The organism is Pseudomonas sp. PSB11, from assembly GCF_014596605.1.
Classification (GTDB): domain Bacteria; phylum Pseudomonadota; class Gammaproteobacteria; order Pseudomonadales; family Pseudomonadaceae; genus Aquipseudomonas; species Aquipseudomonas umsongensis.
Map to the genome: position 1 here is coordinate 170868 of NZ_NOIO01000009.1, position 43633 is coordinate 214500.

Genomic DNA, 43633 nt, shown 5'->3' on the forward strand with positions numbered 1-43633 from the left:
TCGAGCGGTGGGTAAGCCAACTCCAGCAGCCACGTCCGTTGCGCAGTCGGGTTTGAAGGGCGGTAATGCAGGTCGATTTTCAGCCAGAACACCGAGCGCGAATAGCCGGCATTAAGGGTGGTCTTGTCATGCGCCTTGAAGTTGCCAGCTGCCGCCTGCGCACGAACATCCGCGACAGTCGCCTGACCACCCGCGTCTTCAAACACTTGCAGGGTTCGCCCGAGGGGAAGGCTTCGGGTGAGTTCATTGAACTCAACGGCGTTCGCCAAGAGGGGCAAACACAACACAAACATCAGCAAATAGCGCATTTATGCCCCAGCATGGCCTGTCCGGTCCTGTCAGGAAGCCCCCCATTCCTTTTGAGCAGACGTAAAACCGGTGATACCTGTTATTGGTTTGGATCCACTCTAGCATAGCCGTTGATGGCTAATGAGCACTACCGAAATTTTTCACACAAAGGCTCTAGAACGGTAGTTCCAGCGAAGATTATTGAGATAGAGCTGTTGGTTTGGTCACAAAAATCAAAAGATCGCAGCCTTCGGCAGCTCCTACGGTTTTCGCGTCGATCTGAAGACCCTGTAGGAGCTGCCGAAGGCTGCGATCTTTTGACTGTCGCGCAGCGGGCTTCGAAAAAAGATGTTTGGTGGTAAGCTCGCGCACCATGAATATCTACAGCTCTCGCCCCGTTGTCCTCTGTCTCTCCGGCCACGACCCAAGTGGTGGCGCCGGCTTGCAGGCAGATATCGAAGCCTTGCTCGCTCAGGGTTGCCATGCGGCTCCGGCCGTCACCGCCCTGACCGTGCAAGACACTGTCAATGTCACTGACTTTCGCGTGCTCGACCGTGAGTGGGTGTTGGCCCAGGCCAATGCCGTGCTCAACGATTCCGAAGTCGCGGCGGTCAAGCTCGGCATGCTCGGCTCCCTGGAAATGGTCGACACCGTGGTCGAACTGCTTTCGGCGCACCCGCACTTGCCGGTGGTCTGTGACCCGGTACTGCGCGCCGGTGGCGGAGGTCGACTGGGCAAGGACGAAGTCGGCTACGCCATGCGCGAACGCCTGCTGCCGCTCTCGATCATCGCCACCCCCAACCTTCCCGAAGCCCGTATCCTCGCCGAACTGCCTGAAGGCACCGCGGACGAGTGCGCTGAAAAACTCCTGCCGTTCGTCAAACACCTGCTGATCACCGGCGGCCACGGCGACGAAACCGAAATCCACAACCGCCTGTACAGCCGCGACGGCTTGCGCGAAACCTACACCTGTCAACGTTTGCCGGGCAGCTATCACGGCTCGGGTTGCACCCTGGCCAGTGCGCTTGCCGGCCGTCTGGCCCAAGGTGAAAACCTCGCCAGCGCCGTACAGACTGCACTTAACTACACGTGGCGCACCCTGCGCGATGCGGAGCAGTTGGGCAAAGGCCAATTCGTGCCACGCCGCCTGCCACTGGACTTCTGTTCGTAACTCTCTATTAGCTGCGGTGAGGCTTGCTTGATGAAACTACGTGGCCTGTACGCCATTACCGACAGCCAGTTGCTGGCCGGTAAATTTCTTTCGTACGTGGAGGCGGCGCTGGAAGGTGGCGTCACCCTGCTGCAATACCGCGACAAGAGCAGCGATGAGGCCCGTCGTTTGCGTGAAGCCGAAGCCCTGCGCGATCTGTGCGATCGCTACAAGACCCGATTGATCATCAATGACGACGCCGAACTGGCCGCGCGCCTGAACGTCGGCGTGCACCTGGGGCAGACTGACGGGCCGCTCACCCCGGCCCGCGCGTTGCTCGGCTCCAAGGCGATTATCGGTTCAACCTGTCATGCACAACTCGAACTCGCCGAGCAGGCCGCCAAAGAAGGCGCCAGCTATGTCGCGTTTGGCCGTTTTTTCAATTCCAACACCAAGCCCGGCGCACCGACTTGCAGTCTCGACCTGCTCGACCAGGCCCGCAGCAAGCTGCATCTGCCGATTTGCGCGATCGGCGGCATCACCCTCGACAACGCCGCCCCGCTAGTGGCCCACGGGGTCGATCTGCTCGCCGTGGTGCATGGCCTGTTTGGCGCCGAGAGCACGGCTGAAGTGACCCGCCGCGCCCGCGCCTTTAACGAATTACTGAAAATCTGATTTGAGAGCCCGATCATGTCTCGTTCCGAAACCCTGTTTGCCAATGCCCAGAAACACATTCCCGGTGGCGTGAACTCGCCGGTCCGTGCATTCAAAAGCGTTGGCGGCACACCGTTGTTCTTCAAGCATGCCGAAGGCGCCTACGTCACCGACGAAGACGACAAGCGCTATGTGGACTACGTCGGTTCCTGGGGCCCGATGATCCTCGGCCACAGTCACCCGCAAGTCCTGGATGCCGTGCGCAAGCAGCTTGAACACGGTTTGTCCTACGGCGCGCCGACCGAGATGGAAACCCAGATGGCGGATCTCGTCTGCTCGCTGGTGCCGTCGATGGAAATGGTGCGCATGGTCAGCTCCGGCACCGAAGCGACCATGAGCGCAATCCGTCTGGCCCGTGGCTTTACCGGTCGCGACAGCATCATCAAGTTCGAAGGCTGCTACCACGGTCACTCCGACAGCCTGCTGGTCAAGGCCGGCTCCGGCGCCTTGACCCAGGGCGTGCCGAGCTCGGCGGGCGTACCCGCGGCGTTCGCAAAACACACCCTGACCCTGCCATTCAACGACATTGATGCCGTCGAGGCCATGCTCGCCGAAGTCGGCCAGGACGTGGCGTGCATCATCGTCGAACCGGTCGCTGGCAACATGAATTGCGTGCCGCCGGCCCCAGGGTTCCTCGAAGGCCTGCGGACCCTGTGCGACAAGCACGGCGTGGTGTTGATTTTCGACGAGGTGATGACCGGTTTCCGTGTTGCCCTTGGCGGCGCCCAGGCTCACTACGGCGTGACACCGGACCTGACCACCTTCGGCAAAATCATTGGTGGCGGCATGCCGGTCGGTTGCTTCGGCGGCAAGCGTGAAATCATGTCGCGCATTGCCCCGCTGGGTCCGGTATACCAGGCCGGTACATTGTCGGGTAACCCGCTGGCGATGGCGGCGGGCCTGACCACCTTGCGCCTGATCAGCCGCCCGGGCTTCCACGACGAACTGACCGACTACACCACTCGCCTGCTCGACGGGTTGCAAGTGCGCGCCGATGCGGCTGGTATTCCCTTCGTGACCACCCAGGCCGGTGGCATGTTCGGCCTGTACTTCAGCGGTGCCGACGACATTGTGACCTTCGATGACGTGATGGCCAGCGATGCCGCCTTGTTCGGCCGCTTCTTCCACTTGATGCTCGAAGGTGGCGTATACCTGGCGCCAAGCGCTTTCGAAGCCGGCTTCACCTCGATCGCCCACGGCGAAGCCGAGCTGAAACTGACCCTGGATGCCGCCGAGCGCGCCTTTGCTGCACTGAAGTAACGCCGTAGCGCTGACGCTGGCTCTTGCCGGCGTCAGCCTTCACTCCTGCCCTTTTTCCTGCTCATCTGCTAATAATCCCTGTTAAGTGGGCGATATATTTCCCGCGCAGCAGAAAAACGAGTAAAGACTTTGTAAGGTTGGCCCTGCTTATTTCATAATGCGCGCTTATTGGATCCCCTCGATGGGTCCGCGCGCCCCTCAGAGGTAAGTCGATTCCCATGAACCGCACCGGCCGCGCCCTTTCACTGGGCTGCCTGTTGCTCCTTCAGCCCCTGCTCGCGCTCGCACAAGCAGGCGGTAACTCGTTGTTAATCCCAGCGATGGGTCGCTGCACCCTCAATACCCAGCCGCAAGACCTGGAACAGGCACTGGCTGCCTGCCAGAAAGCGTCGGATGAAGGGGATGCCCAAGCGCAATACGAGTTGGGTGAGTTCTACTACGATGGGAATAACGCGCCACGCGATCTCAATAAAGCCCTGAATTACTTCGAAAAAGCCTCGCTGCAAGGCCATGCCCAGGCCCAATTCAAACTCGGCACCATGTTCTTTCACGGCGAGGGCGTACCGGCCAATAATATTCAGGCGTACATCGTTCTGAAGATGGCGGCGGTCAACGGTGCGGAAGAAGCCTTGGATACCGCCGACGAAGTCGCCGAGAAGATGCCGCGCCAGGAACTGGAAGTCGCCACTCAGGTGCTGGGGCAAATCTTCCGTAAATACCTGATGGAATTGCAGAGTGCCGATGGGCGGACGCCGTTCGCGCCGCTTCCCTGACTTCAGTATTGATCTGACGGCCCCTTCGCGAGCAGGCTCGCTCCCACAGTTGATCTATTGTGGGAGCGAGCCTGCTCGCGAAGGGGCGACTCGGTCTTGAAGCCTACTTCTCAGGCATTGGCACCGGAAACGGCATCACATTGCCGACCGTGCCGCGGGCTTCGCTGATTTTCGGTGTACCCAGGCGCTCGACCTCGTCGATGCGCACGATCGAATGCATGGGCACGAAACTGCGCACGACCCCTTCGAACTGGGCCTTGAGCTTCTCCTCGCTCGGGTCTACGACTACCTGTGTGCGCTCGCCAAAGACGAACTCTTCCACTTCCAGGAAGCCCCACAGATCGCTTTGATAGATCTGCTTGGCGTACATTTCGAACACCTGGCCCTGATTGAGGAAAATCACCTTGTAGATTGGAGCTTCACGTTTGGTCATGGCAGGCGAAACACATCGGGGAATAAAAATGAGGGCGCGAACTATAGCATAGCCGCCGGACGCGCAGCGGTAGGAACCTGAGGACATGTTCCCTATAATGCGCGGTTCTTTGAATCACGTGATGACTCTATCCATGGCCAAGAAGCTTTACATCGAAACCCACGGTTGCCAGATGAACGAGTACGACAGCTCGCGCATGGTCGATCTGTTGGGCGAACACCAGGCCCTGGAAGTCACGGCGCGCGCTGAAGACGCCGACGTGATCCTGCTCAACACCTGCTCGATCCGCGAGCGCGCCCAGGACCGCGTCTATTCCCAGCTGGGTCGCTGGCGCGAGCTGAAGCTGGCCAACCCGGACATGGTGATCGCCGTCGGCGGTTGCGTGGCCAGCCAGGAAGGCGCCGCCATTCGCGACCGCGCGCCCTATGTCGACGTGGTATTCGGGCCGCAGACCTTGCACCGCCTGCCGGAAATGATCGACGCCGCGCGCATCACCAAGCTGCCGCAAGTCGACGTCTCGTTCCCCGAAATCGAAAAGTTCGACCACTTGCCCGAGCCACGCATCGACGGCCCGAGCGCCTACGTGTCGGTGATGGAGGGTTGCAGCAAATACTGCACGTTCTGCGTGGTGCCCTACACCCGCGGTGAGGAAGTGAGCCGCCCGTTCGACGACGTGATTGCCGAAATCATTCACCTGGCCGAACACGGCGTGCGTGAAGTGACGCTGCTGGGGCAGAACGTCAACGGCTATCGCGGCAAGACCCACGACGGTCGCCTGGCGGATCTGGCCGAACTGATCCGCGTGGTCGCCGCCGTCGATGGCATCGACCGCATCCGCTACACCACCTCGCACCCGCTGGAATTCTCCGACAGCCTGATCCAGGCCCACGCCGAAGTGCCGGAGCTGGTGAAACACCTGCACCTGCCGGTGCAATCGGGTTCGGACCGCATCCTCGCGGCGATGAAACGCAACCACACGGCGCTGGAATACAAATCCAAACTGCGCAAGTTGCGCGCTGCCGTGCCGGGTATCTGCATCAGTTCGGACTTCATCGTTGGCTTCCCCGGCGAAACCGAGAAAGACTTCGAACAAACCATGAAACTGATTCAGGACGTCGGTTTCGACTTCTCCTATTCGTTCGTCTACAGCCAGCGCCCGGGCACTCCGGCCGCCGACCTGGTCGATGAAACCCCGGAAGAGCTGAAAAAAGAGCGCCTGAACGCCCTGCAACATCGCCTCAACCAGCAGGGCTTTGAAATCAGCCGACAAATGGTCGGTACGACTCAGCGGATTCTTGTAACCGATTATTCCAAGAAAGACCCTGGCGAGCTGCAAGGGCGAACCGAGAATAACCGCATCGTCAACTTCCGCTGTGACAATCCGACCCTGATCGGCCAGTTCGCGGATGTGCACATCGACGCCGCGCAGCCGCACTCGCTGCGGGGCTCGTTGATCCAATAACCCCCGCGCCCTCTATGGGAGCGGGCTTCTGTGGTGAGGGGATTTTGTGGCGAGGGGATTTAGCGAAACGTCGCACCGCCCCGTTGGGTTGCGCAGCGGCCCCAAAAAGATGGGACTGCTACGCAGTCCAGCGGGGATAAATCCCCTCGCCACAAAAGCAAAATTTCTGCACCCGATTTAAGAGCTTTCGCACCCGCGCCACTGGCGCTATCCTTGAATCATCCCAATTGCCCCAGGGCGGCTAAATACGACCTTGAACGCACCCATCGAACCACATCGTTTCATCCTCGAGCCTTTCGAGGCTCGCCGCTTCGCCAATCTGTGCGGGCAGTTCGACGAGCACCTGCGCTTGATCGAGCAGCGCCTGACTATCGAGATCCGCAACCGCGGAAACCAGTTCGAACTGATCGGCGAGCGTAAGCACACCACCTCCGCGGAAAACCTGCTGCGCCGCCTGTACCGGGAAACCAAGGGTACTGAGCTGTCGCCGGACATGGTTCACCTGTTCCTGCAGGAATCGGCCGTCGAAGAGCTGGACAACCATTCGCCCGCCGATGCCTCCGTCGCCCTGCGCACCAAGAAAGGCATGATTCGCCCTCGCGGCTTGAATCAAGTGCGCTACGTGAAGGAAATCCTTGGCAACGACATCAACTTCGGCATCGGTCCGGCCGGTACCGGCAAGACCTACCTGGCCGTCGCCTGCGCAGTGGATGCCCTGGAGCGTGAACAGATCCGGCGTATCCTGCTGGTGCGTCCGGCGGTCGAAGCCGGTGAAAAGCTCGGCTTCCTGCCCGGTGACCTGTCGCAGAAAATCGACCCGTACTTGCGCCCGCTTTATGACGCGCTCTACGAAATGCTCGGTTTCGAACACGTCGCCAAGCTGATCGAGCGCCAGGTGATCGAAGTGGCCCCACTGGCCTACATGCGCGGCCGTACGCTGAACAACAGCTTCATCATCCTCGACGAAAGCCAGAACACCACGGTCGAACAGATGAAAATGTTCCTGACCCGGATCGGTTTCGGCTCCACCGCCGTCATCACCGGTGACATCACCCAGGTCGACTTGCCTAAAGGCACCAAGTCCGGGCTGCACCACGTGATCGAAGTGCTTAAGGATGTTCCGGGTATCAGCTTTACCCATTTCATGCCCAAGGACGTCGTGCGTCATCCGCTGGTGCAGCGCATTGTCGAGGCCTACGAGCGTTTCGAAAATCGTGCCATCGATGAAACGCCAAAGGACAGCCGACGCGATGCTTGAGCTTGATCTGCAAATCGCGACCCAAGCGCCCGCCCCCAGCGAAGCCGAGTTCCGCCAATGGTGCGAACTGGCCTTGCGCCAGCGCAGCGCCGACTCCGAGATGACCATTCGCCTGGTCGACGAAGTCGAAGGCCGCGAACTGAATAACACCTGGCGGCAAAAGGATTACGCCACCAACGTCCTGTCGTTTCCTGCCGATGTGCCGGACGAGTTCCTCGACATCCCGCTGCTGGGCGATCTGGTGATCTGCGTGGCCGTGGTCGAGCGAGAAGCCGCCGAGCAGGGCAAGGAACTCAAGGCCCATTGGGCGCACCTGGTGATTCACGGCTGCTTGCATCTGCTGGGTTACGACCATATAGATGACGACGAAGCCGAAGAGATGGAAGCACTGGAACGAACGTTGCTTGCAGAACTGGGCTATCGCGATCCGTACGCGGACGACGAAACCGATTTATCCCCTACCGAAACAACAAAGGATTCAGAGTAATCGCTATGAGCGAAGATCGATCGAGCAACGGGCAGAAGTCTTGGCTGGGTAAGCTCACCCAGGCTTTTGCCCACGAGCCGAAGAACCGCCAGGAGCTGCTGGAGCTGCTGCGCGATGCACATCAGAACAAACTGCTGGACAGCGAAGCGCTGGCCATCGTCGAAGGCGCTATCCAGGTTGCCGACCTGCAAGTACGGGACATCATGGTCCCGCGCTCACAGATGATCAGCATCAAGGCGACCCAGACACCTCGCGAGTTCCTGCCTGCCGTGGTCGATTCGGCCCACTCCCGCTACCCGGTGATCGGCGAAAGCCACGATGACGTGATGGGCGTGCTGCTGGCCAAGGACTTGTTGCCGTTGATCCTCAGGGAGAACGGCGACAGCTTCAACATCAAGGACCTGCTGCGCCCGGCTACCTTCGTGCCGGAATCCAAACGCCTGAACGTGTTGTTGCGTGAGTTCCGCGCCAACCACAACCACATGGCCATCGTCATTGACGAATACGGCGGCGTGGCAGGCCTGGTGACCATCGAAGACGTGCTGGAACAGATCGTCGGCGACATCGAAGACGAACACGACGTCGAAGAAGACAGCTACATCAAGCCACTGCCCAGCGGCGACTTCCTGATCAAGGCCCTGACGCCGATCGAGAACTTCAATGAGTTCTTCGACAGCGAATTCTCCGACGATGAGTTCGACACCGTGGGTGGCCTGGTGATGAGCGCGTTCGGGCACCTGCCAAAACGCAACGAAATCACCGAAATCGGCGCCTATCGCTTTCGCATCCTGAACGCCGACAGTCGGCGGATTCATTTGCTGCGACTGTCACCTATCGCCCGGTAAAAACCTAAGGATTGAAATGCGCTGGACAACCCGCCCCGGCTGGCCCGGTAACCTGCTGGCCGTGGCGGCCGGTGCAATCACCACCCTGGCCCTGGCGCCATTCGATATCTGGCCACTGGCACTGTTGGCGGTCGGGCTTTTCTATGCCGGCTTGCGTGAACTGAACCCCCGCCAAGCCTTGGGCCGTGGATGGTGTTTCGGCTTCGGCCTGTTTGGCGCCGGCACCAGCTGGATCTATTACAGCATTCATCACTTCGGTGGAGCATCGGTGCTGCTGGCCGGCTTCCTGATGCTGATCTTCACCACGGCAATTGCCTGGTTCTTCGCCCTGCCTGCCTGGATTTGGGCGCGCTGGCTGCGACGCAACGAAGCACCGCTGGCGGACAGCTTGGCATTTGCGGCGCTGTGGGTCGGCCAGGAAGCATTTCGCGGCTGGTTCCTGACCGGATTCCCATGGCTCTACTCCGGCTACAGCCAGCTTGACGGCCCGCTGTCCGGTCTCGCGCCTGTCGGCGGGATGTGGCTGATATCCTTTACCTTGGCCCTGACCGCCGCCTTGATCTACAACGCCATGCGCCTGGTGCGCACCGGACGCAAGGGCTTCATCGCCGCGGGCATTGTGCTGCTCGCTGGCCCGTGGGTTGCCGGCATGGCGCTCAAGCAACACGCCTGGACCAGCCCGTCAGGCGCGCCACTGAGTGTGGCGGCGCTCCAAGGTAATATCGAACAGAGCATGAAGTGGGACCCGGCGCAGCTCAACGCGCAATTGGAGTTGTACCGCGACATGAGCTTCAGTTCGAAACGGGTCGACTTGCTGATCTGGCCGGAAACCGCGGTCCCGGTGCTCAAGGAGTCTGCCCAGGGCTACCTGGACATGATGGGCAAATTTGCCGCCGAACGGGATTCGGCCATGATCACTGGCGTACCGATCCGCGAAATGGTCCATCACGAAAAGCGCTTTTACAACGGCATTACCGTGGTCGGCGAAGGCGATGGCACCTACCTCAAGCAGAAGCTGGTGCCGTTTGGCGAGTACGTGCCTTTGCAGGATGTGCTGCGTGGCCTGATCGCGTTCTTCGACCTGCCCATGTCGGACTTTGCCCGCGGCCCTTCCGACCAGGCCATGCTGCAAGCCAAGGGGTACCAGATTGCGCCCTTCATCTGCTACGAGGTGGTGTATCCAGAGTTCGCCGCCGGCCTTGCCGCGCGAAGCGACCTGCTGCTGACTATCAGTAACGACACCTGGTTCGGCACGTCCATCGGCCCGCTGCAGCATTTGCAGATGGCGCAAATGCGCGCGCTCGAGGCCGGCCGCTGGATGATCCGCGCCACTAACAATGGCGTGACCGGCCTGATCAACCCGTTCGGCCAGATCACCACGCAGATCCCGCAATTCGAACGCGGCATCCTGTACGGTGAAGTGGTGCCCATGCACGACCTCACACCGTACCTGCAATGGCGGTCATGGCCGCTGATCATTGTGTGTGTGCTGTTGTTTGGCTGGGCGTTGATTGCCAGCCGGATGGCCAAGACCGTCTGAATATTTGTGGTGCCTGCAAAAGATCGCAGCCTGCGGCAGCTCCTACAGGGGATTGCATTCCAAATGTTGGAGCTGCCGAAGGCTGCGATCTTTTGATCTTCAGCGGTAGAACATCCAATACCCGATCTGCCCCGCGGCCTCATTCAACAGCTGCCCGCTGCGCCAGATCGCCTTGAACTCGGGCATCCAGCCGCCCAGTGGCTCAGCGTTGTCCACGCTCAAGAATCCCACTGGCGCCGGCACTACTTCAAACCCGGCCTTCTGAAAACTCCAGACCGCTCGCGGCATATGCCAGGCCTGTGTCACCACCGCCACGCGCTTGATGCCTTCAGGCAACAACACCTCGGCGCTGAACGTAGCATTCTCCCAGGTGGTGCGACTGCGCCCTTCCTGCCAACGCACCGCCACGCCAAAATCATCGTGCAATGAGTCCGCCATCAGCTTGGCCTCGGTGGGCGGCGTGCCATAGTGCAAGCCGCCACTGGTCAGGATCGGCAAGCCCGAAGCCTTTGCCAGGCGAGCGGCATAGCGTTCTCGCTCCAGTGCCACCCCGGTGGGTTGATCGCTGCCCCAGGCCAGGTCGCCCCGCTCACGACCGGCTCCCAGCACTACGATCACATCGGCGCGCTGGGCCAGCGTTGCCCATTCGTCGCGTGCCAAGGGTGCCTCACGCTCAAGAAGCCCGGCGCCCCACTGCACCATGACTGGCAGGCTCATCAACCAGAACCCTCCGACGCCCAGGGCGAAGCACCCAGCGGCAAGCCGCGGTCTTGAGCGGCGCCAGCACCAGGCGAGCACCAGCAACAGGATAAGAACGCCGGGCGGCATCAGAAGGTGTTTGACGAAATAGCGAAAAGGCATCAGGCATCTCCTTAAAGATGCCCGAAGCCTAAGTGGGTTGACGCAATGCGACAATAAATACGCAAGGACTATGCTTCAAAATACCGTGGAGCATGGCTCTATACCTTATTTGCACTGCAGGGACCGGACCTTTACCGCGTCTCTGCCAGCTACTTTGTCCTTGAGCCAGATAATTTTGGCTGTGCGTGGTGCGTCGAGTTGCTTCACTGCCTCTGACAAGCATCCGTGTGTCTCACGCTCACTGCGATCGAGGTACGCCTTGACCAATGCAAACTCTGCGGGGCTCAGGCCACGCAACTCCAGCTCCAGTGGACGTTCATCACGCAACCGGCCCGCGGTTTTCGCCGCATCCAGGGCCATTCCAAGACGGTCTATCAGTCTTTCGTACAGCTCCGGTTTTGTAACTTTTTGCCGTGACTCAACCATCCCTCACCTCATTGGAAGATAAGAACTACTCCCCAGTTAGAGCTTAGCTTCCATCGACAAACCGGCTGGACGCCGCGACCAACGGCCCTCGCAGCGGTTTTCACGAGACGCGCGGCAGTAATCAGGGTTTCCCTCGATAGAGTGCGGTCATGTATGCTACGGCGCTTCCTGTAACTCCACTTCCAGCTCCTCTGGGCACCGAAAAACGCCAAATTGGCGTGTTCACCGTCCAGCGTCGCATTGAAGAGGATTAGGCCACCCCTATTCAGTTCAAAAGTAGCCATGCACGAACAATATCAGCCCCGTGAAATCGAAGCCGCCGCCCAGTCATTCTGGGATGAGCAAAAGTCCTTTGAAGTCAGTGAACAGCCAGGCAAGGAGACTTACTACTGCCTGTCGATGTTCCCTTACCCCAGCGGCAAGCTACACATGGGGCACGTGCGCAACTACACCATCGGCGACGTGATTTCCCGCTACCAGCGCATGCAAGGCAAGAACGTCCTGCAACCCATGGGTTGGGACGCCTTTGGCATGCCGGCGGAAAACGCCGCGATGAAGAACAACGTAGCGCCCGCCAAGTGGACCTACGAAAACATCGCCTACATGAAAAGCCAGTTGCGCAGCCTGGGCCTGGCGGTGGACTGGTCGCGCGAAGTGACCACCTGCAAGCCCGATTACTACCGCTGGGAGCAATGGCTGTTCACCCGCCTGTTCGAAAAAGGCGTGATCTACAAAAAGAGCGGCACCGTTAACTGGGACCCGGTCGACCAGACCGTCCTGGCCAACGAGCAAGTGATCGACGGCCGCGGCTGGCGTTCCGGCGCGCTGATCGAAAAGCGCGAAATCCCGATGTACTACTTCAAGATCACCGCCTACGCGGATGAACTGCTGGAGAGCCTCGACGAACTGACTGGCTGGCCTGAGCAGGTCAAGACCATGCAGCGCAACTGGATCGGCAAGTCCCGCGGGATGGAAGTGCAGTTCCCGTACAACGTCGACTCCATCGGCGAAGCCGGCACCCTGAAAGTCTTCACTACGCGTCCGGACACCCTCATGGGTGCGACCTACGTTGCCGTGGCCGCCGAGCACCACCTGGCCACCCTGGCCGCGCAAAACAACCCCGAGCTGCAAGCGTTCATTGCTGAATGCAAGGGCGGCAGCGTTGCTGAAGCCGACGTTGCGACCCAAGAGAAAAAAGGCCTGCCAACCGGCCTGTTCGTCGAGCACCCGTTGACCGGCGAAAAACTGCCAGTATGGGTCGCCAACTATGTGCTGATGCATTACGGCGACGGCGCCGTCATGGCGGTTCCGGCGCACGACGAACGCGATTTCGAGTTCGCCCACAAGTACAACCTGCCGGTTAAGTCCGTGGTTCGCACAAGTGCAGGCGACACCAACCCTGCCCCGTGGCAAGACGCCTACGGCGAGCACGGCACGCTGATCAACTCCGGCGAGTTTGACGGCCTCGACTTCGTCGGCGCCTTCGACGCCATCGAAGTCGCGCTGATCAAGAAAGAACTCGGCGCCTCGCGCACCCAGTTCCGCCTGCGCGACTGGGGCATCAGCCGTCAACGCTACTGGGGCTGCCCGATCCCGATCATCCACTGCACTACCTGCGGTGACGTGCCGGTGCCGGAAGATCAATTGCCCGTCGTACTGCCGGAAGACGTCGTTCCCGATGGCGCCGGTTCGCCACTGGCGCGCATGCCCGAGTTCTACGAGTGCAGCTGCCCGAAATGCGGCCAGCCTGCCAAGCGTGAAACCGACACCATGGACACCTTCGTCGAGTCCTCGTGGTACTACGCCCGCTACGCCTCGCCGCATTTCGAGGGTGGCCTGGTGGAAAAATCCGCAGCCGACCACTGGTTGCCGGTGGATCAGTACATCGGCGGCATCGAACACGCGATCCTGCACCTGCTTTACGCGCGCTTCTTCCACAAACTGATGCGCGACGAAGGCCTGGTCAGCTCCAACGAGCCGTTCAAGAACCTGCTGACCCAGGGCATGGTGATCGCCGAGACCTACTACCGTCGCGAAGCCAACGGCGCCTACACCTGGTTCAACCCGGCGGACGTCGAACTCGAGCGCGACAGCAAGGCCAAAGTCATCAGCGCCAAGCTGATCGCCGACGGCCTGCCGGTGGAAATCGGTGGCACCGAGAAGATGGCCAAGTCGAAGAACAACGGCGTTGACCCACAGTCGATGATCGACCAGTTCGGTGCCGACACCTGCCGCCTGTTCATGATGTTCGCCTCGCCGCCTGACATGAGCGCGGAATGGTCCGATTCCGGGGTAGAAGGTTCGCACCGCTTCCTCAAGCGCGTCTGGCGCCTGGCCCAAGCGCACGTCACCCAGGGCCTGCCGGGCCAACTGGACGTCGCCGGCCTCAACGACGAGCAAAAAGCCATTCGCCGTTCGATCCACCAGGCGATCAAGCAGGCCAGCCACGACGTCGGCCAGAACCACAAGTTCAACACCGCCATCGCCCAGGTGATGACACTGATGAACGTGCTGGAGAAAGCCGCGCAAGGCACCGAGCAGGATCGCGCGCTGGTTCAGGAAGGCCTGGAAACCGTGACACTGCTGCTGGCGCCGATCACCCCGCACATCTGCCACGAGCTGTGGCATCGACTGGGTCACGCCGACCCGGTGATCGATGCCGGCTGGCCTGTGCTGGACGAGAGCGCGCTGGTGCAAGACAGCCTGACGCTGGTTATCCAGGTGAACGGCAAGCTGCGCGGCCAGATCGAAATGCCGGCCAGCGCCACTCGCGAAGAAGTCGAAGCCGCCGCACGGGCCAACGAAAACGTGCTGCGCTTCGTCGATGGTCTGACCATTCGCAAAGTGATCGTGGTGCCCGGAAAACTGGTCAACATCGTCGCCAGCTAATTGGATCAGGCGCCCGGCCGTGCCGGGCGCCGAACAAAACCTTACGGGCCGCTCGATTGGCCCACACGGTTTCAAGGGGAGCAACACAATGATCAAACGCAACTTGCTGGTGATAGGGCTCGCGGTCCTGTTGAGCGCCTGCGGCTTCCAGCTGCGCGGCACCGGCACCACCGACCTGGCGCTCAAGGAACTTGACCTGAGCGCCCGCGACGCCTACGGCGATACCGTGACGCAACTGCGCCAGATGCTGGTGAGCAGCGGCGTCAAGGTCTACAACGGTGCACCGTACAAACTCATCCTGACCGACCAGCAGGAATCCCAGCGCATCCTGAGCTACGCAGGTGCCGGCCGCACTGGCGAATACCAACTGAGCACAGTGCTCAACTATGACATTCGCGGCCAGGGAAACCTGCCCCTGCTCAGCGATAAACTCGAAGTGCAGAAGGTGTTCATCCACGATGGCAACAACCTGGTAGGGTCCGACCAGGAAGCCAGCGATGCCCGCAAGGAAATGCGTCGCGAGCTGGTTCAACGCATGATGTTGCGCCTGCAGCAATTCACCCCGGCCCAACTGGACCAGTTGCAGCAGACTGCCGAAGCCAAGGCCAAGGCGGAAGCCGCGGCACTGGAAGCGGCCCAGAAGGCTGAGGCGAACACGCCACGCCAGTCGCCAATCGATCTGCCTCGGCAGTAAGACTTACGGGGCGCTCTGGCGCCCCGTTTGCCCTCTCTTATGAAGCTCGCTCCCGCCCAACTCGCCAAACACCTGCAAGGCGCCCTTGCGCCGGTCTATGTCATCAGTGGCGATGACCCCTTGCTGTGCCAGGAAGCCGCTGACGCCATCCGCGCGGCCGCCCGCCAACAAGGCTTCGATGAACGCCAGGTGTTCGCCGCCGACGCCAGTTTCGACTGGGGTACCTTGCTGCAAGCCGGTGCCAGCATGTCGCTGTTCGCCGAAAAACGCTTGCTGGAATTGCGCCTGCCTTCCGGAAAACCCGGCGATAAAGGTGCCGCTGCACTCATTGAATACTGCTCGCGCCCGGCCGAAGACACGGTGCTGTTGATCAGCCTGCCGAAGCTCGATGGCAGCGCGCAGAAAACCAAATGGGGCAAGGCGCTGGTCGAAGGCCAGCAGACCCAGTTCGTCCAGATCTGGCCGGTGGATGCCAACCAGTTACCCAGCTGGATCCGTCAACGTTTGTCCCAGGCCGGGCTATCCGCCAGCCAGGACGCCGTCGAGCTGATCGCCGCACGGGTGGAGGGCAACTTGCTGGCCGCCGCCCAGGAAATCGAAAAACTCAAGCTGATGGCCGAAGGCGGCCAGATCAACATCGAAACCGTACAGGCCGCGGTGGCCGACAGTGCGCGCTTCGATGTTTTCGGCTTGACCGACGCCATTCTCAATGGCGAAGCCGCCCATGCGCTGCGTATGCTTGAAGGGCTTCGCGGTGAAGGTGTCGAGCCCCCGGTGATTCTCTGGGCCCTGGCCCGGGAACTGCGCCTGCTGGCTAACATTTCATTGCAATACAGCCAGGGTACGCCACTGGACAAGGCCTTCAGCCAGGCCAAGCCGCCGGTTTGGGACAAACGCAAACCGCTGATGAGCAAAGCCCTGCAGCGTTATTCGGCGCAACGCTGGGCGCAATTGTTGCTCGAAGCCCAGCGCATCGACGCACAGATCAAGGGCCAGGCGGCGGGCTCCCCGTGGATGAGCTTGAGTCGCCTGACGCTGTTGATGGCTGGGCAGAGATTGTCGTTGCCTGCAGAGTAAGGCTTGGCCCCTTCGCTCCTACAGGGAAGGCGTCCGAAAGGTCCTACAGAGTGTAGGGACTAGACAGAACCCCAAATTCGGCCGATGATTTGCCCCGCAAAAACCACTCCACTTGCGAGAACCCATCATGAGCAAAAAGCCATCTAAACATGGCCCCAACAAGGCCAAATCCATCATCGCCCAGCCCTTGTTCCGCAGCCGCCAGGAACGCGCCGGCAAAGGCAAAGGCAGCTACCGCCGCGAAGCCTTCCAGTCTGACAACTGGGAGGCTTCTTACTTTCTGGCGGCCTGAAAGGCAAGCATTCGCTCAACATGTTAAGGTCTGTACCTGATTCGTTTGCCCTGGACCCGTGCATGCCCCTTTGTCTTTCCCGTCGTTGGCAGTTTCGCCAATTGATTGCTGCCTCCAGCCTCATTTTGCTAGTCGCCTGCGCGGAAAAACCCACCGCCGCTGACGCCCAGCCAATTCAGACCCTCCCTGTCGCCACCGCCCCGGCGGTCATCGCGCCCGTGGTTCCGAGCGGCGAAAACCTCGACATCCAGCCAACCCAGACCTTCGCCGAATGGCAGGCAGGTTTTCGCAAGGACGCCCTGGCCGCCGGTATCAGTGCCGAGCTGTTCGACCGCGCCTTCGCCAATGTCAGCTTCGACCCGGCCGTGATCCGTGCCGACCGCAGCCAACCGGAATTCGCAAAACCGGTGTGGGAATACCTCGATGGCGCCCTGTCGCCGCTGCGCGTTCGCAAAGGCCAGGCATTGGTCGACCAGTACGCAGGCATCCTGCAAAGCATCGAACAACGCTACGGCGTCGACCGCCAGGCGCTGGTCGCGGTGTGGGGCATGGAAAGCAACTTCGGCCAGTTCCAGGGCAGCAAGTCGGTGATCAACTCCCTGGCAACCCTGGCCTACGAAGGCCGCCGCCCAGGCTTCGCTCATGCACAATTGATCGCCGCCCTGCAGATCCTCCAGCAAGGCGATATCGAACCCGACAAAATGCTGGGTTCCTGGGCGGGCGCCATGGGCCAGACCCAGTTCATCCCGACCACCTACAACACCCACGCCGTGGACTTTGATGGCGACGGTCGCCGCGATATCTGGGGCAGCGCCACCGACGCCCTGGCGTCGACCGCCCACTACCTGCAAAGCTCCGGCTGGCAAAAAGGCCAGCCGTGGGGCTTCGAAGTGCAATTGCCGGGCAGCTTCAACTACGTTCTCGCCGATGGCTCGATTCGCAAGAGCGTTGCCGAATGGCGGCAAATGGGCGTAGTGCTGCCAAACGGCGGCCAGTTCCCGGCAGGCTCCGAGCAATTGTCCGCGGCGCTGTTGCTGCCAGCAGGCTACCGCGGCCCGGCCTTTCTGGTGCTCGACAACTTCCGCGCGATTCTCAAGTACAACAACTCGTCGTCCTACGCCCTCGCGGTGAGCCTGCTGTCCGAGCGTTTCAATGGCGCAGGGCTGATCAGCGGCACGTGGCCCAAGGATGATCTACCCCTGAGCCGCACCGAACGGATCGAACTGCAAAACCTGCTGAGTGCGCAGAACTACGATGCGGGCACTGCCGACGGGATCATTGGTGCCAATACCCGCAAGGCTATCCGCAGCGCCCAGCAGTCATTTGGCTGGCCGGCGGATGGTTATCCGACGCACAAGTTGCTGGAAGGATTGCGCAACCGCTAAACCCTTCCCTTGCGTAGGAGCGAGCATGCTCGCGATGAACCCGAGAACACCGCGGGGTGTCAGATTTCCCGCATTATCGTTCACGACCATCGCGAGCATGCTCGCTCCTACAAGTACAAGGGCGAAGGGTTTTAGCGCCTGACGACATTCTGTTCCAGAAACAGTTGCTGGTTCCCCGCATCCAGCTTCACCAACGCGCCCATTGGCAGCGTCAGGTTGGGGTTGCAATGTCCGCTGCGCCACCCGGCCAGTACCGGTATGCACAAGGGTTCCAGGGTCTGCCTGAGCAATCGGTCCAGGGCCTGGGCCTCTACCCCCGCTATATCACCCACCAAAACCCCACGCAGCTTGTGCAGCACGCCCGCGAGGCGTAGATGAGTCAGCAGCCGGTCGATGCGGTACAGCGGCTCGTTGATATCTTCGATAAACAGGATGACACCGGCTGCATCGATCTCGTAAGGCGTGCCCATGGTTGCAGCAATCATCGACAGGTTGCCGCCCAGAAGGCGTCCATGGGCGACACCCGGCACGATCGTCGTCAAGGGCCGGCCAACCGGATGGGCAAGCACCATGCCGGCCCTGTACTGGCCCCTGAGCATGTTGAAGAATGAGGACTCGGTCGGCGGTAGCCGCTCACCCAGCAGATCGGCATTGAGCAGCGGGCCATGGAAGGTTACGAAACCCGCATAACGGCTGATCGCCAGGTGTAGCGCGGTAATATCGCTGTAACCGATGAATGGCTTGGCGTTTTGGCGCAGCAGCGGGAAATCGATGCGATCAAGCAACCGCGGCGTACCGTAGCCACCGCGCAGGCAAATGATGGCGTCGACCTCAGGGTCAGTGAACGCGGCGTGCAGGTCATTGAGTCGCACTTCGTCGCTGCCGGCAAGATAGCCTTCCTTTTCGAACACTCCGGGAAATATCCGCAACGAATATCCACGAGCACGCATCCAGGCGATGGCTTTTTTAGTGTCCAGTGCGGCCGGACCTGCAGGCGCGATAACCGCGATCAGGCCTTGCATCGGCAAGGCCGGCACAGGCGTGTGAGGAAGCAGCGTCGGGTCAGGTCTTGCGTTCATCCATGGATCTCCCTGCGTGAAAACATCAAACACACATTAGTCAGGAACGTAGACAAACAGAAGCGGATCACACATCGCGCAGTCGCAGGAAAAGACTGATGTCGCTGTGGGACTGGAAAAAAAAGCCCGCAAGGCCGATTGAACGTTGCGGGCTGTTTTTCATGACCGAATCAGGACGACATCAACTCGGCCTTGACCAGCTTGGCCTGCTCGTCGGCGTGGTAGGAAGAGCGTACCAGCGGGCCGGAAGCAACGTTCTTGAAGCCCATCTTGTAACCTTCTTCGGCGAACCAGGCAAAGGTGTCCGGGTGCACGAAACGTTGCACCGGCAAATGGCTGCGCGACGGTTGCAGGTATTGGCCCAGGGTCAGCATGTCGATGTCGTGCTCGCGCATGCGCTTCATGACTTCGATGACTTCTTCGTCCGTTTCACCCAGACCCAGCATCAAACCGGATTTGGTTGGGATGTGCGGCATCATCTGCTTGAAGCGCTGCAGCAGGGTCAGCGACCACTGGTAGTCCGAACCCGGGCGCGCGGCCTTGTACAGGCGCGGCACGGTCTCCAGGTTGTGGTTGAACACATCCGGTGGCTCGGCGGCGGTGATTTCCAGGGCGATGTCCATGCGGCCACGGTAGTCCGGGACCAGGGTTTCGAGCTGCACGTTCGGCGACAGCTTGCGGATCTCGCGGATGCAATCGGCGAAGTGCTGGGCACCGCCGTCACGCAGGTCGTCGCGGTCTACCGAGGTGATTACCACATATTTCAGTTTCAGGTCGGCAATGGCGATGGCCAGGCTTTCCGGCTCGTTGACGTCCAGCGGCTTTGGACGGCCGTGGCCAACGTCACAGAACGGGCAACGACGGGTGCAGATGTCACCCATGATCATGAAGGTCGCGGTGCCGCCGGAGAAGCACTCGCCCAGGTTCGGGCAGGAGGCTTCTTCGCACACGCTGTGCAACTTGTGTTTGCGCAGCAACGCCTTGATACGGTCGACTTCCGGCGAGACCGGAATACGCACACGAATCCAGTCAGGCTTTTTCGGCAGTTCGGTGGTCGGAATGATCTTTACCGGGATGCGTGCAACCTTCTCGGCGCCGCGCAGCTTGACGCCGGCTTCAACCTTGGGACGCGGGGCCGGGCGCTCGGAGACATCGAGCGTCGGGATCATGGTTTGCACTGCATCAGTAGTCATATCAGTCGATTCCGCCCGTGAGGGTCGTCTGCTCAGCATAGTCGAGGTGTTTGACGAGCTGCGCGCGCAGCCGGGCACTTACCTCGGCAAATTCAATCGATCCTGCGTGATCGCTCAGCTGGGTCATCGCCAGCCCGGCGTAGCCGCAGGGATTAATCCGTCGAAACGGTTCCAGGTCCATGTCCACGTTCAGGGCCAGCCCATGAAAGGAACAACCGTGCCGGATCCGCAGACCCAGGGAGGCGATTTTCGCGCCATTGACGTACACGCCCGGTGCATCGGGCTTGGCCGCCGCCGTGACACCATAGCTGGCGAGCAGCTCAATGAGGCACGACTCCATGCGAGTCACCAGGTCACGCACGCCGAACCCCAGCTTGCGCACATCCAGCAACAGGTAGGCCACCAACTGCCCGGGGCCGTGATACGTCACCTGGCCACCGCGATCGACCTGCACCACCGGGATATCTCCCGGCACCAGCAAGTGCTCGGCCTTGCCGGCCTGGCCCTGGGTGAAGACTGGCGGATGTTCGACCAGCCAGATCTCGTCGGCGGCATCGCTGCCACGTTCGTTGGTAAAGCGTTGCATGGCATGCCAGACCGGCTCGTAAGCCATCTGGCCAAGTTCGCGAAAGCCCAGCGTGCCGGACATCACAGCACCATGTGCACGAAACCGGTGGCCCGCAGTTCGCTGTTGATGTTGTACAGCTGGTCCTGGTCGGTCGCAACGATGTGCAACTGGATCGTGGTGTATTTGCCGTTGGTGCTCTGGCGTTCATCCACACGGTCATGGTTGATCGTCGCATGCTTCTTGACGATCGCAATGATCATGTCTTTGTTGCCCACACCGGTATCGCTGATCACCTTAACCGGGTAATCAACGTTGGGGAATTCGATCTTAGGCGCCTTTACTTCGGTATCGGTCATGGCGTAACGGCCTCGTAAGCGTAAGCCGTGGCGACGACAAGGCCCCGCGCCGGATCAGCACGAGACCTTGCAGGAGCACACTATCAGTTGAACAAGCCGTAGAAGAATAGACGGATGCTATCCCACATGCGACGGAAGATACCACCCTCTTCGACGCCATCCAGAGCGATCAGGTCGGCGCTGTGTACCACCTTGTCTTCCAGTTTGACTTCGACTTTACCGATCACGTCGCCCTTGGCGATTGGCGCAACCAGTTGCGGGTTCATGGTCATGCTGGCGGCGAGCTTTTTCAGCTGGCCTTTCGGCAGGGTCATGGTCAGGTCTTCAGCCAGGCCGGCCTTGACTTGATTGGTGGAACCCTTCCAGACAGGCGCCTGGGCCAGCTCGGCACCTTTCTGATAGAAGGTCTGGGTTTCGAAGAAACGGAAACCGTAGGTCAGCAGTTTCTGGGTCTCGGCGGCGCGAGCCACTTCGCTGTTGGTGCCGAACACCACGGCGATCAGGCGCATGCCGTCACGTACGGCCGAAGACACCATGCAGTAGCCGGCTTCGTCGGTGTGGCCGGTTTTCAGGCCGTCGACAGTCTTGTCGCGCCACAGCAACAGGTTGCGGTTCGGTTGCTTGATGCCGTTCCAGAAGAACTCTTTCTGCGAGTAGATCGCGTAGTGAGCCGGGTCTTCGTGAATGATCGCGCGGGCCAGCACTGCCATGTCGTGAGCCGACGAGTAGTGTTCCGGGTTCGGCAGGCCAGTCGGGTTCATGAAGTGGCTGTTGGTCATGCCCAGGTCGGCCACGGTCTTGTTCATCATGTCGGCAAACGCGTCTTCGCTGCCGGCGATGTGTTCGGCCAGTGCAACGCTGGCGTCGTTACCCGACTGGATGATGATGCCGTGCAGCAGGTCGCTGACGGTCACCTGCGAGCCGACCTTGATGAACATCCGCGAACCGCCGGTACGCCAGGCATTTTCGCTGACGGTCACCGGATCGTTTTCACCGATCTGGCCACGACGGATTTCGAGGGTCGCGATGTACGCGGTCATCAGCTTGGTCAGGCTGGCTGGCGGCAGACGCTGGTCACCATTGTTCTCGACCAGCACGTTGCCGCTGCTGGCGTCCATGAGCACGTAGGCCTTGGCGGCCAGTTGCGGTGGCGACGGCATCATCTCGACCGCGAATGCGGCAGGCGAGAGGAGCAGCGGGACTAGAAGGCACAGGCGTTTGGCAAAGGTGGTGATGTTCATCCGTCTCTCGAAATCGCTAATGGAAACTGCCCGAAGGCAAAACTAATCAGATGACTTTCTAACGAGTCATCGCGTATTCAGCTGCTCACTCTGTAACCCTTGCCGGGCTTTTGTTCTTCAAAGAGCCAACAACCTGGTCCACCCCCCAAAACCGCAGATGAACCGTCAATCAAGTTCTACGTATTACTCCGTCACAACGCTGGGCGAACCCAGGTTGGCCAGGCGCACGCTGTTCTGCACTTGCTGGATTTCACCCGGCGAACCGATCGGCCCCAGGCGCACTCGATGCAGTGTCTGTTGATTGCGCACGATCGAGCTGATGAACACCGGAGTTTTCACCATCCCGCTGAGCTTGGACCTCAGCAACTCGGCAGCGTCCGGGTTGGCGAACGCGCCCACCTGCAGATACTGGCCAGACGCTGGTGCAGAAGCGTTTTTTTTTGCATCGGCAAGTTGAACAGGGACGACTGCGGCGGCGTGCTGCTGCGGCGGAGGTGTCCATTGCTCGATGGTGCCGGCCGACGCCGTAATGACCGGGGCGCTATTCTGCGCGACTTGCGGTTCGTTGAGCATTAAAGGCGCCGGACGGCCCTTGGCAGCCCACCATTGCTGCGGGTCGATGCCTTCGACCTTGACCCGTGCGGTACCGGTTTCGGCGTAGCCGAGCTTCTTGGCGGCGGCGTACGACAGGTCGATGATCCGGTCCGAATAGAACGGGCCGCGGTCATTGACCCGCAGGATCACAGTCCTGTTGTTGTCCAGATTGGTCACCCGGACGTAACTCGGCAACGGCAAGGTCTTGTGTGCGGCGCTCATGCCGTACAGGTCATAGACTTCGCCGTTTGCGGTGTTCTGGCCATGGAACTTGGTGCCGTACCAGGACGCCGTACCCGACTGCACGTACGTCTTGGACTCTTGCAACGGAAAATAGGTTTTGCCCAGTACCGAGTAAGGGGCGGCCTTGTACGGGCCGGTGTGCAGGGTTGGCGTGGCATCCGGGATGCGTGAAACGTCGACGTCCCACCATGGCGCGCCATCCTTGTGGGCACGGTTGATGTCCAGCCCCGGCGCCGAGCGCACGGCGGTGGACGACTTCTGCGTTGGCGCACGACTGGTCGAACAACTGGCAACCAGCACTGCCAACGCGGCAAATGCCATCAGCTTCAGGGGTTTATTCATAGGCAATGCCCGCATTACTTGACGCCCCGTGCTTGGACCAGCTGTTCAGACAGTTGATGTACAGCCATGGCGTACATCACGCTGCGGTTATAACGCGTGATCGCGTAGAAATTCTTCAGGCCCATCCAGTATTCAGGGCCATTGTCGCCTTCCAGGCGGAAGGCGGTAACCGGCATATCATCGCGCAGCGCATCATGACTTGACCAGCCCAGGGCCCGCAACTCTCCAACGGTTTTAGTCGGCTCGATACCAGTGGTCAAACCTTCGTCCACCTGTTCGCCGCGCACATCGGCGCGGCTGACCACCGGCTCGCCGGCGACCCAGCCGTGTCGCTTGAAATAACTGGCGACGCTGCCGATGGCATCGTCCGGGTTGTTCCAGATATTGATGTGACCGTCACTGTCGAAGTCCACCGCATAGGCGCGAAAGCTGCTGGGCATGAACTGCGGCAGGCCCATGGCACCGGCGTAGGAACCCTTGAGGGTCAGCGGGTCGACCTGCTCTTCCCGGGCCAGCAACAGGAATTCACGCAATTCCTTGCGGAAAAATTCGGCACGGGGAGGATAGTCGAAACCGAGGGTCGACAACGCGTCGATGACCCGGAAATTTCCGGTGTTACGGCCAAAAAACGTTTCAACGCCGATAATCGAGACAATGACCTGCGCCGGTACGCCGTATTCCTGTTCGGCACGGGCCAGCACCGCCTCATGCTGACGCCAGAAGTCAACGCCACGGGCAATACGCGCATCGGTGATGAACATCGGCCGGTATTCGTTCCATTGCTTGACTCGCTCGGCGGGTTTCGAAATGGCGTCCAGGATCGATTGCTTGCGCTGCGCCTCACGGAACACACCCATCAGCTGCTCACCGGCGAAACCATAGTCGCGGGTCATCTCACCGACGAACTCGGCCACTTGGGGCGAGCCTTCGTAATCGCCTGCCACCGCCTGCTGCGCAGTACCAAGGATGCTTACCAGGCCGACCCATGGCGCGTATCGAGTCGCCCAGCCACGCATTACTTGCATTGAACTCTTCACCTTATTCAAACCTGCGCGATCCACTTGCGATGGGTATGGATCGACATCAAAACCCCAAACGCTGACAGCAGCGTCACCAGCGAAGTTCCTCCGTAGCTAATGAACGGCAACGGCACCCCCACCACCGGCAACAGGCCGCTGACCATACCGATGTTGACGAAAACATACACAAAAAATGTCATGGTCAAGGCGCCTGCCAGCAATTTGCCGAACAATGTCTGCGCCTGGGCGGTGATCACCAGCCCGCGACCGATCAACAGCAGGTAGATCAGCAACAGCGCGCAAATGCCCACCAGGCCGAACTCTTCACCCAGCACCGCGATAATGAAGTCGGTGTGGCTTTCCGGCAGGAAATCCAGGTGTGACTGGGTGCCCAGCAACCAGCCCTTGCCGAACACGCCGCCGGAACCGATCGCGGCCTTGGACTGAATGATGTTCCAGCCGGTCCCCAGCGGATCGCTTTCGGGATCGAGGAACGTCAGGATTCGCTGCTTCTGGTAGTCATGCATGATAAAGAACCACATGGCGATCGCCACGGGCACGGCGGCGGCCAGCACACTGAGAATCCAGCGCCAGCGCAAGCCCCCCATGAACAGGACGAAGGCTCCGCCCGCCAGGATCAGCAGCGACGTGCCGAGATCGGGTTGGCGCACGATCAGAATGAACGGCACGCCAATCAGCATCAGGCTGACGCCCACGTGCTTGAGCTGCGGCGGCAGCGTGCGCTTGGACAGATACCAGGCGATGGTCGCCGGCATGAGGATTTTCATGAACTCCGAAGGCTGGAAGCGCACTACCCCGGGAATGTTGATCCAGCGCGTGGCCCCCATGGCGTTATGCCCCATGATGTCCACCACCAGCAGCAGCAACACGCCGACCACATAACCCAACGGCACCCAGCGCGCCATGAAACGAGGCTCGAACTGGGCGATGACGATCATCGACACCAGGCCGATACCAAACGAAGTGGCTTGCTTGGCCAGCAGGTCCCAGCTTTTGCCACTGGCCGAATACAGCACGAACAGGCTGCCGGCGGCGAGTGTCAGCAACAGGATCAGCAACGGTCCATCGATGTGCAGGCGCTGCAACAGCGTGGCACGGCGGCGCATCACATCCTCGCTGGAGAGCATGCGATCGAAGTTATTCATCACGGGCGGTAGCCTCTGCGGTAGTAGGGCTGGCGTATTCGGCCTTTAGATGACCGTTCTGGTCCAGCAACCAGGCGTCCATGACTTGACGCACCACCGGCGCGGCCACGCCGGAGCCGGATTCACCGTTCTCGACCATCACCGACACCACGATCTTCGGGTCGTCGGCCGGCGCGAATCCAACGAACAGGGCGTGGTCGCGATGACGCTCCTGGACCTTGGAACGGTCGTACTTCTCGCCCTGCTTGATCGCGACCACCTGGGCTGTACCACTTTTGCCGGCAATTCGGTATTGCGCACCGATTGAGGCCTTGCGCGCGGTGCCTCGGGCGCCGTGCATGACCTGCTGCATACCATGGTTGACCCGCGTCCAGTCCGACGGATCGCGCAGGATGATATCCGGCATCGGGTTCTCATCCACCGGCTTCTCGCCTTCGATGGTCCTGGCCAGGTGCGGACGGTTCCACACGCCTTTGTTGGCCACCAGCGCCGTGGCCTGGGCCAGCTGTAATGGCGTCGACTGCATGTAGCCCTGCCCGATCCCCAGAATCAGCGTTTCACCCGGGAACCATGCTTGGCGACGGGTCGCACGTTTCCATTCCCGGGTAGGCATCAACCCCGGAGATTCCTCGAACATGTCCAGGGAAACCTTCTGGCCAATGCCGAACTTGGTCATGTACGCCGACAACCGATCGATCCCCAGCTTATGGGCCAGGTCATAGAAGTACGTATCGTTGGAACGCATGATTGCCGTATCGAGGTCGACAAAGCCATCGCCGGTACGGTTCCAGTTACGGTATTTGTGGTCGTAGTTGGGCAGCATGTAGTAACCCGGGTCGAACACCCGGGATGAAGCAGTCACCACACCCGCATCCAGCCCCGCGATCGCAACGGCCGGCTTGATGGTCGAACCCGGCGGGTACAGGCCACGCAGGACACGGTTGAACAGCGGCCGGTCGATGGAGTCGCGCAGCTCGGAATAGGCCTTGAAACTGATGCCGGTAACGAACAGGTTCGGGTCGAAACTCGGCTGACTGACCATCGCCAACACTTCGCCGGTCTTCGGATCCAGTGCCACCACCGCGCCACGACGACCACCGAGTGCAGCCTCGGCGGCTTCCTGCAGCTTGATGTCCAGGCTCAGGACGATGTCCTTGCCGGAAATCGGTTCGGTGCGCTTGAGCACTCGCAACACACGGCCGCGAGCGTTGGTCTCGACTTCCTCGTAACCCACCTGGCCATGCAATTGCGGCTCGTAGAAACGCTCGATGCCGGTTTTACCGATGTGGTGAGTGCCGCTGTAATTGACCGGATCGAGCGACTTCAACTCTTTCTCGTTGATCCGTCCCATGTAACCCACCGAATGCGCGAAGTGCGCCCCCTGCGGATAGTGACGGACCAGCTGCGCGACCACTTCCACCCCGGGCAGGCGGAACTGGTTCACGGCAATGCGGGCGATCTGCTCTTCGGTCAATTCAAACAGGATCGGCACCGGCTCGAACGGCCGTCGCCCCTGGCGCATGCGCTTCTCGAAAATCACCCGGTCCTCGGGCGTCAGCTCCAGCACCTCGACGATTACATCGAGCACTTGCTGCCAATCGCCGGAGCGCTCGCGGGTCATGCTCAGGCTGAAGCTGGGCCGGTTGTCGGCAATCACTACGCCGTTGCGGTCGAAAATCAACCCGCGAGTCGGCGGAATCGGCTGCACATGGACGCGGTTGTTTTCCGACAGGGTCGAGTGGTATTCGTACTGGATGACCTGCAGGAAATACAGGCGCGCAATCAGCACACCAATCAGCAGCACCACCGCAATAGCCCCGAACACGACGCGGCCACGCACCAGACGGGCGTCTTTTTCGTGGTCCTTGATGCGGATCGGTTGGGACATGAGGGCAGAACTACTTGTGGTAAGGGTGGCCGGACAACACTGTCCAGGCACGATACAGCTGCTCGCCGATCAGGATTCGCACCAACGGGTGCGGCAACGTCAGCGGTGATAGCGACCAGCGCTGATCGGCACGGGCGCAGACTTCCGGCGCCAACCCCTCAGGGCCGCCGACCATGAAATTCACCGTGCGCGAATCCAGCCGCCAGCGATCGAGCTCGACCGCCAGCTGCTCGGTGCTCCAGGGCTTGCCGTGGACTTCGAGGGTGACAACGCGCTCATTGGGCCCGACCTTGGCCAGCATGGCTTCGCCTTCCTGACGGATGAAGCGCGCCACGTCGGCGTTCTTGCCACGGGTATTGAGCGGTATTTCCACCAGTTCCAGCGCCAACTCGGACGGAAGACGCTTGGCATACTCATGCCAGCCTTCTTCCACCCATTTGGGCATGCGTGAACCGACGGCGATCAGTCGCAGTCGCACAGCCGTTCCTTATTCCTGGTCTTTGTTGAGCTTGGTGAAATGCTCGTGACCAACTTCAGGGCTGTGGTGCTTGCCATCGGCGGCACGGCTCTGCTCGGCACCTTTCCACAAGCGCTCCAGGTCGTAGAACTGGCGGGCATTGGAGGTCATCATGTGGACGATCACGTCGTCCATGTCCAACAGGACCCAGTCGCTGTCGCCCTTGCCTTCTTCACCCAGTGGCTTGATGCCCAGGGCCTTGACCGCTTCGCGGACCTTGTCCAGCATCGCGCCGATCTGGCGGTTGGAAGTACCGGTGGCGATGATCATGTAGTCGGTGATGCTCTGCTTGTCGCGAACGTCGATGACCAGCACGTCCTGGGCCTTGACGTCTTCCAGGGCAGCGACGGCGATCTTGACCAGCTCGTCGCCTTTTGGCGGCTCGGCTGCCAGGACCTTCTCAGGCAGCGGGGCGCTCTTGAACGTGCCTTTGCGCTTAACTTTGTTTACGTCGTTGTTCGTCATATAAAACTCGTTTTGCTCGTATGTTCGGGCGCTTCAATACACGTTGTTGCCACGTGCCTTGAGGCACTCCTATTCAGTTCGACGCACGGTAAAGCCCGTGCGCATCGATGTAGGCCAGGACCGCGTCGGGCACCAGGAAACGTACCGACTTACCGCTGGCCAGCAGTTGACGGATCTGGGTGGCGGATACCGCGAGCGGCGTCTGCCAGACGAATGCAATCTGTCCGCTCGACCCTTTGAGGGCCAGCGGGTCGCTCACCGAGCGCGCTGCCAGCAGGTTGCGCAAGGCATCCGGCGGTTCGCTGTCGGCATCCGGGCGTTGCAACACCAGGATATGGCAATGCTGGAGCAACTCTTCCCAGCGGTGCCAAGTGGGCAGGCCGCAAAATGCGTCCCAGCCCAAAAGCAGAAAAACCTGGGTCTCGGCGGGCATTTCGGCGCGCATCGACTCCAGGGTATCAATGGTGTAGGACGGCTTGTCCCGCTGCAATTCGCGGGCGTCCACCACCAGCGGTGCCACTCCGGCTACCGCGCACTTGACCATCGCCAGCCGGTCCTTGGCCGATACCTGCGGCGTACCCCGGTGGGGTGGCCGGGCATTTGGCGTCAGGCGCAGCTCATCGAGCGCCAGGGTTTCGGCGACTTCCAGCGCACCACGCAAATGGCCGATGTGCACCGGGTCGAAGGTCCCGCCCAGTACGCCGATGCGTCTGGGTCGAGGCGCGCTGGCGGTTACCGGGGCTGACGGGTCGAAGTCGCCCAAGTCAGGCCGGCTCCTGTCCGCGCAACTGGCCATCACCCACTACCACGTACTTCTCGCAGGTCAAACCTTCGAGACCGACCGGGCCGCGGGCGTGCAGCTTATCAGTAGAAATGCCGATCTCGGCACCCAATCCGTATTCAAAGCCATCGGCGAAGCAGGTCGGGGTGTTGATCATCACCGACGAAGAATCGACTTCAGCCACAAAACGCCGGGTGTCGCCCTGGTGTTCGCTGACAATCGAATCGGTGTGATGGGAGCCGTAATGGTTAATGTGCTCGATGGCCTGGTCAAGCCCATCGACCACGCGGATCGACAGGATGGGCGCCAGATACTCGGTGCTCCAGTCCTCTTGCGTGGCCGGCAGGGCATCAATGATTGCCCGGGAGCGTTCGCAGCCGCGCAGTTCGACGCCTTTTTCGCGGAACTGGGCAGCCATCGTCGGCAAGAAATCTTTCGCAACGGTTTGATCGACCAGCAGCGTTTCCATAGCACCACAGATGCCATAACGGTAGGTTTTGGCGTTGAATGCGATGCGCTGGGCCTTCGCCAGATCGGCGTGCTCGCCCACGTAAACGTGGCAGATACCGTCCAGATGCTTGATCACCGGCACTCGGGCGTCACGACTGACGCGCTCGATCAGGCCACGGCCACCACGGGGCACGATGACGTCGACGAATTCAGGCATGCTGATCAGGGCGCCGACGGCAGCGCGATCGGTGGTTTCGACCACTTGCACCACGGCGGCCGGCAAATCGGCCTCGGCCAGGCCGCGCTGGATGCAGGCGGCGATGGCACGGTTGGAATGAATGGCTTCGGAGCCGCCGCGCAGGATGGTCGCGTTGCCGGATTTCAGGCACAGGCTGGCGGCATCGATGGTCACATTAGGTCGCGATTCGTAGATGATCCCGATCACGCCCAGCGGTACGCGCATCTTGCCCACCTGGATACCCGACGGACGATAGCTCATATCGCGAATCGCACCGACCGGATCGGGCAGCGCCGCGACTTGTCGCAGGCCTACGATCATGCCGTCGATTCGCGCCGGGGTCAGCGCCAGGCGCTCGAGCAGGGCCGGTTCCAGACCATTGGCGCGGCCAGCCGCCAAGTCCAGCTCATTGGCAGCGGTCAATTCGCCGCGGGCAGCATCCAGCGCATTGGCAGCGGCCTGCAACGCGCGGTTCTTCTGCGCGGTACTGGCACGGCCGATGACGCGGGAAGCCTCGCGGGCGGCGCGACCCAAACGGGTCATGTAGTCAAGAACGGACTCAGTCATGGTCTGGAGTGGTCTTTGATTAGGTCTTGGTAAAGAGTAAAGCGGCAGATTATAGCTGTCGCGTCCGCCGACTAACAGCGGTGACGGGCGGATGGTCGAAATCGAGGGCAATTTGCCGACGTTCAGCCGGGATTAAGCCGCAAATTGTTATCATCGCGACTCACTCAGCCTTGATAAACGCTGCCCACCATGTCCAATTTGCCTGTTCATGTGCCCTCCGCGAGCCTGCCCAAGGGCCTCCCAGACGCGTTTTTCGACCGCGACGCGCAAATTCTAGCCCGCGACTTGCTGGGCAAAGTCATCCGTCATCGGGTCGGCGATCTGTGGCTCAGCGCGCGGATCATCGAGACAGAAGCCTACTATTGCGCAGAAAAAGGCAGCCACGCGTCCCTCGGCTATACGGAAAAGCGTAAGGCTTTGTTTCTGGATGGCGGGCACATCTATATGTATTACGCCCGCGGGGGCGACTCGCTGAACTTCAGCGCCCAGGGCCCGGGTAACGCAGTGCTGATCAAGTCCGCCTACCCTTGGGTCGATGAACTGAGCGGACCTTCGAGCCTGGCGCAGATGCTGCTGAACAACCCCGACGCCCAGGGCCACCCTCGCCCGTCGCAAAAGCTTTGCGCAGGGCAAACGCTGCTGTGCAAGGCACTGGGCCTGAAAGTGCCGGTCTGGGACGCCAAGCGCTTCGACCATGAGGTGCTGCTGGTGGAAGACGTCGGCCAGACGCCCGCCCATGTTATCCAGGCTACGCGCCTGGGCATTCCCCATGGGCGCGACGAACACCTGATGTACCGCTTCGTTGACGCGGCCTATGCCGCCTATTGCACCCGGAACCCGCTGCGGCGAGGCCAGGTCGAAGGTCGCGACTACATCCTGCTGTGAGCCCGGTCCCTGTAGGAGCTGCCGCAGGCTGCGATCTTTTGCTTTTAAAGGGTCAAGATCAAAAGATCGCAGCCTGCGGCAGCTCCTACAGAGGTTTGTGGTGTTGTGTAGATTTTGTTCGCCCGCCAAGGGCCACTTGAATTCAATGGAGTTGTTTTTATGGGCCCATGGCTCGATAGCGTGACCGATTGGTTGACGGTCAACCCGCAATGGTTGGCGGCAGCGGTATTTATCGTGGCCTTTGTCGAGTGCCTGGCGATCGCCGGCCTGATCGTGCCGGGCACGGTATTGCTGTTCGCCGTGGCGGTACTGGCCGGCAGCGGCGCGCTGTCGCTGAGTGAAACGCTGCTGCTGGGGTTTCTCGCCGGTGTACTGGGCGACGTGGTCTCGTATTTCCTCGGCCGGCACTTCCATCAGAACATCCGGCGCCTGCCCGGCTTGCGCCATCACCCGGAATGGATTGCCGGGGCCGAGGCGTATTTCCAGCGCTATGGCATCGCCAGCCTGCTGGTCGGACGCTTCATCGGCCCCTTGCGCCCCATGTTACCGATGGTCGCCGGGATGTTCGACATGCCATTCCCACGGTTCTTTGCGGTCAGCCTGCTAGCCGGTGCGGGTTGGTCGGTGGCGTACCTGCTACCGGGATGGGCCACGGGCGCGGCGATTCGCCTGCCGCTGCCCGAAGGCTTCTGGCCTGAAGCCGGCATCGTTGCCGGCAGCATTACGCTCATGATCGGGCTTAGCGCTACCAGCAGCCTGCGCCGCCATCGCAAGGCCACGGTGTTCATTGCCGGCATGAGCTTGCTGATTCTGGCGGGCCTGTTTATCGGCTATCCGCATCTGAATGCGCTCGACCAGGGCGTGATGACCCTGGTACAGGAACACCGCAGCCCGATGCTCGATGAAGTGGCGGTGGTCTTCACCCTCATCGGCGAATTCCGCAACATGCTGATCTTCAGCGCCTTGCTGGTGGTCCTGCTGTTGATTACGCGGCAATGGCGACAGCTGATCTTCGCCGGCACCACCCTGCTTTGCACCGCGATGGGCAACACCCTGACCAAACACTTCTTTGCCCGCGTGCGCCCGGAAGTATTGAGCGACCCGCTGACCAGCTACAGCATGCCCAGCGGCCACGCCTCCGGGTCATTTGCGCTGTTCCTGACCCTCGCCGTACTGGCCGGCCGCGGACAACCGCCGCGCATGCGCCTGACCTGGCTATTGGTGGCGTGCCTGCCGGCGCTGGCAATTTCCCTGTCGCGGGTTTACCTCGGCGCACACTGGCCGACGGATGTGCTGGCAGGAGCGATGCTGGCATCGTGCGTCTGCGCCGCGAGCCTGTGGCTCAGCCAACGCCAGACCTCGCTGAACGCCATGCCGCCAAAAGTCTGGTGGCTGGTGCTGCCGTCACTGGTGGCATTGTTCGGGTTCTTCGTATTGAGGCATTTGCCACATACGATGCTGCGGTACGCGTATTAGGGTAGGAACGAGCATGATCGCGCCTACAGGTTTGTCCAAGTGACCTGAGCGAACTTCAGGCAAACAACTCGCCCTGCAACTCATCCAGCAACGCCTGAATCGCATCCAGCCGCTGCTGCGGATCATCGAGTTGCAACAGGTCGATCTTGTCCACTTCGGCGAAGGGCAGCAGGTACGCCAGCTGGTTGGCCAGTGATTGCTGCCCTGCCGCTTCGGTGCCCATGTTCAGTGCTTCGACCATTGGATGTTCGGCCAGGGCCTTGAGCAAGGCCACCAGGTCGGCATCTTCGTCCTGCAGTGGTTGCTCGGGCTCGTCTTCCAGCCATTCGACTTCGGCAAGGATCAACTGGTCGCGCTGGACTTCGGTGGACAACACTTTGAACCGTCGCCCGCCCTCAACCCGAATACCCAGCAGGCCGTTGTCCTGCTGCTGAAAATCGGTGATACGCGCTTCACAACCGACCATGGCAAAGCCATGCGGCGCGATACCGACTTCACTTCCTTCAAGGATGCACACCACGCCGAAGCCGCCGCCCTGTTTCATGCAGCGACCGATCATGTCCAGGTAACGCGCCTCGAAGATCTGCAGGTCGAGGATGCAACCAGGAAACAGCACCGTGTTCAGCGGAAAAAGCGGCAGACTCATAGACATATTCCTTACACCACCATCGACACCGCCAACGGCAGGAATACCGCCGTGGCCACGCCCATCAAACTCATCGCCAGCGCCGCGAAGGCGCCGCATTCGTCACTTTCCTGCATCGCTACCGCAGTGCCCACCGCGTGGGCGGTCATGCCCAGTGCCATGCCGCGAGCCTCTGGACTGTGGACACCGAGCCGGGTCAACAGACTCGGACCGAAGATCGCCCCGATCACTCCAGTGATCAAGACGAACACTGCCGCCAGCGCGGCGACACCACCAATCTGCTCGGCCACCAGCATGGCGATAGGCGATGTTACCGATTTCGGCGCCATGGTCATCAGGATCATGTGTTCGGCCCCGAACCACCAGCCCAACAGCACTCCCAAGCAGGTGGCGACCACACCACCTATCACCAGCGTAGTAAATATCGGCCAGAACAACTGTCGAATCCGCCGTAGATTGAGGTAAAGCGGCACCGCCAACGCGACCGTCGCGGGGCCGAGCAGAATACTCAGGATCTCAGTGCTCTTGCGGTACTCGGCGTAGGTCAGGCCGCAGCCCACCAGCACGCCGATCACCAGCAACATGGAGACCAGCACGGGCTGCAAAAAGATCCAGCGGGTTTTCTCGAACGCTGCCAGTACCAGCTGATAGGCACCGAGCGTGATGCCGATACCAAACAACGGATGATGAATCACTGACGCCCAGGCGCCGTGCCAGTCAAGGATCATTGGCCTTCCTCAGGATGGACATGGCGCTTGACCATGCGCTGCATGAGGACGCCTGCGAACGCCATCGACAGCAACAATGACAACACCAGCGCCCCGACAATCGCCCAGAAATCGGCGGCGATGTCAGCGGCGTACACCATCACCCCCACGGCCGGCGGCACCAGCAATAACGGCAGGTAGCGCAGCAGGCTGCTGGCGGCAAGGTTCAACGGTTCGCCAACCTGGCCACGCCCGATCAGAAATATCAGTAACAGCAGCAGACCGATAATCGGCCCCGGCAGGAAGGGTAAAAACAAATGGTTGGTCGCGGTGCCGAGCAATTGGAACAGCACCAGCCAGGTCAGGCCACGTAACAACATCAATGATCCCCCGCAAAATCCGTCACCCGCATTGGCCGACGCATTATAAGCACGCTTGCGCTATGGATCGGCATTCGCCATAAGCATGGTCAGTTGACCGCGGCGTTTTGCCATGGTGATCTAAAGTGGTAATCCGGGAGGTCAAATCCCCCCACCTAAAAACTATAAAACCGATGAACCCAAGGAGAGTCTCAATGCCCTTTGTACCTGTTGCAGAGCTCAAAGATTATGTCGGCAAGGAACTCGGATGTTCCGAATGGCTCACCATCGATCAGGAACGCATCAACCTGTTCGCCGAAGCCACAGGGGACTTCCAGTTCATCCATGTCGACCCGGCCAAAGCCGCGCAAACGCCATTTGGCAGCACCATCGCCCATGGTTTCCTTTCACTGTCGCTGATTCCAAAATTGATGGAAGACATCCTCGTCATGCCCGAAGGCTTGAAGATGGTGGTCAACTACGGCCTGGATAGCGTGCGTTTCATTCAGCCGGTCAAGGTCGATTCGAAGGTGCGCCTCAAGGTCGAACTGTCCGAGGTCACCGAGAAAAAACCCGGGCAACTGCTGCTCAAGGCCATCGCCACACTGGAAATCGAAGGCATGGACAAACCGGCGTACGTCGCCGAATCCCTGTCACTCTGCTTCGTGTAAGCCCTGTCGGTGCGAAGCAGCACACGCTGTTTCGCACCAGATGCTTTTCTACCGGCTGTATATGGACACATGGCTGCGGCATACTCGGTCGCCTAATTGCCCGGAACCCGCTATGCGCCCACTTGCACTCCTCGCCTTGACCCTGATGCTCACCGCTTGCGGCGACGGCGAATCGCTATTGCCCGCGGACGCCCGCCTGCCGGACGGCGGACGCTATCGCGGAGACCTGGTCAACGGATTGCTGCAGGGCCAGGGCCGTATCGATTACCCGAACGGCAGCTGGTATGCCGGCGAGTTCGACCAGGGCCAATGGCATGGCCAGGGTGAGTGGCACGGCAGCAATGGCGAGGTTTATCGCGGCCAGTTCAAGCAAGGCTTGTTTGACGGCCAGGGAACCCTGACCACCAACGCCGGCAGCTACAACGGCGGTTTCAAGCTTGGCCGTCGCGACGGCGAAGGCACCCTCAAAGAAAACGGCATGCTCTACCGCGGCGAATTCAAGGCCGATCAATTTTCAGGGCTCGGTCGCCTGGAACTCGAAGATGGCAGTGCCTATCAGGGTCAATTCGCCCACGGCAAGCCCAACGGTGAGGGCCAACGCAGCGACGGCAGCGGCAATCAATTCACCGGACACTTCGTCGACGGCCAGCTGGAAGGTAACGGAACCTTCAACAGTGCGGAAGGCGACATGTATGTCGGCGGGTTCAAAAACAACCAATTGCACGGCAAGGGCCGTTATGAAAATGCCGATGGCGACGTATGGCTGGGTCAATTCAAGGAAGGCTCGCTCAACGGCAAGGGCGAATTGATCGGCGCCGACGGCAGCCACTACATCGGCCACTTCAGTGACTGGCGCTTCAGCGGCCAAGGTCGCTTGAACCTGGCCGACGGTAGTTTCTATACCGGGCAATTCGACAATGACACTTATTCCGGACGCGGCACCCTGGTCCTCACCGACGGCGCCGTACTCAGTGGCACCTGGATCAACGGCCAGCGCGTGCGCGACGCCGAAGGCAAATTACTGCCAGACACCCTCGAGCTGGGTCTGCTGGCCCAGGGACGCTTGCTCGAAGAAGCGTTTACCAACGTTCCAGCCTCAACCCCGGCGGTGGAGCTGTACACCCTGACCCTTGGCGGCGATGGCAAGCAGAGTGTTTTCCTGCGTGAATCGGACTATGTCGCGAACATGCTCACCAGCCGTTTCGGTGCCTATGGCCAAATCCGCCTGGTGAACCATCGCGACCACCTCGGCGACCGGCCGATGGCAACCCGCGAGAACCTGAGGCGCTCCGCCGTGACGCTGGCCGAACGCAGTGGCCCGGAAGACCTGATTTTCATCTACCTGACCAGTCACGGCACCAGCGAGCACGAACTGGTGCTCGACCAGCCGCGCATGGAACTGGCCGATCTGCCGGCCGACGAGCTGGCCGCCGTCCTGGCCCCACTGAAAAACCGCGACAAGATCATCGTGATTTCGTCCTGCTACTCCGGCGGTTTCATCCCCGCCCTGAAAGACGAACGCACCCTGATCATGACCGCCTCGCGCGCTGACCGCGTGTCTTTCGGTTGTTCCGAAGAAGCCAACTTCACCTACTTCGGCGATGCCCTGTTTGCCCGGGCACTGAACCAGACCGATGACCTGGAGCAAGCCTTCAAACTGGCCAAGGCCACCGTTGCCGAGCGCGAGCTGGCGGACAATTTCGAAGCCTCCGAACCGCAGATCTGGGCGCCTAAAACCGTGCTCTCGCACTGGCAACTGTTACGCAGGCAGCAGGCAAGAAAAGCCCTGCAAAGTGTTTCCATTGACAACAAGGATGCAAAGAACAACTAAGCTGAACAGTATCAAGGGAGAAACACTATGTACTTGACGCCTCAGCACGTGTTGCTTGCCGGAGCCACCGGATTAACCGGTGAACACTTACTTGATCGCTTGCTCAACGAGCCAACGATATCGCGAGTATTGGCCCCTTCACGCCGGCCACTGGCCGAGCATCCCCACTTGGAAAATCCGGTGGGCGATCCTTCTGAGTTTCTGCCGCAATTGAACGGCCGCGTTGACATCGCCTACTGCTGCCTGGGCACTACCATCAAACAGGCCGGCTCGGAGGAGGCGTTTCGCGCGGTGGACCTGGACATGGTGGTGGCTTTCGCCAAACGTGCTCGGGAGATGGGTGCCCGGCACCTGATCGTTATCAGCGCCCTGGGAGCCGATCGCAGATCCTCGATTTTCTACAACCGGGTCAAAGGCGAGATGGAACATGCATTGCGCGCGCAGAATTGGCCACAGTTGACCATCTGCCGTCCATCGTTGCTGCTGGGCGAACGCACTGAACCACGCCTGGGCGAGCAGTTCGCCGGGCCTTTGTCGAAACTGATTCCCGGCAAATACCGAGGCATAGAAGCCTGCCAACTGGCCCGCGCGATGTGGCGCCTCGCTCTGGAGGAGCAGGATGGGGTGCGGATTGTCGAGTCGGATGAGTTGAGGAAGTTGGGGAAATAGATCAAAAGATCGCAGCCTTCGGTAGCAACTACAGGGCGGCGATCTTTTGTCTTTACAACCCGCCGGTTGCCTGGAAACTCACCCCGATCACCGTCAGCAACGACAACGGCAGCAACAGCGTGTCCAGCAACGCGCTGGCCGGCAGATCTACACCCGGATAGCTCGGTGCCTCGGCACCAAAACGGTCCATCGCGCAGCAGCCGCCATTGAGCGCATACCAATCCAGCCGCGTCCCGGAGTAGACCACTGGCGCTCCCGGCTTGGCAGCATCCAGCGTACGCGCCGTGGCACATCCCGCCAGCTGTAGCGCCAGCACAATCACCAGCAGCTTATTCATCGCTGCTCAGATGATATTCACCCCACCGTGGCAGCATGTCCTGGGGAATGCTCAGCAGATTGAGGATCCGCGCCACGACGAAATCGATCAGGTCGTCGATGGTTTGTGGCTGATGATAGAAACCCGGCGATGCCGGCAAAATCGTCACCCCCATGTTCGACAGCTTGAGCATGTGCTCCAGGTGAATGCTTGAATATGGCGCTTCACGCGGCACCAGGATCAACTGGCGGCGCTCCTTGAGCGTCACATCGGCGGCACGCTCGATCAGGTTGTTGCAGGCTCCCGTCGCGATGGCCGACAGCGTCCCGGTAGAGCATGGCACTACCACCATTGCCGCCGGCGCGCCGGAGCCCGAGGCCACCGGCGACATCCAGTCTTCCTTGCCGTAGACCCGAATCTGCCCGGCGGCGGCACCGGTGTACTCGGTAAGGAAGGCTTGCATCGCCTGTGGCTTGGGCGGCAACGTGACGTCGGTTTCGGTAGCCATCACCAGTTGCGCGGCCTTGGAAATCAGGAAGTGCACTTCGCGGTCTTCGCGCACCAGGCAATCGAGCAGGCGCAAGCCGTACTGGGCGCCGGAAGCGCCGGTCATCGCCAGCGTGATGCGATCGGGACCGTTGCTCATTTGAGCGCCTCGGCCAGCTTGCCGTGCAGGCCGCCGAAGCCGCCGTTGCTCATGATCACCACGTGGGTGCCTGGCTGGGCCTGGCTCTTGACCCGTTCAATGATACCTTCCAGCGAGTTGCTGACTATCGACGGTACCGTGCACAGTGCGGCGGTGCCTGCCAGATCCCAGCCGAGATTGGCCGGTGCATACCAGATCACCTGGTCGGCATCGACGACGCTCTCCGGCAAACCGTCACGGTGCGCGCCAAGCTTCATGGAGTTGGAGCGCGGTTCGATGATCGCAATCAACGGCGCATCGCCAATGCGCTTGCGCAGGCCGTCGAGCGTGGTGGCAATGGCCGTCGGGTGGTGGGCGAAGTCGTCATAGATGGTGATGCCACGCACCTCGGCGACTTTTTCCATCCGTCGCTTCACGCTCTTGAACGCGCTCAAGGCGGCAATGCCCAGGGCCGGCGCCACGCCAACATGGCGCGCCGCGGCCAACGTGGCCAATGCGTTGGCCACGTTGTGCTGGCCAGTCATGTCCCACTCGACCACGCCTTGAGCGACGCCTTCGAACATCACTTCGAACTGCGAGCCATCGTCGCTGAGCAGCTTGACCTGCCATTGCCCGCCCGCACCGGTGGTTTGCACCGGGGTCCAGCAACCCATCTCGATGACGCGCAGCAAGGCCGGCTCGGTGGTCGGATGAATCACCAGGCCTTCGCTCGGGATGGTCCGCACCAGATGATGGAACTGGCGCTCGATCGCCGGCAGATCCGGGAAGATATCGGCGTGGTCGAACTCCAGGTTGTTCAGGATGGCCGTGCGCGGACGGTAGTGAACGAACTTGGAGCGCTTGTCGAAGAACGCGCTGTCGTATTCATCGGCTTCGATCACGAAAAACGGCGTGTCGCCCAGGCGCGCCGACACCGAGAAGTTTTGCGGTACACCGCCGATCAGGAAACCCGGGCTCATGCCTGCGTGCTCCAGCACCCAGGCGAGCATGCTGCTGGTGGTGGTCTTGCCATGCGTACCGGCTACCGCCAGTACCCAGCGACCTTGCAGCACGTGGTCGGCCAGCCATTGCGGACCGGAGACATAGGGCAGGCCTTTGTTCAGCACGTACTCGACCGCCGGGTTGCCTCGCGACATGGCGTTGCCGATGACCACCAGGTCAGGCGCCGGGTCCAGCTGCGCCGGGTCGTAGCCCTGGGTCAACTCGATACCCTGTGCCTCGAGCTGAGTGCTCATTGGCGGGTAGACGTTGGCATCGGAGCCGGTCACGTGATGGCCGAGCTCTTTGGCCAGGACTGCCATCGAACCCATGAAAGTGCCGCAGATACCCAGAATATGAATGTGCATAGTCGACCTCGTAAAACATGGCCGCAGGTTAGCTTAGGGGGGAAAAATTCGCACCTTTGTTTCGTCCTCAATGACGCCATTCGCGAGCAGGCTCGCTCCCACGGTAGATCTGGGTCAGCCCCCGAATTGTGGGTTCAACCCAACATCCTGTGGGAGCGAGCCTGCTCGCGAATGGACACGCAGCGGATTACCGGGCGATGCCGTGCTTGCGCAATTTTCGGTACAGGGTATTGCGACTGACCCCAAGCTGTTCAGCCGTATTCGTCATATGCCAGCGCGTATGCTCCAGCGCATTCAACAGCGCCAGGCGCTCGGCATCTTCCAGTGGATGCTCGCAGGGCTGTTCAATTTTCGGCATGACCACTTGCCGCACCTGACGAATCATCGCCGGCAGATCCTCCAGCGCGATTCGACCGCCGTCACACAACGCCGCCAGCGTACGCAACACATTGCGCATCTGCCGCACATTGCCCGGCCAGGCAAATCCCAACAACGCCTCACGCGCCGGCCCGTCGATCGATACGGTTTCTCCGCGCGTCTCTTCGGCCAGCAAGTAGTCGAGCAACTGCGATTTATCACTGCGCTCGCGCAACGCTGGTAACGCGACCTCCAAGCCATTGAGGCGGTAATACAGATCCTCGCGAAAACTGCCGTCCTGCACCCTCTCCAACAGATTGCGGTGTGTGGCACTGATGATCCGCACATTGACCGATTCCGGCTCGCCACCGATCGGCACCACTTGCCGATCTTCCAGCACGCGCAACAAACGGGTCTGCAAGGCCAGGGGCATGTCGCCGATTTCATCGAGGAACAAGGTCCCGCCATCGGCCTGCTGCAGCTTGCCGCGCATGCCCTCCTTGCGCGCGCCGGTGAAGCTGCCGCCGCGGTAACCGAACAGCTCGCTCTCGATCAGGCTTTCGGGGATGGCCGCACAGTTGAGGGCGACGAAGGCTTTTTCCGCGCGCTGGCTGGCATGGTGCACAGCCTTGGCAAAGGCTTCCTTGCCCGAACCGGTTTCGCCGTTGATCAGCAATGGCACGTCCCGTTCGTATACGCGCAGGGCCTTGCGAAAATCCGCCTGCAAGGCCGGGTCACCCAGGCAGATACCCGACAGGTTCGGGCGCTCTTCAACCACCGGACCTGGCACCAACGGTACCGGGACTTTTCGCGATTGCCCACGTAACACGGCGAACAGATGGCGCCCGTCCCGGGTACGCAGCGGCCAGCTCGCGCTGGCATTGACGCTCGCGCGGCCGAGTAATTCGTCCAGCGAGCAGTCGAAAAATGCCTCCACCGGCTTGCCCAGCAAACCGCCACGGATATGCCCCAGCAGGTTCAGTGCGCTCTGATTGACCGCGCAGATCCGCCCTTCGCCGTCAAACGCCAGCAGCCCTTCGCTGAACAAGCCGACGGACTCGGCCTGCAGATGAAAACGCAGCAGCCATTGATTATCGAAACAACGCAGGAAATAGCAGCTCTCGATCATCTTCGCCGACAGATTGACCAAAGCCATGGTATGGAACTGACTTTGCCGCGATACCTCGTGCCGGGCAGAAGACACGTCGAGTACGGCCAGCAGCTCGCCGTGCGGATCGAATACCGGGCTGGCCGAGCAGGTCAGGCCGGTATGCCGCCCGCGAAAATGTTCATCCTGATGAATGGTCAGCGACTGGCGTTCCACCAGGCAGGTGCCGATGCCGTTGGTGCCTTCACAGGCTTCGCTCCAGTCTGCACCCAGCCAGAGGCCGGCGCGCTCGAAAATCTTGCGTTCGGCCGGCGCCGTCACGCAATTGAGGATCACGCCGCGAGCATCGGTCAACAGCACGGCATGGCCGGCACCAGAGAGCTGCTGATGCAGGCTGGTCATTTCATTGCCGGCGATGTGCAGCACTTGCTGCAAGCGTTCGCGACTTTCCAGTACGCGGCCATGTTCCAGCACCGTCGGCGCCATATTCAAGGCTGGGTCGAGGTGGTAGTCCTCAAGGCAGCGCAGCCAGGAACGGGCGATCGACGGGTCGCTACCAGGCCCCTGCAGGTGGGCCTTGCCCTGGGTGACGGTCAATACCTGCTGGGCATGGCGACTCAAATGGTTGTCGTGCATTTCTTATTATTCTCCCCCCGAAAGGTTCACGTTCCCTGTAGGAGCTGCCGCAGGCTGCGATCTTTTGATCTTGATCTTAAAAACAAAATCAAAAGATCGCAGCCTGCGGCAGCTCCTACAGAGGTGATGCAGCGTCTGAGCATCCTCCAGCCCAGGCCGCATTGCAATGCTGGCGAGACCACTCAGTCACAGGCTGCGCCAGAACCGGTACAAAGTGTCACAGGGACCGTACCGAAAGCGTCACAGGCGCCTCCCGCCCGTCCGACAAAAATCGCGCAAGGCCTTGATTTACCTGACCTGCAAGGCAGTGGCCCGACCTTTGCTCTACGCTTAAAGCAAGCGCACACGCGCCTCTTCCTTATAAGCACAAGAACCCAAGGAGAAACCATCATGCGTTACGCTCACCCCGGTACTGAAGGCGCTATCGTTTCGTTCAAGAGCAAATATGGAAATTACATCGGCGGCGAGTTCGTCGCGCCTGTCAAAGGTCAGTACTTCACCAATACCTCGCCAGTGAATGGCCAACCGATTGCCGAATTCCCGCGCTCCACGGCTGAAGACATCGACAAAGCCCTGGACGCTGCCCACGCGGCCGCCGATGCCTGGGGCGCCACGTCCGCCCAGGCGCGTTCGCTGGTGCTGCTGAAAATCGCCGACCGTATCGAACAGAACCTGGAACTGTTGGCAATCACCGAATCCTGGGACAACGGCAAGGCCGTGCGCGAAACCCTCAACGCTGACATCCCGCTGGCCGCCGACCATTTCCGCTATTTCGCCGGTTGCATCCGCGCCCAGGAAGGCAGCGCTGCCGAAATCGACGGCAACACCGTGGCCTATCACATCCATGAACCCCTGGGCGTGGTCGGGCAGATCATCCCGTGGAACTTCCCGATCCTGATGGCCGCCTGGAAACTCGCTCCGGCCCTGGCCGCCGGTAACTGCGTGGTGCTCAAGCCTGCCGAGCAGACCCCGCTGGGCATCACCGTGCTGGTCGAGCTGATCGGCGACCTGCTGCCACCGGGCGTGCTGAACATCGTGCAGGGCTTCGGCAAAGAAGCCGGCGAAGCCCTGGCCACCAGTAAGCGCATCGCCAAGATCGCCTTCACCGGCTCGACCCCGGTCGGTTCGCACATCATGAAATGCGCGGCCGAGAACATCATTCCGAGCACCGTGGAGCTGGGTGGCAAGTCACCGAACATCTTCTTCGAAGACATCATGCAGGCCGAACCATCCTTCATCGAGAAGGCTGCCGAAGGCCTGGTGCTGGCGTTCTTCAACCAGGGCGAAGTCTGCACCTGCCCTTCCCGCGCCCTGGTACAGGAGTCGATCTACGACGACTTCATGAAAGAGGTGATGAAAAAAGTCCTGTCGATCAAACGTGGCGACCCGCTGGACACCGACACCATGGTCGGCGCCCAGGCATCCGAGCAGCAATTCGA

General features: G+C 60.7%; 44 protein-coding genes (1 of these 44 running past the window's edge). 20 read left to right on the forward strand and 24 right to left on the reverse strand.

Annotated elements, in window-relative coordinates:
- Positions 1-308, reverse strand: the beginning of a protein-coding gene (locus CGA21_RS13780; RefSeq protein ID WP_188264361.1) for a hybrid sensor histidine kinase/response regulator. The gene continues 2077 nt to the left of window position 1, outside the view; only the first 308 of its 2385 coding nucleotides appear in the window; the start codon lies at positions 306-308; the stop codon falls past the left edge of the window.
- A gap of 353 nt (positions 309-661) precedes the next feature.
- Here CGA21_RS13780 and CGA21_RS13785 point away from each other — a divergent pair, with 353 nt between their 5' ends.
- The 4 genes from CGA21_RS13785 (at position 662) to CGA21_RS13800 (ending at position 4185) form a co-directional block, all read left to right on the forward strand.
- Positions 662-1459 (forward strand): hydroxymethylpyrimidine/phosphomethylpyrimidine kinase, encoded by a 798-nt coding sequence (locus CGA21_RS13785; protein WP_008052407.1) that lies wholly within the window; start codon positions 662-664, stop codon positions 1457-1459.
- A 30-nt stretch (positions 1460-1489) separates the two neighbouring features.
- Positions 1490-2113 carry a thiamine phosphate synthase gene (thiE, locus tag CGA21_RS13790; RefSeq protein ID WP_110750930.1) on the forward strand — a complete coding sequence of 208 codons (624 nt, stop codon included), beginning with the start codon at positions 1490-1492 and terminating at the stop codon, positions 2111-2113.
- Between the two features lie 15 nt (positions 2114-2128).
- The gene (gene hemL, locus CGA21_RS13795) at positions 2129-3412 is read left to right on the forward strand and encodes a glutamate-1-semialdehyde 2,1-aminomutase (protein ID WP_020798736.1); all 1284 of its coding nucleotides are present in this window, start codon (positions 2129-2131) and stop codon (positions 3410-3412) included.
- Between the two features lie 218 nt (positions 3413-3630).
- Complete coding sequence (locus CGA21_RS13800) at positions 3631-4185, forward strand: tetratricopeptide repeat protein (protein WP_020798737.1); 555 nt, start codon at positions 3631-3633, stop codon at positions 4183-4185.
- A 103-nt stretch (positions 4186-4288) separates the two neighbouring features.
- Here the strand turns inward: CGA21_RS13800 and CGA21_RS13805 are convergent, their stop codons facing one another.
- On the reverse strand, positions 4289-4618 hold the full coding sequence (locus tag CGA21_RS13805) for a DUF1820 family protein (protein ID WP_008066015.1): 330 nt from the start codon (positions 4616-4618) through the stop codon (positions 4289-4291).
- A gap of 133 nt (positions 4619-4751) precedes the next feature.
- Here CGA21_RS13805 and miaB point away from each other — a divergent pair, with 133 nt between their 5' ends.
- The 5 genes from miaB to lnt all read left to right on the forward strand — a co-directional run bounded on the left by miaB (position 4752) and on the right by lnt (position 10210).
- Positions 4752-6080, forward strand: a complete 1329-nt coding sequence (gene miaB, locus CGA21_RS13810; protein ID WP_177411634.1) for a tRNA (N6-isopentenyl adenosine(37)-C2)-methylthiotransferase MiaB — start codon at positions 4752-4754, stop codon at positions 6078-6080.
- Positions 6081-6333: 253 nt separating this feature from the next.
- Positions 6334-7338: a PhoH family protein gene (locus CGA21_RS13815; protein ID WP_020798740.1), complete on the forward strand. Its 1005-nt coding sequence runs from the start codon at positions 6334-6336 to the stop codon at positions 7336-7338.
- Positions 7331-7825 carry an rRNA maturation RNase YbeY gene (gene ybeY / locus CGA21_RS13820; RefSeq protein ID WP_188264362.1) on the forward strand — a complete coding sequence of 165 codons (495 nt, stop codon included), beginning with the start codon at positions 7331-7333 and terminating at the stop codon, positions 7823-7825. Before CGA21_RS13815 ends, ybeY begins: the two co-directional genes overlap by 8 nt.
- A 5-nt stretch (positions 7826-7830) precedes the next feature.
- A complete protein-coding gene (locus CGA21_RS13825) occupies positions 7831-8670 on the forward strand; it encodes an HlyC/CorC family transporter (RefSeq protein ID WP_110750924.1) in 840 nt (279 codons plus the stop codon).
- 16 nt (positions 8671-8686) lie between these two features.
- Positions 8687-10210 (forward strand): apolipoprotein N-acyltransferase, encoded by a 1524-nt coding sequence (gene lnt / locus CGA21_RS13830; RefSeq protein WP_188264363.1) that lies wholly within the window; start codon positions 8687-8689, stop codon positions 10208-10210.
- 99 nt (positions 10211-10309) lie between these two features.
- Here the strand turns inward: lnt and CGA21_RS13835 are convergent, their stop codons facing one another.
- Together CGA21_RS13835 and CGA21_RS13840 are read right to left on the reverse strand one after the other, a co-directional pair.
- Positions 10310-11071, reverse strand: a complete 762-nt coding sequence (locus tag CGA21_RS13835) for a YdcF family protein (RefSeq protein ID WP_188264364.1) — start codon at positions 11069-11071, stop codon at positions 10310-10312.
- Between the two features lie 105 nt (positions 11072-11176).
- Positions 11177-11497, reverse strand: coding sequence for a hypothetical protein (locus tag CGA21_RS13840; RefSeq protein WP_020798745.1), 321 nt, complete (start codon positions 11495-11497; stop codon positions 11177-11179).
- Between the two features lie 282 nt (positions 11498-11779).
- Between CGA21_RS13840 and leuS the strand changes: the two genes are divergently transcribed.
- The 5 genes from leuS to CGA21_RS13865 all read left to right on the forward strand — a co-directional run bounded on the left by leuS (position 11780) and on the right by CGA21_RS13865 (position 17834).
- A complete protein-coding gene (gene leuS, locus CGA21_RS13845; RefSeq protein WP_020798746.1) occupies positions 11780-14386 on the forward strand; it encodes a leucine--tRNA ligase in 2607 nt (868 codons plus the stop codon).
- 88 nt (positions 14387-14474) lie between these two features.
- Entirely contained in the window at positions 14475-15080 is a 606-nt protein-coding gene (lptE, locus tag CGA21_RS13850) for an LPS assembly lipoprotein LptE (RefSeq protein WP_110750914.1), read from the forward strand.
- 39 nt (positions 15081-15119) lie between these two features.
- On the forward strand, positions 15120-16157 hold the full coding sequence (holA, locus tag CGA21_RS13855) for a DNA polymerase III subunit delta (RefSeq protein WP_188264365.1): 1038 nt from the start codon (positions 15120-15122) through the stop codon (positions 16155-16157).
- Positions 16158-16284: 127 nt separating this feature from the next.
- On the forward strand, positions 16285-16449 hold the full coding sequence (gene arfA, locus CGA21_RS13860; protein ID WP_008035105.1) for an alternative ribosome rescue factor ArfA: 165 nt from the start codon (positions 16285-16287) through the stop codon (positions 16447-16449).
- A 62-nt stretch (positions 16450-16511) separates the two neighbouring features.
- Positions 16512-17834 carry a lytic murein transglycosylase gene (locus CGA21_RS13865; RefSeq protein WP_188264366.1) on the forward strand — a complete coding sequence of 441 codons (1323 nt, stop codon included), beginning with the start codon at positions 16512-16514 and terminating at the stop codon, positions 17832-17834.
- A 131-nt stretch (positions 17835-17965) separates the two neighbouring features.
- Here CGA21_RS13865 and CGA21_RS13870 read toward each other — a convergent pair whose 3' ends face one another.
- The 13 genes from CGA21_RS13870 to CGA21_RS13930 form a co-directional block, all read right to left on the reverse strand.
- The gene (locus tag CGA21_RS13870; protein ID WP_110750907.1) at positions 17966-18913 is read right to left on the reverse strand and encodes an LD-carboxypeptidase; all 948 of its coding nucleotides are present in this window, start codon (positions 18911-18913) and stop codon (positions 17966-17968) included.
- Positions 18914-19083: 170 nt separating this feature from the next.
- Entirely contained in the window at positions 19084-20082 is a 999-nt protein-coding gene (gene lipA, locus CGA21_RS13875) for a lipoyl synthase (protein ID WP_177411637.1), read from the reverse strand.
- Between the two features lie 25 nt (positions 20083-20107).
- Entirely contained in the window at positions 20108-20755 is a 648-nt protein-coding gene (gene lipB, locus CGA21_RS13880) for a lipoyl(octanoyl) transferase LipB (protein ID WP_020798753.1), read from the reverse strand.
- Positions 20755-21030 (reverse strand): DUF493 domain-containing protein, encoded by a 276-nt coding sequence (locus tag CGA21_RS13885; RefSeq protein ID WP_188264367.1) that lies wholly within the window; start codon positions 21028-21030, stop codon positions 20755-20757. Before CGA21_RS13885 ends, lipB begins: the two co-directional genes overlap by 1 nt.
- Positions 21031-21113: 83 nt before the next feature.
- Complete coding sequence (locus CGA21_RS13890) at positions 21114-22271, reverse strand: D-alanyl-D-alanine carboxypeptidase family protein (protein WP_020798755.1); 1158 nt, start codon at positions 22269-22271, stop codon at positions 21114-21116.
- 183 nt (positions 22272-22454) lie between these two features.
- Entirely contained in the window at positions 22455-23465 is a 1011-nt protein-coding gene (locus CGA21_RS13895) for a septal ring lytic transglycosylase RlpA family protein (RefSeq protein WP_188264368.1), read from the reverse strand.
- Positions 23465-24475 (reverse strand): lytic murein transglycosylase B, encoded by a 1011-nt coding sequence (mltB, locus tag CGA21_RS13900; protein ID WP_020798757.1) that lies wholly within the window; start codon positions 24473-24475, stop codon positions 23465-23467. The genes CGA21_RS13895 and mltB overlap by 1 nt, the downstream gene beginning before the upstream one ends.
- Positions 24476-24492: 17 nt before the next feature.
- The gene (gene rodA, locus CGA21_RS13905; protein ID WP_177411636.1) at positions 24493-25596 is read right to left on the reverse strand and encodes a rod shape-determining protein RodA; all 1104 of its coding nucleotides are present in this window, start codon (positions 25594-25596) and stop codon (positions 24493-24495) included.
- A 31-nt stretch (positions 25597-25627) separates the two neighbouring features.
- On the reverse strand, positions 25628-27523 hold the full coding sequence (gene mrdA / locus CGA21_RS13910; protein WP_188264369.1) for a penicillin-binding protein 2: 1896 nt from the start codon (positions 27521-27523) through the stop codon (positions 25628-25630).
- A gap of 10 nt (positions 27524-27533) precedes the next feature.
- Complete coding sequence (gene rlmH, locus CGA21_RS13915) at positions 27534-28001, reverse strand: 23S rRNA (pseudouridine(1915)-N(3))-methyltransferase RlmH (RefSeq protein WP_007937439.1); 468 nt, start codon at positions 27999-28001, stop codon at positions 27534-27536.
- A gap of 9 nt (positions 28002-28010) precedes the next feature.
- Positions 28011-28505 carry a ribosome silencing factor gene (gene rsfS, locus CGA21_RS13920; protein WP_020798760.1) on the reverse strand — a complete coding sequence of 165 codons (495 nt, stop codon included), beginning with the start codon at positions 28503-28505 and terminating at the stop codon, positions 28011-28013.
- Positions 28506-28578: 73 nt separating this feature from the next.
- A complete protein-coding gene (gene nadD / locus CGA21_RS13925) occupies positions 28579-29301 on the reverse strand; it encodes a nicotinate-nucleotide adenylyltransferase (protein WP_033044782.1) in 723 nt (240 codons plus the stop codon).
- Positions 29270-30541: a glutamate-5-semialdehyde dehydrogenase gene (locus tag CGA21_RS13930; protein ID WP_110750895.1), complete on the reverse strand. Its 1272-nt coding sequence runs from the start codon at positions 30539-30541 to the stop codon at positions 29270-29272. Before CGA21_RS13930 ends, nadD begins: the two co-directional genes overlap by 32 nt.
- Positions 30542-30730: 189 nt before the next feature.
- Between CGA21_RS13930 and CGA21_RS13935 the strand changes: the two genes are divergently transcribed.
- Positions 30731-31426, forward strand: a complete 696-nt coding sequence (locus tag CGA21_RS13935; RefSeq protein ID WP_188264370.1) for a DNA-3-methyladenine glycosylase — start codon at positions 30731-30733, stop codon at positions 31424-31426.
- Positions 31427-31585: 159 nt separating this feature from the next.
- Entirely contained in the window at positions 31586-32902 is a 1317-nt protein-coding gene (locus CGA21_RS13940; protein ID WP_110750891.1) for a bifunctional DedA family/phosphatase PAP2 family protein, read from the forward strand.
- Between the two features lie 55 nt (positions 32903-32957).
- Here CGA21_RS13940 and CGA21_RS13945 read toward each other — a convergent pair whose 3' ends face one another.
- The 3 genes from CGA21_RS13945 to CGA21_RS13955 are packed head-to-tail and all read right to left on the reverse strand — an operon-like array spanning position 32958 to position 34635.
- Complete coding sequence (locus tag CGA21_RS13945) at positions 32958-33548, reverse strand: LON peptidase substrate-binding domain-containing protein (RefSeq protein ID WP_110750889.1); 591 nt, start codon at positions 33546-33548, stop codon at positions 32958-32960.
- Positions 33549-33559: 11 nt separating this feature from the next.
- A complete protein-coding gene (locus CGA21_RS13950) occupies positions 33560-34276 on the reverse strand; it encodes an LrgB family protein (protein WP_110750887.1) in 717 nt (238 codons plus the stop codon).
- Positions 34273-34635, reverse strand: a complete 363-nt coding sequence (locus CGA21_RS13955; protein ID WP_110750885.1) for a CidA/LrgA family protein — start codon at positions 34633-34635, stop codon at positions 34273-34275. Before CGA21_RS13955 ends, CGA21_RS13950 begins: the two co-directional genes overlap by 4 nt.
- Positions 34636-34829: 194 nt before the next feature.
- Between CGA21_RS13955 and CGA21_RS13960 the strand changes: the two genes are divergently transcribed.
- From CGA21_RS13960 to CGA21_RS13970, 3 genes are all read left to right on the forward strand, one after another.
- Positions 34830-35285: a MaoC family dehydratase gene (locus CGA21_RS13960; protein WP_110750884.1), complete on the forward strand. Its 456-nt coding sequence runs from the start codon at positions 34830-34832 to the stop codon at positions 35283-35285.
- Between the two features lie 112 nt (positions 35286-35397).
- Entirely contained in the window at positions 35398-37116 is a 1719-nt protein-coding gene (locus tag CGA21_RS13965; RefSeq protein WP_110750882.1) for a C13 family peptidase, read from the forward strand.
- Between the two features lie 27 nt (positions 37117-37143).
- Complete coding sequence (locus tag CGA21_RS13970; RefSeq protein WP_033045415.1) at positions 37144-37785, forward strand: oxidoreductase; 642 nt, start codon at positions 37144-37146, stop codon at positions 37783-37785.
- Between the two features lie 52 nt (positions 37786-37837).
- Here the strand turns inward: CGA21_RS13970 and CGA21_RS13975 are convergent, their stop codons facing one another.
- The 4 genes from CGA21_RS13975 to CGA21_RS13990 form a co-directional block, all read right to left on the reverse strand.
- Complete coding sequence (locus tag CGA21_RS13975) at positions 37838-38122, reverse strand: YceK/YidQ family lipoprotein (RefSeq protein ID WP_020798770.1); 285 nt, start codon at positions 38120-38122, stop codon at positions 37838-37840.
- Positions 38115-38747 (reverse strand): flavin prenyltransferase UbiX, encoded by a 633-nt coding sequence (ubiX, locus tag CGA21_RS13980; RefSeq protein ID WP_020798771.1) that lies wholly within the window; start codon positions 38745-38747, stop codon positions 38115-38117. The genes CGA21_RS13975 and ubiX overlap by 8 nt, the downstream gene beginning before the upstream one ends.
- Positions 38744-40093, reverse strand: a complete 1350-nt coding sequence (gene mpl, locus CGA21_RS13985; RefSeq protein ID WP_188264371.1) for a UDP-N-acetylmuramate:L-alanyl-gamma-D-glutamyl-meso-diaminopimelate ligase — start codon at positions 40091-40093, stop codon at positions 38744-38746. The genes ubiX and mpl overlap by 4 nt, the downstream gene beginning before the upstream one ends.
- A gap of 187 nt (positions 40094-40280) precedes the next feature.
- Positions 40281-42194: a sigma-54-dependent Fis family transcriptional regulator gene (locus CGA21_RS13990; RefSeq protein ID WP_188264372.1), complete on the reverse strand. Its 1914-nt coding sequence runs from the start codon at positions 42192-42194 to the stop codon at positions 40281-40283.
- Positions 42195-42584: 390 nt separating this feature from the next.
- Here CGA21_RS13990 and CGA21_RS13995 point away from each other — a divergent pair.
- The coding region (locus CGA21_RS13995; protein WP_188264373.1) for an aldehyde dehydrogenase family protein at positions 42585-43633 on the forward strand (1049 nt) is incomplete at its 3' end.

Coding starts and splice junctions, on each gene's coding strand:
- CGA21_RS13785 (WP_008052407.1), top strand. CDS start 662: ATGAATATCTACAGCTCTCGCCCCGTTGTCCTCTGTCTCTCCGGCCAC.
- thiE (WP_110750930.1), top strand. CDS start 1,490: ATGAAACTACGTGGCCTGTACGCCATTACCGACAGCCAGTTGCTGGCC.
- hemL (WP_020798736.1), top strand. CDS start 2,129: ATGTCTCGTTCCGAAACCCTGTTTGCCAATGCCCAGAAACACATTCCC.
- CGA21_RS13800 (WP_020798737.1), top strand. CDS start 3,631: ATGAACCGCACCGGCCGCGCCCTTTCACTGGGCTGCCTGTTGCTCCTT.
- CGA21_RS13805 (WP_008066015.1), bottom strand. CDS start 4,618: ATGACCAAACGTGAAGCTCCAATCTACAAGGTGATTTTCCTCAATCAG.
- miaB (WP_177411634.1), top strand. CDS start 4,752: ATGGCCAAGAAGCTTTACATCGAAACCCACGGTTGCCAGATGAACGAG.
- ybeY (WP_188264362.1), top strand. CDS start 7,331: ATGCTTGAGCTTGATCTGCAAATCGCGACCCAAGCGCCCGCCCCCAGC.
- CGA21_RS13825 (WP_110750924.1), top strand. CDS start 7,831: ATGAGCGAAGATCGATCGAGCAACGGGCAGAAGTCTTGGCTGGGTAAG.
- lnt (WP_188264363.1), top strand. CDS start 8,687: ATGCGCTGGACAACCCGCCCCGGCTGGCCCGGTAACCTGCTGGCCGTG.
- CGA21_RS13835 (WP_188264364.1), bottom strand. CDS start 11,071: ATGCCTTTTCGCTATTTCGTCAAACACCTTCTGATGCCGCCCGGCGTT.
- CGA21_RS13840 (WP_020798745.1), bottom strand. CDS start 11,497: ATGGTTGAGTCACGGCAAAAAGTTACAAAACCGGAGCTGTACGAAAGA.
- leuS (WP_020798746.1), top strand. CDS start 11,780: ATGCACGAACAATATCAGCCCCGTGAAATCGAAGCCGCCGCCCAGTCA.
- lptE (WP_110750914.1), top strand. CDS start 14,475: ATGATCAAACGCAACTTGCTGGTGATAGGGCTCGCGGTCCTGTTGAGC.
- holA (WP_188264365.1), top strand. CDS start 15,120: ATGAAGCTCGCTCCCGCCCAACTCGCCAAACACCTGCAAGGCGCCCTT.
- arfA (WP_008035105.1), top strand. CDS start 16,285: ATGAGCAAAAAGCCATCTAAACATGGCCCCAACAAGGCCAAATCCATC.
- CGA21_RS13865 (WP_188264366.1), top strand. CDS start 16,512: ATGCCCCTTTGTCTTTCCCGTCGTTGGCAGTTTCGCCAATTGATTGCT.
- CGA21_RS13870 (WP_110750907.1), bottom strand. CDS start 18,913: ATGAACGCAAGACCTGACCCGACGCTGCTTCCTCACACGCCTGTGCCG.
- lipA (WP_177411637.1), bottom strand. CDS start 20,082: ATGATCCCGACGCTCGATGTCTCCGAGCGCCCGGCCCCGCGTCCCAAG.
- lipB (WP_020798753.1), bottom strand. CDS start 20,755: ATGTCCGGCACGCTGGGCTTTCGCGAACTTGGCCAGATGGCTTACGAG.
- CGA21_RS13885 (WP_188264367.1), bottom strand. CDS start 21,030: ATGACCGATACCGAAGTAAAGGCGCCTAAGATCGAATTCCCCAACGTT.
- CGA21_RS13890 (WP_020798755.1), bottom strand. CDS start 22,271: ATGAACATCACCACCTTTGCCAAACGCCTGTGCCTTCTAGTCCCGCTG.
- CGA21_RS13895 (WP_188264368.1), bottom strand. CDS start 23,465: ATGCGGGCATTGCCTATGAATAAACCCCTGAAGCTGATGGCATTTGCC.
- mltB (WP_020798757.1), bottom strand. CDS start 24,475: ATGCAAGTAATGCGTGGCTGGGCGACTCGATACGCGCCATGGGTCGGC.
- rodA (WP_177411636.1), bottom strand. CDS start 25,596: ATGCGCCGCCGTGCCACGCTGTTGCAGCGCCTGCACATCGATGGACCG.
- mrdA (WP_188264369.1), bottom strand. CDS start 27,523: ATGTCCCAACCGATCCGCATCAAGGACCACGAAAAAGACGCCCGTCTG.
- rsfS (WP_020798760.1), bottom strand. CDS start 28,505: ATGACGAACAACGACGTAAACAAAGTTAAGCGCAAAGGCACGTTCAAG.
- nadD (WP_033044782.1), bottom strand. CDS start 29,301: ATGGCCAGTTGCGCGGACAGGAGCCGGCCTGACTTGGGCGACTTCGAC.
- CGA21_RS13930 (WP_110750895.1), bottom strand. CDS start 30,541: ATGACTGAGTCCGTTCTTGACTACATGACCCGTTTGGGTCGCGCCGCC.
- CGA21_RS13935 (WP_188264370.1), top strand. CDS start 30,731: ATGTCCAATTTGCCTGTTCATGTGCCCTCCGCGAGCCTGCCCAAGGGC.
- CGA21_RS13940 (WP_110750891.1), top strand. CDS start 31,586: ATGGGCCCATGGCTCGATAGCGTGACCGATTGGTTGACGGTCAACCCG.
- CGA21_RS13945 (WP_110750889.1), bottom strand. CDS start 33,548: ATGAGTCTGCCGCTTTTTCCGCTGAACACGGTGCTGTTTCCTGGTTGC.
- CGA21_RS13950 (WP_110750887.1), bottom strand. CDS start 34,276: ATGATCCTTGACTGGCACGGCGCCTGGGCGTCAGTGATTCATCATCCG.
- CGA21_RS13955 (WP_110750885.1), bottom strand. CDS start 34,635: ATGTTGTTACGTGGCCTGACCTGGCTGGTGCTGTTCCAATTGCTCGGC.
- CGA21_RS13960 (WP_110750884.1), top strand. CDS start 34,830: ATGCCCTTTGTACCTGTTGCAGAGCTCAAAGATTATGTCGGCAAGGAA.
- CGA21_RS13965 (WP_110750882.1), top strand. CDS start 35,398: ATGCGCCCACTTGCACTCCTCGCCTTGACCCTGATGCTCACCGCTTGC.
- CGA21_RS13970 (WP_033045415.1), top strand. CDS start 37,144: ATGTACTTGACGCCTCAGCACGTGTTGCTTGCCGGAGCCACCGGATTA.
- CGA21_RS13975 (WP_020798770.1), bottom strand. CDS start 38,122: ATGAATAAGCTGCTGGTGATTGTGCTGGCGCTACAGCTGGCGGGATGT.
- ubiX (WP_020798771.1), bottom strand. CDS start 38,747: ATGAGCAACGGTCCCGATCGCATCACGCTGGCGATGACCGGCGCTTCC.
- mpl (WP_188264371.1), bottom strand. CDS start 40,093: ATGCACATTCATATTCTGGGTATCTGCGGCACTTTCATGGGTTCGATG.
- CGA21_RS13990 (WP_188264372.1), bottom strand. CDS start 42,194: ATGCACGACAACCATTTGAGTCGCCATGCCCAGCAGGTATTGACCGTC.